The sequence below is a fragment of the Micromonospora sp. RV43 genome (assembly GCF_001029515.1).
Taxonomy (GTDB): Bacteria; Actinomycetota; Actinomycetes; order Mycobacteriales; family Micromonosporaceae; genus Micromonospora; species Micromonospora aurantiaca.
Window position 1 is genome coordinate 1 of sequence record NZ_LEKG01000043.1, and the last position, 43,051, is coordinate 43,051.

Annotated in this window: 39 protein-coding genes, 1 tRNA gene and 1 pseudogene; 15 read left to right on the forward strand and 26 right to left on the reverse strand. The window is 73.2% G+C overall.

The window, feature by feature from the left end; genetic code table 11:
* A pseudogene (locus tag ABD52_RS39060) lies at positions 1 to 146 on the reverse strand (PLP-dependent aminotransferase family protein); the annotation flags it as partial.
* A gap of 2,646 nt (positions 147 to 2,792) precedes the next feature.
* On the opposite strand from ABD52_RS39060, the gene ABD52_RS41660 reads away from it, so the two are divergent.
* Positions 2,793 to 3,419, forward strand: coding sequence for an SCO7613 C-terminal domain-containing membrane protein (locus tag ABD52_RS41660; protein ID WP_368665015.1), 627 nt, complete (start codon positions 2,793 to 2,795; stop codon positions 3,417 to 3,419).
* Between the two features lie 57 nt (positions 3,420 to 3,476).
* On the opposite strand, the gene ABD52_RS13260 is transcribed toward ABD52_RS41660, so the two are convergent.
* Positions 3,477 to 4,256, reverse strand: coding sequence for an SDR family NAD(P)-dependent oxidoreductase (locus tag ABD52_RS13260; protein WP_047892004.1), 780 nt, complete (start codon positions 4,254 to 4,256; stop codon positions 3,477 to 3,479).
* Positions 4,257 to 4,541: 285 nt separating this feature from the next.
* Here ABD52_RS13260 and ABD52_RS13265 point away from each other — a divergent pair, with 285 nt between their 5' ends.
* Complete coding sequence (locus ABD52_RS13265; protein ID WP_047892005.1) at positions 4,542 to 5,594, forward strand: acyl-CoA desaturase; 1,053 nt, start codon at positions 4,542 to 4,544, stop codon at positions 5,592 to 5,594.
* A 197-nt stretch (positions 5,595 to 5,791) separates the two neighbouring features.
* Positions 5,792 to 6,940: an FHA domain-containing protein gene (locus tag ABD52_RS13270; protein ID WP_041784533.1), complete on the forward strand. Its 1,149-nt coding sequence runs from the start codon at positions 5,792 to 5,794 to the stop codon at positions 6,938 to 6,940.
* A 74-nt stretch (positions 6,941 to 7,014) separates the two neighbouring features.
* Here ABD52_RS13270 and rocD read toward each other — a convergent pair whose 3' ends face one another.
* From rocD to ABD52_RS13295, 5 genes are all read right to left on the reverse strand, one after another.
* Positions 7,015 to 8,229 carry an ornithine--oxo-acid transaminase gene (gene rocD, locus ABD52_RS13275; RefSeq protein WP_030271837.1) on the reverse strand — a complete coding sequence of 405 codons (1,215 nt, stop codon included), beginning with the start codon at positions 8,227 to 8,229 and terminating at the stop codon, positions 7,015 to 7,017.
* Positions 8,229 to 9,044, reverse strand: coding sequence for a dimethylargininase (ddaH, locus tag ABD52_RS13280; protein WP_030271835.1), 816 nt, complete (start codon positions 9,042 to 9,044; stop codon positions 8,229 to 8,231). The genes rocD and ddaH overlap by 1 nt, the downstream gene beginning before the upstream one ends.
* Before the next feature lie 286 nt (positions 9,045 to 9,330).
* Positions 9,331 to 10,206, reverse strand: coding sequence for a thrombospondin (locus ABD52_RS13285; RefSeq protein ID WP_047892006.1), 876 nt, complete (start codon positions 10,204 to 10,206; stop codon positions 9,331 to 9,333).
* A 113-nt stretch (positions 10,207 to 10,319) separates the two neighbouring features.
* Positions 10,320 to 11,777: an RICIN domain-containing protein gene (locus tag ABD52_RS13290; RefSeq protein ID WP_047892029.1), complete on the reverse strand. Its 1,458-nt coding sequence runs from the start codon at positions 11,775 to 11,777 to the stop codon at positions 10,320 to 10,322.
* Positions 11,778 to 11,782: 5 nt separating this feature from the next.
* Positions 11,783 to 12,532: a cellulose binding domain-containing protein gene (locus tag ABD52_RS13295; protein ID WP_047892007.1), complete on the reverse strand. Its 750-nt coding sequence runs from the start codon at positions 12,530 to 12,532 to the stop codon at positions 11,783 to 11,785.
* A 277-nt stretch (positions 12,533 to 12,809) separates the two neighbouring features.
* Here ABD52_RS13295 and ABD52_RS13300 point away from each other — a divergent pair, with 277 nt between their 5' ends.
* Positions 12,810 to 13,619, forward strand: coding sequence for an Fpg/Nei family DNA glycosylase (locus ABD52_RS13300; RefSeq protein WP_047892008.1), 810 nt, complete (start codon positions 12,810 to 12,812; stop codon positions 13,617 to 13,619).
* Between the two features lies 1 nt (position 13,620).
* On the opposite strand, the gene ABD52_RS13305 is transcribed toward ABD52_RS13300, so the two are convergent.
* The 4 genes from ABD52_RS13305 to ABD52_RS13320 form a co-directional block, all read right to left on the reverse strand.
* Positions 13,621 to 14,493 (reverse strand): aminoglycoside phosphotransferase family protein, encoded by an 873-nt coding sequence (locus ABD52_RS13305; RefSeq protein ID WP_047892009.1) that lies wholly within the window; start codon positions 14,491 to 14,493, stop codon positions 13,621 to 13,623.
* Between the two features lie 63 nt (positions 14,494 to 14,556).
* On the reverse strand, positions 14,557 to 15,978 hold the full coding sequence (locus ABD52_RS13310; RefSeq protein ID WP_047892010.1) for a WGR domain-containing protein: 1,422 nt from the start codon (positions 15,976 to 15,978) through the stop codon (positions 14,557 to 14,559).
* 131 nt (positions 15,979 to 16,109) lie between these two features.
* Entirely contained in the window at positions 16,110 to 17,483 is a 1,374-nt protein-coding gene (locus ABD52_RS13315) for an FAD-dependent oxidoreductase (protein ID WP_047892030.1), read from the reverse strand.
* A gap of 41 nt (positions 17,484 to 17,524) precedes the next feature.
* Positions 17,525 to 18,673 carry a glutamate--cysteine ligase gene (locus tag ABD52_RS13320; RefSeq protein WP_013475308.1) on the reverse strand — a complete coding sequence of 383 codons (1,149 nt, stop codon included), beginning with the start codon at positions 18,671 to 18,673 and terminating at the stop codon, positions 17,525 to 17,527.
* A 186-nt stretch (positions 18,674 to 18,859) separates the two neighbouring features.
* Here ABD52_RS13320 and ABD52_RS13325 point away from each other — a divergent pair, with 186 nt between their 5' ends.
* The 4 genes from ABD52_RS13325 to ABD52_RS41580 all read left to right on the forward strand — a co-directional run bounded on the left by ABD52_RS13325 (position 18,860) and on the right by ABD52_RS41580 (position 23,231).
* On the forward strand, positions 18,860 to 19,135 hold the full coding sequence (locus ABD52_RS13325; RefSeq protein ID WP_047892011.1) for a DUF6412 domain-containing protein: 276 nt from the start codon (positions 18,860 to 18,862) through the stop codon (positions 19,133 to 19,135).
* Between the two features lie 138 nt (positions 19,136 to 19,273).
* Positions 19,274 to 20,020, forward strand: coding sequence for a membrane protein insertase YidC (locus tag ABD52_RS13330; protein ID WP_013288307.1), 747 nt, complete (start codon positions 19,274 to 19,276; stop codon positions 20,018 to 20,020).
* Positions 20,021 to 20,098: 78 nt separating this feature from the next.
* Entirely contained in the window at positions 20,099 to 21,523 is a 1,425-nt protein-coding gene (locus ABD52_RS13335) for a carbohydrate-binding protein (RefSeq protein ID WP_047892012.1), read from the forward strand.
* Positions 21,524 to 21,665: 142 nt separating this feature from the next.
* On the forward strand, positions 21,666 to 23,231 hold the full coding sequence (locus ABD52_RS41580; protein ID WP_047892013.1) for a cellulose binding domain-containing protein: 1,566 nt from the start codon (positions 21,666 to 21,668) through the stop codon (positions 23,229 to 23,231).
* Positions 23,232 to 23,243: 12 nt separating this feature from the next.
* Here ABD52_RS41580 and ABD52_RS13345 read toward each other — a convergent pair whose 3' ends face one another.
* Positions 23,244 to 23,906 carry a DedA family protein gene (locus ABD52_RS13345; RefSeq protein ID WP_047892014.1) on the reverse strand — a complete coding sequence of 221 codons (663 nt, stop codon included), beginning with the start codon at positions 23,904 to 23,906 and terminating at the stop codon, positions 23,244 to 23,246.
* A 70-nt stretch (positions 23,907 to 23,976) separates the two neighbouring features.
* On the reverse strand, positions 23,977 to 24,570 hold the full coding sequence (locus tag ABD52_RS13350) for a DUF1349 domain-containing protein (RefSeq protein ID WP_047892015.1): 594 nt from the start codon (positions 24,568 to 24,570) through the stop codon (positions 23,977 to 23,979).
* Positions 24,571 to 24,623: 53 nt separating this feature from the next.
* On the opposite strand from ABD52_RS13350, the gene ABD52_RS13355 reads away from it, so the two are divergent.
* Together ABD52_RS13355 and fabG are read left to right on the forward strand one after the other, a co-directional pair.
* Positions 24,624 to 26,276 carry an alpha-amylase family protein gene (locus tag ABD52_RS13355; RefSeq protein WP_047892016.1) on the forward strand — a complete coding sequence of 551 codons (1,653 nt, stop codon included), beginning with the start codon at positions 24,624 to 24,626 and terminating at the stop codon, positions 26,274 to 26,276.
* Positions 26,277 to 26,337: 61 nt separating this feature from the next.
* A complete protein-coding gene (gene fabG / locus ABD52_RS13360; protein ID WP_047892017.1) occupies positions 26,338 to 27,096 on the forward strand; it encodes a 3-oxoacyl-ACP reductase FabG in 759 nt (252 codons plus the stop codon).
* Between the two features lie 25 nt (positions 27,097 to 27,121).
* Here the strand turns inward: fabG and ABD52_RS13365 are convergent, their stop codons facing one another.
* Both ABD52_RS13365 and ABD52_RS13370 read right to left on the reverse strand, forming a co-directional pair.
* Complete coding sequence (locus ABD52_RS13365; RefSeq protein ID WP_047892018.1) at positions 27,122 to 27,544, reverse strand: hypothetical protein; 423 nt, start codon at positions 27,542 to 27,544, stop codon at positions 27,122 to 27,124.
* Positions 27,537 to 27,959, reverse strand: a complete 423-nt coding sequence (locus tag ABD52_RS13370; RefSeq protein ID WP_047892019.1) for a hypothetical protein — start codon at positions 27,957 to 27,959, stop codon at positions 27,537 to 27,539. The genes ABD52_RS13365 and ABD52_RS13370 overlap by 8 nt, the downstream gene beginning before the upstream one ends.
* A 125-nt stretch (positions 27,960 to 28,084) precedes the next feature.
* Between ABD52_RS13370 and ABD52_RS13375 the strand changes: the two genes are divergently transcribed.
* Complete coding sequence (locus tag ABD52_RS13375; RefSeq protein WP_013288298.1) at positions 28,085 to 28,981, forward strand: Gfo/Idh/MocA family protein; 897 nt, start codon at positions 28,085 to 28,087, stop codon at positions 28,979 to 28,981.
* A 59-nt stretch (positions 28,982 to 29,040) separates the two neighbouring features.
* On the opposite strand, the gene ABD52_RS13380 is transcribed toward ABD52_RS13375, so the two are convergent.
* Positions 29,041 to 29,238, reverse strand: coding sequence for a DUF2795 domain-containing protein (locus tag ABD52_RS13380; protein ID WP_013288297.1), 198 nt, complete (start codon positions 29,236 to 29,238; stop codon positions 29,041 to 29,043).
* Positions 29,239 to 29,363: 125 nt separating this feature from the next.
* Here ABD52_RS13380 and ABD52_RS13385 point away from each other — a divergent pair, with 125 nt between their 5' ends.
* On the forward strand, positions 29,364 to 30,620 hold the full coding sequence (locus tag ABD52_RS13385) for an erythromycin esterase family protein (RefSeq protein WP_047892020.1): 1,257 nt from the start codon (positions 29,364 to 29,366) through the stop codon (positions 30,618 to 30,620).
* 35 nt (positions 30,621 to 30,655) lie between these two features.
* Here ABD52_RS13385 and ABD52_RS13390 read toward each other — a convergent pair whose 3' ends face one another.
* From ABD52_RS13390 to ABD52_RS13400, 3 genes are all read right to left on the reverse strand, one after another.
* Positions 30,656 to 32,836 carry an MMPL family transporter gene (locus ABD52_RS13390; RefSeq protein ID WP_047892021.1) on the reverse strand — a complete coding sequence of 727 codons (2,181 nt, stop codon included), beginning with the start codon at positions 32,834 to 32,836 and terminating at the stop codon, positions 30,656 to 30,658.
* A 27-nt stretch (positions 32,837 to 32,863) separates the two neighbouring features.
* On the reverse strand, positions 32,864 to 33,409 hold the full coding sequence (locus ABD52_RS13395; protein ID WP_013288294.1) for a TetR/AcrR family transcriptional regulator: 546 nt from the start codon (positions 33,407 to 33,409) through the stop codon (positions 32,864 to 32,866).
* A gap of 91 nt (positions 33,410 to 33,500) precedes the next feature.
* Positions 33,501 to 33,902 (reverse strand): helix-turn-helix domain-containing protein, encoded by a 402-nt coding sequence (locus ABD52_RS13400; protein ID WP_047892022.1) that lies wholly within the window; start codon positions 33,900 to 33,902, stop codon positions 33,501 to 33,503.
* A gap of 90 nt (positions 33,903 to 33,992) precedes the next feature.
* Between ABD52_RS13400 and ligD the strand changes: the two genes are divergently transcribed.
* Positions 33,993 to 34,952, forward strand: a complete 960-nt coding sequence (ligD, locus tag ABD52_RS13405; RefSeq protein ID WP_030271808.1) for a non-homologous end-joining DNA ligase — start codon at positions 33,993 to 33,995, stop codon at positions 34,950 to 34,952.
* Positions 34,953 to 34,964: 12 nt separating this feature from the next.
* Here the strand turns inward: ligD and ABD52_RS13410 are convergent, their stop codons facing one another.
* Positions 34,965 to 35,696 carry a DUF1275 family protein gene (locus tag ABD52_RS13410; RefSeq protein ID WP_047892023.1) on the reverse strand — a complete coding sequence of 244 codons (732 nt, stop codon included), beginning with the start codon at positions 35,694 to 35,696 and terminating at the stop codon, positions 34,965 to 34,967.
* An 88-nt stretch (positions 35,697 to 35,784) separates the two neighbouring features.
* Between ABD52_RS13410 and ABD52_RS13415 the strand changes: the two genes are divergently transcribed.
* Positions 35,785 to 36,129, forward strand: a complete 345-nt coding sequence (locus tag ABD52_RS13415) for a hypothetical protein (protein ID WP_225319765.1) — start codon at positions 35,785 to 35,787, stop codon at positions 36,127 to 36,129.
* 37 nt (positions 36,130 to 36,166) lie between these two features.
* On the forward strand, positions 36,167 to 37,267 hold the full coding sequence (locus tag ABD52_RS13420) for a cupin domain-containing protein (RefSeq protein WP_047892024.1): 1,101 nt from the start codon (positions 36,167 to 36,169) through the stop codon (positions 37,265 to 37,267).
* 61 nt (positions 37,268 to 37,328) lie between these two features.
* On the opposite strand, the gene ABD52_RS13425 is transcribed toward ABD52_RS13420, so the two are convergent.
* The 6 genes from ABD52_RS13425 to ABD52_RS13450 all read right to left on the reverse strand — a co-directional run bounded on the left by ABD52_RS13425 (position 37,329) and on the right by ABD52_RS13450 (position 42,723).
* Positions 37,329 to 39,338 (reverse strand): helix-turn-helix transcriptional regulator, encoded by a 2,010-nt coding sequence (locus ABD52_RS13425; RefSeq protein ID WP_047892025.1) that lies wholly within the window; start codon positions 39,336 to 39,338, stop codon positions 37,329 to 37,331.
* A gap of 115 nt (positions 39,339 to 39,453) precedes the next feature.
* Positions 39,454 to 40,425: an ABC transporter permease subunit gene (locus ABD52_RS13430; RefSeq protein ID WP_047892026.1), complete on the reverse strand. Its 972-nt coding sequence runs from the start codon at positions 40,423 to 40,425 to the stop codon at positions 39,454 to 39,456.
* On the reverse strand, positions 40,422 to 41,321 hold the full coding sequence (locus ABD52_RS13435) for an ABC transporter ATP-binding protein (protein ID WP_047892027.1): 900 nt from the start codon (positions 41,319 to 41,321) through the stop codon (positions 40,422 to 40,424). The genes ABD52_RS13430 and ABD52_RS13435 overlap by 4 nt, the downstream gene beginning before the upstream one ends.
* Complete coding sequence (locus ABD52_RS13440) at positions 41,318 to 41,713, reverse strand: GntR family transcriptional regulator (protein WP_047892028.1); 396 nt, start codon at positions 41,711 to 41,713, stop codon at positions 41,318 to 41,320. Before ABD52_RS13440 ends, ABD52_RS13435 begins: the two co-directional genes overlap by 4 nt.
* Positions 41,714 to 41,879: 166 nt before the next feature.
* Positions 41,880 to 41,951 (reverse strand) — tRNA-Arg (locus ABD52_RS13445).
* A gap of 76 nt (positions 41,952 to 42,027) precedes the next feature.
* A complete protein-coding gene (locus ABD52_RS13450; RefSeq protein WP_026267749.1) occupies positions 42,028 to 42,723 on the reverse strand; it encodes a winged helix-turn-helix domain-containing protein in 696 nt (231 codons plus the stop codon).
* Positions 42,724 to 43,051: the final 328 nt, after the last annotated feature.

Sequence of the window (43,051 nt, forward strand, 5' to 3'; positions counted from 1 at the left end):
CGCTTCTCCAGGGAGAGGGTCACGCCGGCCGGGTTCTGGTAGTTGGGGATCACGTGCGCCAGCCGCGGCCGCACCCCGGACTCCAGCAGCTTGCGCAGCTCGGCGGTGTCCAGGCCGTCCGGCTGGACCGGGAGATCACCGAGCTGGTGCCGCGCGTCGAGGCGGCCCGGCTGACGTACCAGGACCTGTCCGGCCGGCTGGTCACGGCCCGGCAGCGGCGGGCGGTGCTGGCGGCCCGGATCCGGCAGGAGATCCCCGCGCCGCGCGCCGCCGGTCCCGCGCCGCTCCCGGCGCCGACGCCGCCGCGTCAGCTTCCGCCCACCCCCGTCGCGGTACGCCCCGGCGGCGCGGAGACCTCCACCCGCGCGGTCCAGGGCCTGCTGTTCGTCCTCGGTGGCCTGCTGCTCGGCACCGCCGCCGTGGTGTTCACCGCCGTCGCCTGGAGCACGTTCGGGGTGGCCGGCCGGGCGCTGATCCTGCTCGCCGTCACCGCGCTGGCCCTGGTCGCGCCGCTCGTCGCCCGGGCCCGCGGGCTGCGCGGCACCGCCGAGACGCTCGCCTCGGTGGCGCTGCTCCTGGTGGTCCTGGACGGATCCGCCGCCTGGTCGGTGGACCTGTTCGGGGTGACCGGCCTGCCCGGCAGCCGGTACGCGGCGCTGGTGGCGGCGGGCAGCGCCGCGGTGGCCGCCGGTTACGCGCTGGTCAGCCGCCTCACCGCACCCTGGTTCGCGGCGTGGCTGCTCGCGCAGCCGGTGCTGCCGCTGGCCGCTGCCGCGTTCCGGCCCACCGCCGCCGGCTGGGCGCTGGTGCTGACCGCCGTGGCGCTCGGTGACCTCGCGGTCGTGGTCGTGCTGCGCCGCCGTACCTCCGGCAATCGCACGGCGCTGGTGGCCGGGCGGGTGCTGGGCTGGACCGGGCACGGCACGGCGCTGGTCCTGGCGGCCGGCTGCGCGCTGGTGCCGCTGGCGGTCGGCCACGCGGCGGGCACGCCGCTGCTGGCCGGCGGTCCGCTGCTGGTGGTGGCGCTGGCGCTGGTCGCCGGCGGGCTCGCCGCGGGTGGCCGCCTCTGGCGCGCGACGACCACCGGGCTGCTGGTGCCGGTGCTCGCGGTCGCGCTGATCCGGCCGGTCGCCGAGTGGCGGTCCGGGCTGCTGCTGATCGCCGCCGGCCTCGTGGTGGCGGCGCTCGCCGGTGCGGTCCGGGCGTTGCCGGCGCCGGTCCGGACCGGTCCGCTCGTGGGCGCGCTCGCCGTGGCCGCCGCGCTGGGCCAGGTGGCGGTCGTGCTCACCGGCCTGGTCGGCGCGTCCACCGCGAGCGTCGGCTTCCCGGCCTGGCAGGGCGGCCGGGACGTGCCGGTCCCGTCCTGGGGCTGGCAGCTTCCGGTGGCCCTGCTGCTGACCGCCGGGGCGGTCGCGCTGCTGACGCCCCGGGCCGTCCGGCCGCTCGCCGGCGTGGCCGCCGCCGGTCTGGTCGCCCTCGCCGCGCCGGCCGTGACGGCGACGCCGTGGCCGCTGGTGCTGGTCGTGGACCTCGCGACGGCCGCCGCGCTGCTGCTGGCGGCGGTGGCCCGGCCGCGTGGAGGGCGGGTCGTCGTGCCGGTCACCGCGTCGGCCGGGGCGGTACTGCTCGGGCACGCGCTGCTCGTCGGCTGCGCCGCCCCGGGCGGGGCCGTGGCCGTGCTCGCCGTCACGGCGGTGCTCGGCGCGGCGCTCGCCGCGCTGGGCCGGCGTGGACAGGGCGCGCAGCCGGTCGTCGGCGGCGTCGCGCTGGCCGTTTCGCTGCTCGCCGTACCGGCGGGCGTGGCGGTCGCGCTGCTCGGCCTCGGCGCGCCGGCCTGGTGGCAGCTGCGCGGCGCGACCGCCGCCGTCGTGGTGCCGGTCGTCGTCGTCCTCGCCGTCCGTCGCCTGTGGACCGACCTGAGCGGGTACGCCTCGACGGGGCTCGCCGTCGCGCTCGCCGGGGTCGGCCTCGGGCCGCTCGTCGCGCCGGGCGGGGAACCGGTGGCGCCGTACGCAGCGGTGGGGGTGCTGCTGGCGCTCGCCGCCGGGGCCGGCTCCCGGCCGGCGGTCGCGCTGCGCGCGGTCGGCGGCGTGCTGGCCGTCGTGGCGTTGCTGGCCGTGTCCCCGGTGGTGCTGACGTTGCTCGTGGACCTGCCGGTGCAACCCTGGTCCGGGGTGCCCGCCGCCCCGGCGGCGTCCGCCGGGACCGCCCGCGCCGGGCTGGTGCTGCTGCTCCTGGGCGTCGCCGCCGGGGCGTACGCCGCCACGGATCGCCGCGTCGCCTGGTGGCTCGCCGCGCTGCCGTTCGGCGCTGTCGCGCTGCCGGTGCTGGCGGAGGCGGCCGGTGCCCCCTGGCCGGTGGTGCCGGCGGTCGCGTTCGGCGTCGGGCTGGCCGCGCTGCTGGTCGTCGCGCTCACCGGCGCGCGCCCGGTGGTGCTCGTGCCGCTCGGGGCGGTGCTGGCCGTACCCGGGTTCGGTGGCCTGCTCGCCACCCGGGCGGGAACGCTCGCCGCACTCGGGGCGCTGGTGGTGGCCGGTGCCGTGACCGGGGCGGCCGGGCGGCCGGCGGTGGTCCGGATCGCGGGGTGGCTGGGCGCGGTCGCGACTGCCACCGGGTTCGCGGTCACCGCGTCGCTGGCGGCGGGGCTGCCGCTGCGTACCGCGGCGTTCGCCGCCCTGGCCGTCGCGGCGGTGACGCTGCACGCGGCGCCGCTGCTGCGCGTGGTCCGAGGGCCGGGCGGCGTCGGCGCGGGGCTGGCCGGTGCGTGGGCGCTGGAGGCGGCGGCGCAGGCCGTGGCGCTGCTCGCGCTGCTGCTCACCGGCGGCTCGCTGCGGTACGCGGCGGCGGTCTGCGTGCTGTGGGGTGTGGCCGTCGCGGTCCGGGTGCCGCGCCGGGGCGAGTCGCCGGCCGGGCGTCGCGTGCTGGCGGCGGTGGCCGCGGGCAGCGAGCTGGTCGGCGGGTGGCTGCTGCTCGCCGCGGGCGGGGTGGTCGTGCTGGAGGCGTACACGCTGCCGGCGGCGGCGCTCGCCCTGGGTGCCGGGCTGCTGGCGCTGCGGCGCCGGCCCGGGCTGACCAGCTGGCTGGCGCTCGGCCCGGGACTCGGTGCGGCGTTCCTGCCGAGCCTCGTGTCGGTGCTGGTGTCAGGTGAGCCGCAGCCGTGGCGGCGGCTGGCGCTCGGCGCGGCGGCGCTCGCCGTCGTGCTCGGTGGGGCGGCCCGGCGCTGGCAGGCGCCAGTGGTGCTGGGCGCGGCCACGCTGGTGCCGCTGGCGCTGCACGAGCTGGCCCGGGGCTGGGACCTGCTGCCCCGCTGGATCTTCCTGGGCCTCGGCGGGCTGCTGCTGATCGGGCTGGCCGCCACCTACGAGCGGCGCCGGCGCGACCTGGTCCGGCTGCGCGACGCCGTCGCCCGGCTCGGCTGACCCGTCGGGGATGCGGCCCGGGCGGGAGACGATCCCGCCCGGGCCGACCCGTTCGCCTCACCTGATCGGCGAACCACCGTCGACCGGGATGGTGTGGCCGTGGATGAAGGACGCGTCGTCGCTGGCGAGGAAGCAGACCGCACGGGCGATCTCGTGCGGCTCGCCGTACCGGCCGGCGGGCGCCTGCATGGTCAGGTCGTAGAACGGGAAGTCGCTGGTGATCTCCGCGCCCTCGAAGGCGGCGGTCTTGATCACGCCGGGGCCGATGCCGACCGCACGGATGCCCTGGTGGCCGTAGTCGTAGGCGATCTGCTTGGTCAGCCCGATGACGCCGTGCTTGGCGGTGGTGTACTCCGCGCCGACCTCGCTGGCGACCACGCCGGACGCCGACGACACGTTGATCACGACGCCCTTGCCACGCTCCAGCATGTGCGGCAGCGTGGCCTTGGTGGCGAGGAAGACGCCCTTCAGGTCGACCTCCATGACGCGGTCCCACTGGCTGTTCTCGATCTCCAGCAGCGGCACGTACGCGCCGAACACCCCGGCGTTGTTCACCAGCACGTCGATGTGCCCGTACGCGTCGAGGGCGGCGCTCACCATGGCGCGCACCGAGTCCTCGTCGGTGACGTCGGCCGCCACCGCCACCGCGTCGCCGCCGGCTTCCTTGACGCGCATGACTGTCGCCTCGGCGCGTTCCAGGGAGAGGTCGGAGACGACCACCTTCGCGCCCTCGGCGGCCAGCTCGACGCACATGGACATGCCGAGTCCGGAGCCCACCTGGTCGGGGCTGAAGCCGCCGCCCGTCACCAACACCACCTTGTCCGTCAATCCACGCACCGCGCTGTCTCCCGTCTGTCGACGACCGTGCAGCCTGCCTATCGGCCGTTCGGCTGAGTGCTACTCATCTTTACGTACAGATTAGCTGGTCAGAGCGGGTGCGCTCACCGTCGTACGGGCTCGCTGCGGTGTGACGAAGATCGTTTGCGCCGCGCCGGCCCGGAGAGGTAGGGCCAGCACCACCTCCGAGCCGGGGGTCTGCGGGATTACCCACGGCGACGGTAATCGCCAGAATCGGTGACGGAGAGTCGCGTACGGAGCGTGGCTCGCGGCATCGGGGGCGACATGACCACTTCCACGTCGACGGAACCCGCGGCACGGCGGGGCAGCGACTACGCGCGGCTGTCCCGCCGGATCGCCGAGGCGGGACTGCTCGAGCGGCGGCCCGGCCGGTACGCGCTGCGGATCGCGCTCACGCTCGGCGCGTTCCTGGCCGGCTGGATCGTGGTGGCGCTCGTCGGTGACTCGTGGTGGCAGGTGCCGCTGGCGGTGGTGATGGCGGTGGCCACCACGCAGGTGGCGTTCCTCGGCCACGACGCCGGGCACCGGCAGATGTTCCGCCGGCGCGGGCCGAGCGAGGCGGCCGGACTGGTCGCCGGCAACCTCGCGGTCGGGCTCAGCTACGGCTGGTGGGTGGACAAGCACAACCGGCACCACGCCAACCCGAACCACACCGACGAGGACCCGGACGTCGGCGCGGGCGCGCTGGTCTGGACGTACGAGCAGGCGACGGCGACGCGCGGCCTGAGCCGGTGGATGGCCCGCCGCCAGGCGTGGCTGTTCTTCCCGCTGCTGCTGCTGGAAGGGCTGGCGCTGCACGTGGCGAGCGTGCAGGCGCTCATCGGCCGGGAACCGGACGGGCGGTGGCGGGTGCCGATGCGGCACCGGGCCGTGGAGGCGCTGCTGCTCGCCGCGCACGCCGCCGGCTACATCGGGCTGCTGTTCGCGGTCATGTCACCGGCGAAGGCGCTGCTGTTCGTCGCCGTGCACCAGGGGCTGTGGGGCCTCTACATGGGCTGCTCGTTCGCCCCGAACCACAAGGGCATGCCGATGCCCACCGCCGACGACGAGCTGGACTACCTGCGCAAGCAGGTGCTGACCTCACGCAACGTACGTGGCGGCCGGTTCGTCGACCTGGCGCTGGGCGGGCTCAACTACCAGATCGAGCACCACCTGTTCCCGAACATGCCGCGCGCCAACCTGCGCCGGGCCCGGCCGCTGGTGATGGCGTACTGCGCCGAGCAGGGCGTCCCGTACGCGGAGACCGGGCTGGTCGAGTCGTACCGGCAGGCGCTGGCGCACCTGCACGACGTAGGCCGGCCGCTGCGCGCGGCCTGAGCGCGGCGGGCCGGGCGGGGGCGAGCGGCGCCCGCCCGGTGGCGTGCGCCCCTTTCGGGAGTGCGCCGCCACGCCGCCGGCGGGGGTGGCCGGTAGGGTCGTCGCATGGTGGAGGACGCGCCGCGGTGGTGGCGCGCGGCGCGGCGGGCCGACCGGCCCCGGCCGCGTCACGGGACGACATCGTGCGGAGCTGCGGCATGAGATTCGAGATCAGCAAGGTGCTCGACGCCATCGAGGGTCGGGTCTGCACCGATCCGTCGCTGGCCCGGGCCGTGGTCGACCTGGCCGAGGTGATCCGCTGGCAGAACCTGGACGGCGGCCGTCCGGCCAGCCTGCTGCGACTCGGGATGGTGATCGACGCGCTGTCCCGGCAGATCGGCGAGGACAGCGTCCCGGTCTACGCGATCGTGCACCGGGCGCTGCTGTCCGACGCCGACCTGACCTCCAACGAGCGGATGGTGGTGCGCCGATGGGCCGACGACGGCCTGGTGGAGGTGCTCGACCAGCCCGGTGACCGGATGCTGGAGGTGGCCGACCTGCTCGGCCTGCCGGTGCTCACCCGGGCGCGGCTGGACGGGCTCGTCGGGCGGTACCCGTGGGTCGGGCAGGCGGGCCGGGTGCTCGCCCCGGTGCCCGGCGCCGGCGGGCCGGTGTTCATCGCGCACGTCGGCGGCGGCCAGGACCCGGCCACCGGCAGTCGCTCACCCGCGGGCGTCAAGGTGCTCTCCCGGAAGTGGCGCTGCCCCGAGCCGGGCTGCGCGCTGTTCGGCGGCGGTGGGGGCGGTGGCGCCTTCGCCGACCTGGCCGCCGTGGACCGGGTGCCGGCCGAGCAGCCGCCGCCCACGCTGCGTACCGGCGCGCCGACCTGCCCCCGGCACGGCGCACGGCTCTCCGACGCCGGCCCGCGCCCACGTACCGCTGTGCTCGCCGTGCGCATCGGCGGTCTGGTCCGCAAGCGGTTCGTGCTCACCGAGACCGAACCGGTGGCGATCGGCCGGGCACCGGACGGCCCGGGTGGGGTGACGCTCGGCCAGTGGCTCAACGACGAGGCCCGGCGCTGGATCAGCCGCAGCCACATCCGGCTGGAGCTGCGGGTGGGCGAGGTGGTTGTCACCGACACCAGCACCAACGGCTCCGGCGTACGCCCCGGTGGTTCGATGGCCGAGCACGAGCGGATCGCGCTGGCGCCGCAGCAGTCCCGGGTGCTCGCCGAGAGCGACCTGATCGAGCTGTACCCGGGCGTGCAGGTGGGCCGCGCCGACGACATGAGCAGCGACGCGAAGTACACCCCGAACTCGGTGATGGCCGAGGCGCCGACCATGGCGATGCGACTGCCGCGTCCCTGACGGGCACGTGCGAAGGCGCCGGGACCGTCGCGGTCCCGGCGCCTTCTCGCGTACGGAGTCGGTCGCGTACGGCCTCAGCCGGCCAGGACTGCGGCGAGCTGCGCCACCGCGTGGTCGATCTCGTCGGCGGTGATCACCAGCGGCGGGGCGAGCCGGATGGTCGAGCCGTGCGTGTCCTTGGCCAGCACGCCCCGCTCCATCAGCCGCTCGCACGCCTGCCGGCCGGTCATCAGCTCCGGGTCGATGTCCAGCCCGGCCCACAGCCCGCGCCCGCGTACCGCCACCAGGCCCTTGCCGATCAGGCCGCGCAGCCCGGCGTGCAGCCGCTCGCCCAGCTCGGCCGAGCGGCGCTGGAACTCGCCGGTGGCGAGCAGCCGGACCACCTCGGTCGCGACCGCGCAGGCCAGCGGGTTGCCGCCGAACGTCGAGCCGTGCTGGCCCGGCTGGAGCACACCCAGCACGTCGCGGTTCGCCGCCACCGCCGACACCGGCACGATGCCGCCGCCGAGCGCCTTGCCCAGCAGGTACATGTCCGGCTCGACGCCCTCGTGCTCGCAGGCGAACGTCGCGCCGGTACGCCCCAGACCCGACTGGATCTCGTCGGCGACGAACAGCACGTTGCGCTCGGTGCAGACCCGGCGCACACCCGGCAGGTAGCCCTCCGGCGGCACCACGACGCCCTGCTCACCCTGGATCGGCTCCAGCAGCACGGCCACCGTGTTCTCGTCGATCGCCGCGGTCAGCGCGTCCAGGTCGCCATAGGGCACCACTGTGAAACCCGGGGTGTACGGCCCGAAGTCGGCGCGCGCGTCCTCGTCGGTGGAGAAGCTGACGATCGTGGTCGTACGGCCGTGGAAGTTGCCCTCCGCCACCACGATGTTGGCCTGGCCCGGCGTGACGCCCTTGACCTGGTAGCCCCACTTGCGGGCCACCTTGATGCCGGTCTCCACCGCCTCGGCGCCGGTGTTCATCGGCAGCACGAGGTCCTTGCCGCACAGCGCGGCCAGCTCGCGGCAGAAGTCGGCGAACTGGTCGTGGATGAACGCGCGGCTGGTCAGCGTGAGCCGGTCGAGCTGCGCGTGCGCGGCCTCGATCAGCTTCGGGTGCCGGTGGCCGAAGTTCAGCGCCGAGTATCCCGCCAGGCAGTCCAGGTAGCGGCGGCCGTCCACGTCGGTCAGCCAGGCGCCCTCGGCCGACGAGATCACCACGGGCAGCGGGTGGTAGTTGTGCGCCGTGTGACGCTCCGCGTCCCGGACCGCGGACGGAGTCCGCAGCATGTCGTCGATGATCACTTGCTCGCCTTTCCCTGACGGAGTCGCAACGTGCAGCACTTCGGTCCGCCGCCGGCCTTGCGCAGCTCGGACAGGTCGATCCCGATGGTCTCGTAGCCCCGGTCGCGCAGCTTCGCGGCCAGGTCGGTGGCCTGCGCGGGCAGCACCACGTGCCGGCCGTCGCTGACCGCGTTCAGGCCCAGCACCTCGGCGTCGGCCATGGTGGCGTGGATCGCGTCCGGGAACAACCGGCGCAGCACCGCCCGGCTGCCGGGGGAGAACGCCTCCGGCAGGTACGCCACGGTGCGCTCGTCGAGCACTGTCAGCGCGGTGTCCAGGTGGTAGAACCGGGGGTCCACCAGCTGCATGGTGATCACCGGGTAGCCGAAGACCTCCTGGAGCTGCGCGTGCGAGGCGTGCGCGGTGCGGAACCCGGTGCCGGCGAGCAGGTGGTCACCGGCCAGCAGGACGTCGCCCTCGCCCTCGTTGACGTGCTTCGGGTCGTACATCTCGAAGCCGGCGCCCTCGAACCAGGCCCGGTACGCGGGCGCCTCGTCGGCGCGCTGCGGGTCGCGGAACTGCACCGCCATGGCCTTGCCGTCGATCACGGTGCCGCCGTTCGCGGCGAAGACCATGTCCGGCAGGCCGGCGACCGGCTCGATCAGGTCGACCTCGTGGCCCAGGTCCAGGTACGTGCGCCGAAGCTGCTCCCACTGCCGGATCGCCAGGTCGGCGTCGACCGGGGCGGTGGGGTCCATCCACGGGTTGATCGCGTAGTCGACGGCGAAGTACGTCGGCCGGCACATCAGAAAGCGCTGGCGGATGGCGTCCATCGTCATGTCGTGCTCCCAGAGTCGGGCGCGCCCGGCCACCGTCGGCCCACGGGCTGGCGCCGTGGTCCAACGTTATGCGGCCCGGGTAGACGACATCCACCGCGGGAAGTTGCGTTGAGCAGCGAATCGTTGCGTTGAATCGGTCAGCAGCGGGTGATCGTTGCGCCGACCCCGGACACACTTCGGGGGCGGCGAACCGCCGCCCCCGAAAGAGGTGTTGCCCGGCCGGTGAACCACCGGAACTGATCGGGCTGGCCGGACCTGCCGGCGATCGGGACAGTGCCCGTCAGAACCAGTTGCCAAACTGTGAGTCGAGCCACTCGCGGAAGCGGCCCACCCAGTCGCCGTCGGTGGTCGGCCAGTCGAACTGGCCGGTCATCGCCACGATGCCGAGCACCACGGCGGCCAGGCCGACAGCAATGCCGATCAGCGCGTCGGTCTTGCCCGCCACGTGCCGGCGACGGGTGGCGATCAGGCCCAGCACCGCCAGCACGGCGCCGACCGCGCCGACGCCGATGCCGTACCCGGCGAGCGTGCCGGAGAGCACGAACAGCGCCCCGACGACCGAGACGATCAGGCCGAGCGTGGCGAGCAGGCTGGCCCGGGGACGCTTCGTGGTGTACGGCTCCGGCCGGTCCACCCGGCCGTCGCCATCGGTGTCCGTACCGTCGGGGCGGCCGTCCCGGTCGAGGTCGGTGCGGTCCGGACGGCCGTCGCGGTCCAGGTCCACGGTGCGCTCGGCGGCGGGCGCCGCGCCGACGGTCCGGGCGTCGGTCACCGGAGCGGTCCGCGTGTCGGCGTCGACCCGCCGGCCGGTGACCGCGCGCGCCGCCGCGCCCCGGTCCGCAGCCCGTCGCCGGGCCTCCGCGTCCCGCTCGTCGTCGGCCGCCGCGATCCGGGCGTCGGTCGCCGTGGGCGTCCTCCGGCCGTCGGCGGTCGTCGCGCCGAGGTCGCGCGCGTCCCGGTCGGTCGCCGCGTCCCGGGCGCGCTCGTCGTCGGTCGCTGTGGCGGCGCTGCGGTACGTGGTCCGCTCCTCGTCGCGGTCGGTGACCACGGGCCGGTCGGCCGGCTGCTCGGCGGTCCGGTCGCGCTCGTCGACCACGCCGTCGCCGTTGGTATCGGTACTGGTCGCCGGAGAGTTCCGGCGGGACAAGATCTTCACGATGGCACCTCCTGATCCAGGCGCGGAGGCCGCGCATGACAAGCAGGAAGTACCCAGGTGTGCCGAAATCGACACCCCTGGGTTCGCTCCGCACGCTCAGGCGTGCCGTCCGGTCACGACACCGTGCGTGACCACTGCTGGTTGGTGCCCGCACCGCAGGTGTACTGCTGGACGTCCGCGCCGTCGCCGGTGCCCGCGTTCACCACGTCCAGGCACTTGCCGCTGTGCCGGGCCCGCAACTGGAACCAGCCGCCGAGCGCGGCCCACTGCCACTGCTGGTTGGCGCCGCTGCCGCAGGTGTACTGGATGATGTTGGCGCCGTCGGCGGTGGACGCGTTAGCGACGTCGAGACACTTGCCGCTCGCCGCGTTGACGAGGCGGAACCAGCCGCCACCGGCGTCCTGGAACTCCCACCTCTGGTTGCCGCCGCCGTTCCAGCCCCACTGCTTGACCTCGGCGTTGTTCGCCGTGGAGCCGTTGATCACGTCGAGCACCCGGCCGCTGTGCCGGGCGGTGACGCGGTAGTACGTCGGCGAGTTGCCGGTGACCGTGCCCACCGCCGTGTCGACGGTGACTGACGGATACCAGGTCAGGCTCATACTGGTGGCGGTCGGGAAGGCGATCGGCAGCCACACGTACTGGGAGTCGTTGGCCGGCCCGCCCCAGGCGCCCGCCCAGCTGTCACCCAGATAGAGGTAGCTGGTGCCGGACGTGCCCTGGATCGGCAGCACGAAGGCCGGCTGGGAGTTGAAGGTGGTGCCGTTGCCGACGTCGGTCCAGCCGCTCCACGGTCCGGAGATGCTCGGCGCGGTGGCGTACCGGGCCTGGTTCGGGCTCCATCCCGTCGCCCCCGAGGTCAGCAGGAAGTACGTGGAGCCCCGCTTGAACATCGCGGGCGCCTCGCGGTGCGCGCCGTCCCAGAAGTTGCCCACCAGAGCGGCGACGTTGAGGTAGTCCGAGGTGAGCCGGTAGATGTTCAGGTCGTAGTTGTCGTCGGCCGCCGAGATCATGTACGCGGTGCCGTTGTCGTTGTAGAGCGTGATGTCACGGGACATGTGCTGCCCGAGCGGCCGGAAGCTGCCGTGGTACGTGTAGTTCCCGTCCACGGTGGCCGACGAGGCGACGGCGGCCCGCGCCTCGTTGTAGTCGGAGCCGTTCTCCTTGTGCATCCACATCACGAACCGGCCGGTGCCCGCGTTGTAGACGACCTTCGGCCGCTCGATGTTGGCGACCCGCAGCTCCGCGGCCGACGACTGGGTGAGCACGTTGTTGCGGAACTCCCAGGTGCGCAGGTCCGTGGAGCGGTAGACGGAGACCGCCCGGAACGTGTTGTCCGGGTTGCGGTTCTCGCCGAACCAGTAGTAGTAGTCGCCGACCTTGAGGACACCGCCGCCGTGGGCGTGCACCACGGCGCCGCTCGTGTCGGTGAACTGGGTGCCGTTGGTGACTGTCACCGGCGCCGCCAGCGCACCCGCTGCCGGTCCCACCACCATCGCCGCGACGGCCACTGCGAGCGCCAGCCCCGCCGCGAGGAGGCGGCCGGTGCCGCCGTGCCGTGCCGTCCACCGCATGCCGGTCACCGCCCGCAGACCGGCGTGATGGCGGCGGGCGTCGCGCTCGTCGCCACGAGCAGGCCGAACGTCGTCGAAGCACCCGGCGCCAGCGTCCCGTTCCAGGAGGCGTTGCGGACCTCGGCGTCCTGGCCGGAGCCCTCGGCCACCCCGCCCCAGACCGACTGGATGCGCTCGTCACCGGACCACCGCCACGAGACCAGCCAGCCCGGGACCGGATCGGTGCCGTCGTTGCGCACCGTCACAGTGGCGACGAAGCCACCGCCCCACCTGCTGTCGATCGCGGCCGTCGCGGAGCAGAGCGACAGCGTGCGCGCCGGTCCGCCGATCACGTACGGATCCCGTACGCCCTTGGTGTCGCCGAACCGGAACCAGTACGCGGTGCCCGGGGTCAGGCCGCCGACTGTGACAGTGCCCGACCGTTCCGGCCCGGTGACCGCCTCGGCCACCGGGTCGCGCCACCCGGTGGCGTCCTCGCGGCTGGCGAAGAGGCTGACGACCAGCGGCGGGTCGTATCCGCAGGGCGGGCTGAGCACCATCCAGTAGGTGATGGTGATGCTGGTCGTGGTGGCCCCGGTCACCTGGCCGCTGACCGGCAACGCCGGCGGGCACGCGAACGTGGGCGTCGGGGTCGGCGTCGCCGCGGTGGCGAGCGTCGTCGTCGTGGTGGCGGGCGACCGGTCGGCGCCGGCCGAGGCGGCCGGGCCGGTGAGGGCGAGGGCGGCGGCCAGTGCCGCGCCGAGCGTACGGAGCATCTGTCTCTCCCGAGCTGGGGGCGCCGGGGGCGGTCGGCGCCGGAGTGGTGGTGGACCGCGATGTCGCCGCCGTGACGACACGGCGGAGCGCCGGAGACGACTGCCCGGCACCGGGGTGGCGCATCACCCCGCGCTTGTCCCTCCGGCGAGATCGAGCGGCTCGCACTGGCTCCCGAGCGCTGCCGCCGCCAGTCTTTCAGTCGACGAACATCGATTCAATGTCGTCCCAGGACCCGACGTCGCCGGCGGTCCGATCCGCTGGCTACGCTTGGTCGTTGTGCCAGAGGGACACACCATCCACCGCCTCGCCGCCCGGCACGCCGAGCTGTTCGCGGGCGACAAGGTGCACGCCGACAGCCCGCAGGGGCGCTTCGCCGAGGGCGCGGCCCGCCTGAGCGGCACCGTCCTGGACGGCACCGAGGCGTACGGCAAGCACCTGCTGCACCACTACGCGGGCGAGTTGACGCTGCACGTACACCTGGGTCTGTACGGCAAGTTCGCCGACGGGCCGGGGGAGCCGCCGGCTCCGGTCGGGCAGCTGCGGCTGCGCCTGCACAGCGACCGGCACTGGCTGGAGCTGCGCGGTCCGACCGCCTGCGAGCTGCTGACCCCGCCCGAGGTGGCGGCGCTGCGCGACCGGCTCGGGCCGGACCCGCTGCGCGCCGACGCCGACCCGGACCGGGCGTACGCGCGGATCCGCCGCAGCCCCACCCCGCTGGCCGCGCTGCTGCTCGACCAGTCGGTGGTGGCCGGCACCGGCCTGATCTTCGTGACCGAGGCGCTGTTCCGGGCCTGCCTGCCGCCGCTGCTGCCGGGGCGGGAGCTGACGCCGGGCGGCTGGGCCGAACTCTGGGCGGACCTGGTGACGCTGATGACCCGCGCGGTCGAGCGGGGCCGGATCGACACGGTGCGCGACGCCGACCTGCCGGAGGTGACCGGCCGCGCGCCGCGCGTGGACCGGCACGGCGGCGAGGTGTACGTCTACCGCCGCCCCGGCGCGCCCTGCCACATCTGCGGCACGGCGGTCAGCCGGGGCGCGCTCGCTGGGCGCAACCTCTACTGGTGCCCCACCTGCCAGGCGGGCTGAGTCACATCTCGTCGAGCAGCCAGCGGGCCGCCTCGACGTTGCCGGGGAAGACCTGGTCGCCGCCGATGCTCCAGGCCACCGTCTGGCCGATCGCCCAGCCGCGTACCCGCTCCCGGTCGAGGCCCAGCTCGGCGCTGAGCCGGTCGAGCCGGTGCCGCACCGCCGCCGGGGAGTGACCCAGCTCGGCGCCGCGCACGAGTGGCACCACCGTGAACTCCCGCTCGCCGACCAGCGGCTTCGGGTCGATCACCAGCCACGGTTCGCGCCCGGCGGCCAGGATGTTGCCGGCGTGCAGGTCCTGGTTGACGAGCACCTGCTCACCCTGGCTCGGCGCCAGCTCGGCGAGCAGCCCGAGCGCGGTGTCGAGCAGGCGCCGCTCGTACGGGCGGCCGGCCCGTCGCCAGTTACCAGTCATCCGCTCCGCCCAGCCGGCCGCCTCCTCGGCCAGCGGCGTGAACGGTTCACCGGCCGGCACCGCGAGCCCCGGTAGCAGGCCGACCGCGACGTCGAGCGCCGCGTCGGCGGCCAGCGAGTGCAGCGGCGTGCCGGGGTCGCACCGCTCGACCAGTAGTGCGCGCCGATCGGCGTCGTGCCCGAGCAGCCGGATCGCGCCGCGCCCGTCCCAGTGCGCCAGCGCCGTTGCCTCGTGGACGCTGTCGTCGTCCGGGTACTGGAGCTTCAGCACCGCCCGGGTGCCGTCGGGGAGTGTCGCGGGCAGCGCCAGCGAGGCGAACGCGTACGCGAACGGCGGGCCGACCGTCAGCTCCCACCGCGCGACGCAGTGGGCCAGCCGGCCGGGCAGCTGCGCGAGCCACGCCCGGCCGACCTCGGTCTGCTCGACCCAGCGCAGCCCGTCAGGAATGTCGCACCGCATCCAGACATCCTGACCGGTACGGCGACGATCCGCTGTCCCGGGCCGGGGCTCGCCGGTCTGCGGTCAGCGCAGCCGGCGGATGTCCCCGTACGCCCGGTAGAAGCCGCCCCGGCCGGACTCGCGGACCTCGGTGACCAGGTAACGCGCGCCCGGCTCGCGGATGCCCTTGGGGAACTGCACCGACCAGTCCCGCCGGTAGCCGTCGGCGAGGACGTGCACCCGCAGCCGGCCGCCCTGCTCGACGCACTGCACCAGCACGCCGTCGCGGTCGTCGGTGGTCACCTCGACCGACGTCCAGGCGGCCGTCTCGGGCATCCGCGCCGGCGCCTTGACGTCGACCACGTCGGGGACGCTGCCCGCCTCGGCCGCCCGGATCGCCGCCTCGCTCGCGTCGATGCAGGCCAGGTAGCCGCTCGTGGTGACCACGTAGAGCCGGTTGTCGTGGTACTGCATCGAGTACGCCGAGCCGCAGCCGGTGCCGAGCTTCCACAGCCGGTTGCCGGCCTGGTCGAAGCAGTAGATCGAGGAGGCGCTGTCACCGGCGAACACGTACCGGCCGCCCTCGGCGGTGGCGCAGGAGAAGACCGCCGAGTCGCAGCGGTAGACCTGCTCGGCCCGGCCGTCCTTGCGCAGGCGCACCACCTCGCGGGTGCCCGTGCCGGCGAAGACGGCGTCCCGCTCCTGCCAGCCGAACAGGACGGCGCCGGTGCCGGTGTGCCACAGCTCGCGCCCGGTGCGCCAGTCGTAACCGGTGACCCCCTGCGAGTGGCCGTGGTAGAGCGCGTCGGCGTCGCAGCGCACCATCCACGCCGACCGGCCCCGCCCCGGCCGGCGCCAGAGGAACTCGTCCTCGTGGTCGATCGCGGAGATGCCGCCGTCGCGGTCGGACACGCCCAGTACGCCGTCGTGGATGTCGAGCCAGTAGATGTCGATCTCGGGCGCGATCGCGTACGCCGCGCGCGGCACCTTGCCGGACAGGTCGTAGACGTTGCCGTCGTCGCAGCCGGCGTAGACCCAGGCGTCGTCGGCGACGATGCACTTCACCCCGTCGGGCAGCCGGACCTGGTTGACCAGCCGGGCGTCGTGGTCGAGCGTGGTGATCACGCCGTGCTCGTTGCCGACCATGCAGTGCCTGTCGTCGACGAAGATGCCGAAGGCGGGCGCGCCCGAGGCGTACCGCCAGAGGACCGGGGCGGTGCGGGCGGTCGAGCGGGTGCTGACGATCTGCCGGCGCGACACCGTCCGCTTCTGGCGTACGCCGGGCACCGCCGGGGCGTACCCCTTGCGGACCTTCTCGCCGATCTTCTTCGCGGCGGCGGCGCGGGCGCGGGTGTTGTCCGGGTATGTGCTCGTCTTCACCTGGCCCTGGTCGCCGATCCGCCCGTAGCGCACTGTCATCGCGGTGTCGTCGACCACCACCTCGTAGAACTTGTGCGCTCCACCATCCACTTCGGACAGTTCGAGGTAGGTCGTCTCCTGGGACATGGGGGTATACCTCCGAGGGGAAGTGCCGAACCGGCAACGCGCACACGCTAACGCCGGGCACCGACAAACCCGGGTGTCGGTGTTAAGAAGGGGCCCTTCCTCTACCGGAGGCGTTAATAGGGGGCCCTTCCTTACACGGCGGCGAGGGCGTCGACGGCCTTGCGGGCGGCGATCAGCACCGGATCCCACACCGGGGCGTACGGCGGCGCGTACCCCAGGTCGAGCGCCGTCATCTCGTCCACTGTCATGCCGTTCCACAGTGCCACCGCGAGCGCGTCGATCCGTTTGGCCGCCTCGGACCAGCCGACGATCTGCGCCCCGAGCAACCGCCCGCTGGGCCGCTCGGCGATCAGCTTGACCGTCATCGGCCGCGAGCCCGGGTAGTAGCCGGCCCGGTTCGTCGACTGGGCCAGCACTGTGACGAACTCGAAGCCGGCCTCCCGCGCGTCCCGCTCGCGCAGCCCGGTGCGGCCCACCTCCAGCTCGCAGACCTTGGTGACGGCGGTGCCGATGACGCCGGGGAAGGTGGCGTACCCGCCGCCGATGTTGATGCCCGCGATCCGGCCCTGCTTGTTGGCGTGCGTGCCGAGCGGGATGTGCACCGGCATGCCGCTGACCCGGTGCAGCGACTCGACGCAGTCGCCCGCCGCCCACACGCCGGGTACGCCCGGCACCCGCATCCGGCGGTCGGTGCGGACCGCCCCGGAGGGGCCGATCGGCAGGCCGGCGGCCTCGGCGAGCGCGGTGTTGGGGCGTACGCCGAGACCCAGCACCACGACGTCGGCCGGGATCGGCCCCTCGTTCGTGACCACCGCGGAGATCCGGCCGTCCCGCTCCTGGAGACCGGTGACCTGGAGGCCGGTGCGGACGCCGATGCCGGTCGCGCGCATCGCGTCGGCCACCAGCTCGCCCATGTCCGGGTCGACTGTCGACATCGGCTGGTCGGCCTGCTCCACGAGCTGGACGGAGAGCCCGCGCTGCACGAGCGCCTCGGCCATCTCGACGCCGACGTAGCCGCCGCCGACGACCACCGCGCGCCGGGGCCGGGGCTCGCGTTCGAGCCAGCCGATGAGCGCCGCGCCGTCGTCGAGCGTCTGCACGCCGAACACCCCTGACACGTCGTCGCGTGCCCAGTCCGGCTGCACCGGGGACGCGCCGGTGGCGTACACCAGGGTGTCGAAACCGGCGCGGACCTCGCCGCCGCCGTCCAGGTCACGCGCGAGGACCTCGCGGCGGTCCAGGTCGATGGCGGTGACCTCGTGCCGGGTACGGACCTCGATGCCGAAGTCGTCGCGGAAGGTCTTCGGGTCGCGGGCGATCAACTCGTCCCGCTCCTCGACCAGGCCGCTGACCCAGTAGGGGATGCCGCAGGCCGAGTAGGAGGTGAAGTGCCCGCGTTCGAACGCGACGATCTCCAGCTCGGACCGGTCGCGGCGGCGACGCGCCTGCGACGCCGCCGACATCCCGGCGGCGTCGCCGCCGATGACGATCATGCGCTCGGCCACGTCGCCCATCCTGTCACGCCGGGCCACGGCCGCGTGGCCGCTCAGCCACGGGTCTGCCGCGCCACGTCCGCGACCACGTCGACGAGGCTGCCGGTACGCGCGAACACCGCCCGCTGTCGTGCCGCGCCGCTGCCGTGCCGCCGCAGCCCGCCCAGCAGATCGGTCACCCGGTCCAGGTCGCCGTGCCGTTCCAGTTCCGGGCGCAGCCGGTCGACGAGCCGGTCCAGCAGCTCCCAGGCCGGGCGCAGCTCACCGTCGGTGAGGTCGACGCCCTCGCCCTCCAGCCCGTCGTGGGCGGCCCGCCAGTGCGCCGCCACCAGCAGGTGGTGGTCGGTGTTGACGGCCGGGCGGCCGGCGGCGATGTCGGTGAGAGCTGTGGCGACGAGCGCGCGGACCAGCGCCGCCACCAGCACCGCGTCGTCCACCGACGGGCAGACGTCGCCGATGCGGATCTCCACCGTGGGGTACTTCGCGGACAGCCGGGCGTACCAGTAGAGCATCCCCTCGTCCAGCATCACGCCGCTGGCGATGAGCTGCCGGATCAGCCGCTCGTAGTGCTCGTGCGACTCCAGGTACGGGGTGGGCGCGACCGACGGCCAGCGTTCCCACTCCACCGAGCGCCAGCTCGCGTACCCGGTGTCCTCGCCCCGGGAGAACGGGGAGTTCGCGGTGACCGCGTGCAGGATCGGCAGCCAGGGCCGGACGTGGTTGAGCACCTGCACACCGGTGTCCGGATCGGGGATGCCGACGTGGATGTGCATGCCGTTGTTGCCGGGACCGGGCACCAGCAGCCGGAACCGCTCGATCATCCGGTCGAAGCGCGGCTTGTCCACCACCGGCGGCACCGGCCCGTCGACCGGCCCGGTGCCGATCGCGAGCAGCCGTACGCCGGCCCGCTCGGCCGCGTCGGCCAGTTCGGCGCGCAGCATCGACAGCGAGTGCCGGATCGAGGACAGGTCCAGCCCGGGCGGGCTGCCGATCTCGATCTGGCTGGTCTGGAACTCGCGTTCCACCTGACCGCGCAGCTCGGCCGGCACCTGCTCCATGACCAGGTCGACGGCGGGTACGGCGGTCCCGGTGTGCGGGTCGGCGAGCAGGAACTCCTCCTCGACGCCGACTGTCAGCAGGTCGGTTCCGCCCGATGCGGCGCTCCGCTCCCGCTCCGCCACTGAGCCACTCATCGTCACCACCGTCTCCTCCGGACCGCTCGCGGCACCGTGCCGCGTGGTCGAGGACCTGTTACCCACCGTGTCCGTTTGGGGAAACGTGCCGCTGGGCGTGTCGGCGCCGGTTCGCCCGAACGGGTCGTGCCGCCGGTGGGCGTGCACGGGCCCGCGGGGCGTGACACGGCGGGCTAGGGTGGCCGTGTGACGGGGATGCTGGCGGTGCTGACGGGAGCGTGGGCGTACGCCCTCGCCCTGTTCGCCGACCGACCGGCCGGGCTGATCGCCGGTGCGGCGGTCGTCGCCGCGCTGCTGCTCGCCACGCTGCTCGCGCTGCGGGTCCGCGCGCTGCCCACGCCGCCCGGCACCCGGTTCGCCGCCGCGTTGCGTGCCCGCGCCCGCCGTCGCGGGGTGCCCCGGCAGGTCGACCCGGACGCGCCGGGCCGTCCCCGCCCTCGGGCACCCGGCCTGCGCCCCTCGGCCGCGTAGCCACCTTCTTCCGGCCCGCGTCGGCGGGCCGGTAGATCCCTCCATCCCGGCTTCCGCGGCCGATTCCGTCGTCATCCGTCCCGCCGTGCGGCACGTCGCTGCCCGGGACACCCGGAATCGCCTTCGAGGGGTCCACCCATGCTCGCCTTCGCACCGTTGCACTCCGCGGCCTCGGCCGCGGCCACAGTCGTCACCTGGCTCGCCGACGTGCTCGCCCCGCTCACCGGCGGCGCCGCGACTGCGGCCGCCATCGTCCTGTTCACAGTCGCCGTCCGGCTGCTGATCTCCCCGCTGACAGTGGCCCAGGTCCGCGGGGAGCGGCGTCGCACCGCGCTCGCCCCCGAGGTACGGGAACTCCAGCGCCGGTACGCCGACGACCCGGCCCGCCTCCAGAGCGAGCTGTTCGCGCTCTACCGCAACGCCGGGGCCAGCCCGGTCGCGGGCTGCCTGCCGGCGCTGTTGCAGGCGCCGTTCTTCCTGGTCATGTACCGCCTGTTCGCCACCGGTGACGGCGCGCCGGAGCTGCTGGGGGAGCGGCTCGCCGGCGTACCGCTGGGGTGGCACCTCGGCGACGGCCTGGCCGGCCCGGTGCCGCTGGTGTTCGGCGTGCTGCTGGCCGCGCTGCTGGCGCTGGCCTGGTGGTCGTCGCGGCGGATGCGCCGGGCGGCGGCCGCCACCGGCACCGTGGCCGGGACGCCGGCCGAGGGTCCGGGTGCGGCGGTGCTCGGGCGGGTGCTGCCGCTGCTGCCGTACGGCACGGTGCTGGTGGCGCTCGTGGTGCCGCTGGCGGCGGTGCTCTATCTGGTCACCACCACGGCGTGGACGGCGCTGGAGCAGGTGGTGCTGCGCCGGCCGCAGCCGGCGGCGGCCATCGACAAGCGTTGACAAGTGCGGGGGCGGGCGCGTAGAAATCGCTCTCAGAGAGCGCTCTCCCGGACCCGTCCCCGCAGAGAGGCACCCCGAATGAATCCGATCCCGGCGGCCCCGGCCGCCTCCGCCACCGTGCCCCGAACACGCCGCCGGCTCGCCCTGGCCGCCGGTGTCCTCGCGCTCACCACAGCGCTCGCGGGCGTCTCGATGACCGCCCAGGCCGCGGTGCCCCCGACACCGTCCGGGTGGAGCCTGGTGTGGAGCGACGACTTCACCGGCTCCGCCGGCACGCTGCCCTCGTCCGCCAACTGGATCATCGACACCGGCACCGGCTACCCGGGTGGCCCGGCCAACTGGGGCACCGGCGAGATCCAGATCTACACGTCCAGCACCGCGAACCTGGCCCACGACGGCTCGGGCAACCTGCGCATCACGCCGCTGCGGGACTCGGCCGGCCGCTGGACCTCGGCCCGGATCGAGACGGTACGGGCGAACTTCAAGCCGCCGTCGGGTGGTGTGCTGGCCCTGGAGGGCCGGATCCAGATGCCGAACGTGACGGGCGCGGCGGCGTCCGGGTACTGGCCGGCGTTCTGGGCGCTCGGCTCGCCGTACCGGGGCAACTACCAGAACTGGCCGGGCATCGGTGAGTTCGACGTGATGGAGAACGTCAACGGGATCAACTCGGTCTGGGGCGTGCTGCACTGCGGCGTCGCGCCGGGCGGCCCGTGCGGGGAGTTCAACGGCATCGGCGCCTCCCGGGCCTGCCCGGGCAGCACCTGCCAGTCGGCGTTCCACACCTACCGGTTCGAGTGGGACGCCTCGACCAGCCCGCAGCAACTGCGCTGGTACGTCGACGGCCAGCTCTTCCACACCGTCGGGCAGAACCAGGTCGGTGAGCCGTACTGGAGTCAGATGACCAACCACGCCGGCTACTTCCTGCTGCTCAACGTGGCGATGGGCGGCGGATTCCCGGACGGCGTGGCCGGCTCGGCGACCCCCACCGGATCGACCGTGCCCGGCCGGTCGATGCTCGTCGACTACGTGGCCGTCTACACCCGCGGTGGCGGGAGCAACCCGTCGCCCACGCCGACCACGCCGCCGCCGGGCGGGGTGCGGGACGCGTACGCGACGATCCAGGCCGAGTCGTTCAACGCGCAGAACGGCGTGCAGGTGGAGACGTGCGCCGAGGGCGGCCAGGACATCGGCTGGCTCGCCAACGGCGACTGGGCCCGCTACGACAACGTCGACTTCGGCTCGACGCCGCCGCGCGACTTCGTGGCCCGGGTCGCCTCCGGCGCGGCGTCCGGCGTGAGCGGGCTGGTGGAGGTTCGGGTGGACAGCCCGACCGCGCCGCCGATCGGCAGTTTCGCAGTAGGCAACACCGGCGGCTGGCAGACCTGGCGCTCGGTGCCCGGCAACGTCGGCGCGGTGACCGGCCGGCACACGGTCTACCTGACGTTCAGCAGCGGCCAGCCGTCCGACTTCGTCAACGTCAACTGGTTCACCTTCCGCCGCTGAGCGCGGCCGGGACGCGGCCCGGACCCCCTCCGGGGTTCGGGCCGCACCGGTGCTGGACAGAAACAGTTAACACTCTTAATAATGGGCGCACGTCGACGGTTGTGAATCCCTCTCCACCCCCGCCCGTCCCCTGGAGGACGCCGTGAGACTCCGCCCCCGCCTGGCGACGCTCGCCGCCGCGCTGACCACCGCCGTGGTCGCCGGTGCCCTGCTCGCCGCGCCACCCGCCTCCGCCGCCACCGCCGCGTTCGTCCGCACCTCCAGCTGGAGCAGCGGGTACGAGGCCCGGTTCACAGTCACCAACGACAGCTCCGCCGCGATCTCCTCGTGGAACGTCCAGTTCGACCTGCCGTCCGGCAGCACGCTCGGCTCGTTCTGGGACGCCCGGCTGACCACCTCCGGCCAGCACGTCACAGCCGTCAACCAGTCCTGGAACGGCGCGCTCGCCCCGGGCGCCAGCACCAGCTTCGGCTTCGTCGTCAGCGGCACCGGCGACCCGGTGAACTGCACGGTCAACGGCGCCTCCTGCACCGGCGGCGGCAACCCCGGCAACCCGGGCGCACCGGCCACGCCGGGCGGGCTGCGGGTCACCGGCACCACCGCGTCCGCCGTCTCGCTCGCCTGGAACGCGGTCTCCGGCACCGTCACCGGCTACCGGGTGTACGAGGGCGGCACGGTCAAGGCCACAGTCACCGGCACCTCGGCCACCGTCTCCGGGCTGGCCGCGTGCAGCGGGCACAGCTACACCGTGACCGCGTACAACGGCACCGGCGAGTCGGCGAAGTCGGCGGCGGTCGCGGCCACCACCAGCGGCTGCACCGGTGGCGGCAGTGGCGCGATGGCCGCCGCGCCGTACCTCTACCCGGGCTGGGTCGACCCGCCCGCGCCCGCCACCGTGATGGGCGCGACCGGCATCAAGTGGTTCACCATCGCGTTCGTGCTGTCCGGCGGCGGCTGCACCCCGGCCTGGGACGGCAGCGGCCCGCTGACCGGCGGCACGCACGCCGCCACCATCGCCGCGATCAAGGCGGCCGGCGGCGACGTCATCCCGTCCTTCGGCGGCTGGAGCGGCAACAAGCTCGGCCCGAACTGCTCGTCCGCCGCTGCCCTGGCCGGCGCGTACCAGAAGGTCATCAACGCGTACGGGCTGAAGGCGATCGACATCGACATCGAGAACAGCGACGAGTTCGAGAACGAGGTGGTGCAGGACCGCATCCTGGACGCCCTGAAGATCGTCAAGCAGAACAACCCGGGGATCAAGACGATCATCACGTTCGGCACCTCGACCACCGGGCCGTCGTACTACGGCACCCGGCTGATCAACCAGGCGGCGGCCAAGGGCGCCGGGATCGACGTGTTCACCATCATGCCGTTCGACTTCGGCGGCGGCGCGAACATGTACCAGAACACCGTGAACGCGGCCGAGGGCCTGAAGACCGCGCTGCGCAACGCGTTCGGCTGGTCGGACGCCACCGCGTACGCGCACATGGGCCTGTCCGGCATGAACGGCCTCTCCGACCAGCAGGAGCTGATCTCGCCGGCCACCTGGACGCAGATCCGCGACTGGGCGAAGGCGCGCGGCCTGGCCCGGTTCACGTTCTGGTCGGTCAACCGGGACCGGCCCTGCCCCGGCGGCGGCGTGGTCGCCAACTGCTCCGGCATCGCGCAGAACACCTGGGAGTTCACCGGCATCACCGCGGGCTTCTGACCCGCGCGGCGGTCAGCGCCCGGTGGTCACCGACTGCCGGGCGCGCCGCCGGCGCACCTTCTTCACCGCCCAGCTCACGATCATGAAACCGAAGACGGCGAAGATCGCGTAGTTGAACCACTGGCTGTACTTGTCGACGTCCTTCCACCGCGAGCCCAGGGTGAACCCGGCGCCGACGATCAGGGCGTTCCACACCCCGCTGCCGAGCGTGGTGAGCAGGATGAACTCACCGAGCGGCATCCGGTTCGCGCCGGCCGGGATGGAGACCAGGCTGCGGACCACCGGCACCACCCGGCCGATCAGCACCGCCCACCGGCCGTGCCGCTCGAACCAGCGGTCGGCCTTCTCCAGGTCCTGCAGGTCGACCAGCGGGATGTGGTCCAGCCAGCGCTTGAGCCGCTCCTCGCCGAGCGCCGCGCCGAGCCAGTAGAGCACCAGCGCGCCGAGCAGCGAGCCGACCGTCGCGGCGACCACGATGAACACCACGTTGAACCGGCCCTCGGCGGACAGGTAACCGGCCATCGCCAGCACGATCTCGCTCGGGATCGGCGGGATGATGCTCTCCAGCGCCACCAGCAGTGCCACGCCGACCGCGCCGAGCGAGTCGATCACGCTCGCCACCCAGCCGGTCAGCCCGGTGAACTGGTTCGGGTCGACGTCCTGGGCCAGGGCCATGGGGGTCCTTCCACGCGAGAGCCGGAGATCCGAAGGTGTTACCCGGACCGGCGGCTGTCACACCTGTGACTCAGCCCTCCGGGTGCAGCGCGGCGTCCGCCGGACCCCGCCGCCAGCCGGTGAAGCGGACCAGCAGGCCGCCCCGGCTGGGCGAGCAGCAGTACGGTCCGGCCGACGCCTGCGCCGCCGGATCGAGCGGGGCGACACGGACCAGCCGCCACGGCTCGTCCTCGCACCGGGCCCGCACGGTGAGCGCGTCGCCGGCCCGGCTCACCCGGACCGTCACCTCCCGGCCCGACCACTGCGGCACCGGCGCCACCGACCAGTCGGAGAATTCGTCGGTGACCACGGCGCCCACCTGCGGCGAACCGTCGCTCACCTCGACCCCGGCCTTGGTCCACCGCCGCTCGTCCACCCGGACCAGCACGCCGGCCTGGTCGAACCGGGCCGAGTAGTCGAGGACGAACGACACCTCCACGGCGCTGCCCGCGGGGAACGGCGCGAGCAGTGCCGAGCCGTCGTCGTGCACGAAGCCGTAGCTGGTGCGCCGCCAGAAGTCGCTGCCGCCGTGCGGCTCGACCAGCAGGCCGCGACCGTCCGGCTCGGCCCGCTCCGGCGGGTTCAGCCAGGTGCCGGCGGACCAGTCGTACGCCTCCTCGCTCATCGGAGCACCGTACCGGGTTTGCCGTCGCGCGCGTTCGGAGAAGTAGTCCTCGCATGGGTGACAGGTGGTATCAGGAGGCGGTCGTCTACTGCCTCGACGTCGACACGTACGCGGACTCCGACGGCGACGGGGTGGGTGACTTCCAGGGGCTGATCGGCCGGCTGGACTACCTGGCCCGGCTCGGCGTGACCTGCCTGTGGCTGAACCCGATCCACCCCTCGCCGAACGAGGACGACGGGTACGACGCCACCGACTTCTACAACGTCGACCCGCGCCTGGGGACGCTCGGCGACTTCGCCGAACTGCTGCATCAGGCGAGCAACAGGGGCATCCGGGTGATCATCGACCTGGTGGTCAACCACACCTCGGACCAGCACCCGTGGTTCCAGTCGGCCCGGTCCTCGCCCGACTCGCCGTACCGGGACTGGTACGTCTGGGCCGACCACGAGCCGGACGACCGCCACCAGGGCATGGTCTTCCCCGGCGAGCAGCACGAGACGTGGACCTACGACCGGACCGCCAAGGCGTGGTACTACCACCGCTTCTACAAGTTCCAGCCGGATCTGAACATCGAGAACCCGAACGTCCGCGCGGAGATCAAGAAGATCACCTCGTTCTGGCTCCAGCTCGGCGTCTCCGGCTTCCGGATGGACGCGGTGCCGTTCATCATCGAGCGCACCGAGCCGGGCAACCCGAACTCGCCGAAGGACTTCGACTTCCTCACCGACCTGCGCCAGCACGTGCAGTGGCGGCGCGGCGACGCGGTCCTGCTGGCCGAGGCGAACGTCGAGCCGGACGAGCTGCCCGTCTACTTCGGCGACGGCAGCGGCTCGGGCAACCGGATCCACATGCTCTTCGACTTCATGCTCAACGGCCGGCTGATGCTCGCCCTGGCCCGGGAGGACCCGGAGGTGATCATCGAGGCGTTGCGCGACACCCCGAAGCTGCCCACCGGCGGCCAGTGGGCGACGTTCCTGCGCAACCACGACGAGATCGACCTGTCCCGGCTCACCGCCGACCAGCGCAACGACGTGCTGGCGAAGTTCGGGCCGGACGAGAACATGCAGCTCTACGGCCGGGGCATCCGCCGTCGTCTCGCGCCCATGCTCGGCAACGACCGCCGGCACATGGAGCTGGCGTACTCGCTCCAGTTCTCGCTGCGCGGCACGCCGGTGCTGCGCTACGGCGAGGAGATCGGCATGGGGGAGAACCTGTCGCTGGACGGGCGCGACGCGATCCGTACCCCGATGCAGTGGTCGTACGCGGACAACGCCGGGTTCTCCACGGCCGAGCCGGAGAAGCTGGTCCGCCCGGTGATCGACAAGGGCGAGTACGGCTACCAGAAGGTCAACGTCACCGCCCAGCGCAAGGATCCGCGCTCGCTGCTCGGCTGGTTCGAGCGGATGATCCGGACGCTGCGCGAGGCGCCGGAGACCGGCTCGGGCAGCACCACCCACATCGACGTGCCGATGCCGTCGGGCGTGCTCGCGCACCGCGCCGACGGTCGTACCGGGACCATGGTCTTCCTGCACAACCTCGGCACCGAAGACGTCGAGGTCGACCTGAGCACGCTGGCGCCGGAGGCGGACCTGCCGATCGACGTGCTCAGCGACCGCAACTACGAGGACGTGGGCAAGCTCGACCGGCTCAAGCTCGGCGGGTACGGCTACCGGTGGATCCGGCTCTGCCGGGGCCACGAGCGGTAGGGGGCGGCGTACCGGCGGGTTAAGCTCCTTCGATCGAGCCACAAGTTACCGGGAGGTAAGCATGTCGGAGGAGCCCCGCGTCGCCATCGTCACCGGAGCCGCGCGCGGCATCGGCGCGGCGACCGCACGCCGGCTGGCGGCCGACGGCATGGCCGTCGCCGTGGTCGACATCGACGAGTCCGCCACCAAGGAGACGGTGGACGCCATCGGCTCGGCCGGCGGCCGGGCTCTCGGCGTCGGCGCCGACGTGTCCGACCGGACCCAGGTCGAGGCCGCCGTGGAACGGATCGCCGCCGAACTGGGCGCACCGACAGTGCTCGTCAACAACGCCGGTGTGCTGCGCGACAACCTGCTGTTCAAGATGACCGACGGCGACTGGGACACGGTCATGGGCGTGCACCTGCGCGGGGCGTTCCTGTTCAGCCAGGCCGCGCAGAAGCACATGGTCGAGGCGAAGTGGGGCCGGATCGTCAACCTGTCCAGCACCTCCGCGCTCGGCAACCGGGGCCAGGCCAACTACTCGGCCGCCAAGGCCGGCCTCCAGGGCTTCACCAAGACGCTGGCGATCGAGCTGGGCCCGTTCGGGGTGACCGTCAACGCGGTCGCGCCGGGCTTCATCGTCACCGACATGACCGCCGCGACCGCGGCGCGGATGAAGGTCGACTTCGACGATCTCCAGAAGCACGCCGCCGCCGAGATCCCGGTACGCCGTCCCGGCCGCCCGGAGGACGTCGCGCACACCATCTCGTTCCTGGCCAGCGAGGGGGCGTCCTTCGTCTCCGGTCAGGTCATCTACGTCGCCGGCGGTCCGAAGGACTGACCGGCCCGACCCGGCGCGGGCCCGCTCAGGCGGGGTCGCGCCGGGTGCGCCAGAGCCAGAACAGGCCGAGCACCGGCAGCACCAGCGGCACGTAGCCGTAGCCGCTGCCGAAGTCGGACCACACCGTCTCGTCCGGGAACAGCTCCTTGTCGGCGATGCTCAGCACGCCCACGCCGAGCACGCCGACCAGTTCGACTGTGCAGCAGGCGAGCGCGACCCGGCGGCCGGTGTGCCCGGCGCGGGCCAGCCCGACCGCCGCCACGATGTAGATCAGCGCGGCGAGCGCGGAGAGCAGGTACGCCACCGGCGCCTCGTCGAACTTCGTGGCGATCTGCAAGCCGGCCCGCGAGGTCGCGGCGATGGCGAAGACGATGTAGATGGCGATCAGCAGCCGTCCCGGGCCGCGGTTGGTGGCGCGCTGCTCGTGCGCGGTCGTGGTCTCAGCCACCGAGGACCTCCCAGGTCTGCTGGAGCCGTACCGCCACCACGGGCGTGACCAGGCAGATCGCGCAGACGATGCCCGAGCCCCAGCGGGTCGGCTCCATCCGGGCCAGCACCCAGGCCAGCGGCGGCAGGCAGACGAGCGTCGCCAGGTAGCCGAAGAACGCGCCCGGCTCGCCCGGCCGCTCGCCGCCGCCGAGCGCGACGAGCGCCGTCACGGTGAGCGCGAGCAGCGCCACCTCCAGCACGGCCAGGCCGACGAACTGGATCCGGTCCGGCGGCCGGTGGCGTACCGCCGCCACCAGGGCCCAGACGGCGAGCGCCAGCGAGATCACGATCGCGACCGTGGCGAGCGGCCCTTCCACCGGGGAGGCGGAGGCGGCCGCCGCGCTGGTCGTCGACACGGTGTCGTTCACCGGCACAGCCTACTAACCGGTGTAGTAGCGGCTCGCCCGCCGGGTCGGGGCACGCCGGACGGGCCGGGGGACTAGCGTGGATCACGGTCCCGGCGTACGCCGGTGGCGGACGTCGACGGCAGGGGGCCGGGGTGCGGTTCGGGTTGTTCGGCACGGGTTACTGGGCGGCGGAGACGCACGCCGCGGCCATCGAGGCGCACCCGCGGGCCCGGCTCGCCGGCGTCTGGGGGCGCAACCCCGCGAAGGCGGAGGAACTGGCCACCCGGCACGGCGTACCGGCCTTCACCGACGTCGACGCGCTCATCGACGCCTGCGACGCGGTCGCCGTGGCGCTCCCGCCGGACGTGCAGGCCGACATCGCCGTGCGGGCCGCCACCGCCGGGCGGCACCTGCTGCTGGACAAGCCGCTGGCGCTCGACCTCGCCGACGCCGACCGGGTGGTCGACGCGGCGCAGGCGTCCGGGGTGGCCTCGGTGGTCTTCTTCACCCAGCGCTTCCACCCGAACGTCACCGGTTTCCTCGCCTCGACCGCGGCGGCCGGCGGCTGGCAGCACGCCCGCGCCACCATGTTCGCGTCGATCTTCCAGCCCGGGAACCCGTACGGCGACTCGACCTGGCGGCGGGAGCGCGGCGCGCTCTGGGACATCGGCCCGCACGCGTTGTCGCTGATCCTGCCGGTGCTCGGCCGGGTCACCCGGGTCGCCGCGATGGACGGCCCGAGCGGCCTGGTGCACCTGCTGCTCACCCACGACGGCGGCGCGACCAGTTCGCTCTCGCTCACCCTGGACGCGCCGTCCGAGGCGGTCACCCGGGATTTCGTCTTCTTCGGCGAGAACGGCACCGAGACCGTCCCGCCCGGCGACGGCAGCGCGCTCCAGGCGTTCGGCGCCGCGCTCGACCAGTTGCTGGAGGAGGTCGACGCGGGCACCCGCGACCACCGCTGCGACGTGCGGTTCGGCCGCGAGGTGGTGGCGGTGCTGGACGCCGCGCAGACCGCCCGCGCCCAGGGCCGCACCGTCGAGATGTAAGGAAGGGCCCCTTCTTAACGCCTCCGGTAGAGGAGGGGCCCCCGCTTAACACCCACCGGTCAGGCGTCGGCCAGCGTGACCAGCGCCTCGCCCAGCTCGGTGGGGGTGTGGAACTCCTCGGCCGGCAGGGACCGCAGCGCCTGCAGCGCCTCGGTGTCGGCGCCGTTCTCCTGGCCCCAGCGGACCAGGTCCTCCCGCGAGACCGGGTAGTCGAGCCCGGCCAGGAACTCCCGCAACTGCGCACCGGTGACGGTCATGCCGCCCGGCTACCCACTGAGCCCGGCACCATGCCCGCCGGCGGGTACGGCCCGGGTCCGCCGTACGCCCGCCGCCGGACCCAGCGGCGGCGGTTTGTCCCGGCGGGCCCCGGGTAGCCGCTGACATGCTGGTACAGCGGCTCGGCGCGCCGAGCGACTTCGACCCCTTGCTGGACCGCGTGCGGGACGCCCGGGTGGTGATGATCGGCGAGGCGACGCACGGCAGCTACGACTACTACCGGCTGCGGGAGCAGTTGACCCGGCGGCTCATCGCCGAACAGGGGTTCGACTTCGTGGCGGTGGAGGGGGACTGGCCGGACTGCGACCGGGTGCACCGGTCGGTGGTGGGCGCGCCGGACGGGCCGGCCGATCCGCTCGCCGCGCTGGAACGGTTCGAACGCTGGCCCACCTGGATGTGGGCGAACGCCGAGGTGGCCCGCTTCTGCCGCTGGCTGCGGGCGTGGAACCTGGAACGCCCCGAGGGGGAGCGGGCCGGCTTCCACGGGCTGGACGTGTATTCCCTCTGGGAGTCGATGCAGGCCATCTTCGACTACCTCGGTGAGGAGGATCCGGCCTCGCTGGAGGCGGCCCAGGAGGCGTACCGCTGCTTCGAGCCGTACGGCAAACGGGCCGAGGAGTACGGGATGGCCAGCCGGTTCGTCTCCGCCCGGTGCGAGGAGGAGGTGGTCCGGCTGTTGGCGCGTACCCGGGAACAGGCCGCCACGGACGGCCCGGACCGCTTCTCGGCCTGGCAGAACGCGGAGGTGGTGGCCGGCGCGGAGCGGTACTACCGGGCCATGGTCGGCGGCGGCCCCGAGTCGTGGAACGTCCGCGACGTCCACATGGCCGACACGCTCGACCGGCTGCTCGACCGATACGGGCCGGGCTCGCGGGGCATCGTGTGGGCGCACAACACGCACGTCGGCGATGCCCGGGCCACCGACATGGCGGCGGACGGCATGGTCAACATCGGGCAGCTCGGCCGGGAACGGCACGGCCGGGACGCGGTGGCGCTGATCGGCTTCGGCAGCTGGCGCGGCAGCGTGGTGGCCGCGCCGCGCTGGGGCTCACCGGCCGAGACGATGGTGGTCCCACCGGCGCGGGAGGGCTCGGTGGAGCATCGGCTGCACGAGCTGATGCCGGACCGGGCAGTGCTGGTCTTCGGCGGCGACGGCCAGCCGGAATGGGTGACCGGCGAGGCGGACCACCGGGCCATCGGGGTGGTGTACGACCCGAGCTTCGAGTCCTGGGGCAACTACGTGCCGACCCGGCTGGGTGAGCGCTACGACGCGTTCATCTGGTGCGACGAGGCCACAGCGCTGCACCCGCTGCCGACGTGCGTCACGCCCGGTGAGATGGAGACGTATCCGGCGGGCGTGTGACGGGTGGGGCCCCGCGGGGGCCCCACCCGTGCGGATCACACGTTCGCGTGCTGCTTCTCGGCGAGGTGGGCGCGCAGGCCCTCACCCTCGACGTCCACGTTGGGCAGGATCTTGTTCAGCCAGCGCGGCAGCCACCATGCGGCGTTGTTCAGCAGCGACATCACCGCCGGCACGATCGTCATCCGGACCACGAACGCGTCGATGGCGACACCGATCGCGAGCGCGAAGCCCATCGACTTGATGATCGGGTCCTCCAGGAAGACGAAGCCGCCGAACACCGAGATCATGATGAGCGCGGCGGCGGTGACCACCCGGGCGCCGTGCCCCATGCCGTTGATGGTGGCCTGCTGGGCGGTGTCGCCGTGTACGAAGTCCTCGCGCATCCGGGAGACCAGGAAGACCTCGTAGTCCATGGCCAGGCCGAACAGGATGCCGATGAGCAGGATCGGCAGGAAGCTGACCAGCGGGGCGGGGGTGTCCAGGCCGACCAGGTCGGCCAGGTGGCCCTGCTGGAACACCGCCACGGTGATGCCGAACGTGGCCGCCACGGTGAGCAGGAAGCCCAGCGCCGCCTTGACCGGCACCAGGATCGACCGGAACACCAGCATCAGCAGCAGGATCGACAGACCCACCACCAGCAGCAGGTAGACCGGCAGCGCGTCGGAGAGCTTCTCCGACACGTCGATGCCGACAGCGGTGACGCCGGTGAGCAGCACGTCGGCGTTCTGGATGCCCGACACCTGCTTGCGGATGTCGTGCACCACCGTCTCGGTGGCCTCCTCGGTCGGCCCGGTCTTCGGGATCACCCCGATCAGCGCGGTACGCCCCGACGGGTCGACCTGCGGCGGGGCCACGGCCAGCACCCCGTCGGTCTTCTGGACCAGCGCGGTCACCTGCGGGATGGCGGCCTGGGTGGCCTGCGGCGAGTCGGCGGTCACCACGACCGCGAGCCGACCGGTGAAGCCGGGGCCGAAGCCCTCGCGGATCAGATCGCTGCTGACCCGGGCCGGGGTGCCCTCGGCGGCGGCGGAGGCGTCCGGCAGCGCCAGGCGCATGTCCTGGGCCGGGATCGCGAGCAGGCCGAGGCCGAGCAGCCCGACCAGGATCACCGGGATGCGCAGTCTGGTCACCCACCGCGCCCAGCGGAAGCCGAAGCCGGAGCGGTCCTCCGAGCCGGTGGTCGGGTCCTCGACCGCCTTGCGGTCACGCAGCTTGCGCGGCAGCACCTTGTGTCCGGCGAAGCCGAGCAGCGCCGGAGCCAGCGTGATCGCCACCAGCACGGCCACTGTGACGGTGCCGGCGGCGGCCAGGCCCATCACGGTGAGGAACGGGATGCCCACCACGGCAAGGCCGGCGAGCGCCACCACGACCGTCGCGCCGGCGAAGACCACAGCCGAGCCGGCGGTGCCGACCGCACGGCCGACCGCCTCCTCCGGGGGGAGCCCGTCGAGCAGGTTCTGCCGGTGCCGGGAGGTGATGAACAGCGAGTAGTCGATGCCGACCGCGAGGCCGAGCATCAGCGCCAGGATCGGCGCGGTGCTGGTCAGCTCGACCGCGCCGCTGAGCGCGAACAGACCGGCCATGCCGACGCCGACGCCGATGAGCGCGTTCAGCATGGTCATCCCGGCCGCCACGAGCGAGCCGAACGTGATCACCAGAACGATCGCCGCGACCAGCACGCCGATCGCCTCGGTCGAGCCGACCTCCGGCTCACCGTTGAGCACCTCGCCGCCGGGGGCGATCTGCCAGCCCTGCGCCTCGGCCTGCGCGCCGACCTTCTCGTACGCGTCGCGCTGCTCGTCGGTCACCTCGTCCGCGCCGCCGGCGAACTGCACCTGGATCAGCGCGTACCGGCCGTCCGGGGTGAGCGCCTGCGCCTGGTACGGGTCGACCGCGCCGACCACGCCCGGGAGCGTGGCCGCCTCCTGCGTGACCTGCTTGACCACCGCCTGTCCGGCGGGTGAGGTCAGCGCGCCGTCCTGCGGCGCCTTGATCGCGATCGTGCCGGTGGCGCCGCTGGCCGCCGGGAAGCGGTCGGCGAGCAGGTCGATCGCCTTCTGCGACTCGGTGCCCGGCATGGTGAAGTTGCTCGCCGTCGGGCCCCTCAGCGTGGCCGCGGCCAGGCCGAGTCCGACGAGTACGACGAGCCAGACGACGGCGACGAGTCGCCGCCGGCGCAGGGATGCCCGGCCGAGCCGGTACAGCAGGGTCGCCATGGACCTTCCTTGTCCTCGGGGTTCGGATCAGGTGGTGACTTCGAGCGCGCGGTACGCCACGGCGAGCAGCGCGGGTCGCAGCTGGTCGTCGGGGATGTCCAGGAACTCGCCGCAGGTCTCGGCGATGCCGGCGAGCACGACGAGCGCCGCGACGCGTGCCTCCGGACGGTCGGAGAAGCCGGAGAAGGCGGCGATGAGTTGTTCGGAGATCTGCTGGATGTGGGCGAACGCGGGCTGCTGGAGCAGATCGGGGAACTCGCCCCGGAGCAGCGCGATCTCCCGGCGGAAGCGGACCGCCAGGTCGACGAAGCCGTCCGCGGCGACGCGTTGGGCCTCGGCGCCGGTGTGCGCGGCGATGCGGACGTCCAGCTCCTCCAGCATCGTGATGGCCGGGGCCATCAGCTCGCAGAGCAGGGCGTCCTTGCTGGCGAAGTGGTAGAGCACCGTCGCCTTGGAGCAGCCGACATCGCGGGCGATGTCCTGCAGCGAGGTGCCCTTGTACCCGGTGACGGCGAACCGGCGAGCGGCCGCGGCCAGCAGCTCGTCGTGGGTGGCGGTGGTGGGTCGCGCCATGTCCTCCAGCATGCCTGACCGATCGGTCAGGTGCTGACCGATCGGTCAGATCGCGCGCGTGGCGTTCGCCACAACGACCCGTTTTCGCAGGTCAGGCCGGTGGGCGGCCGTGTGTGCGGTCGTACTCGGCCCGGGCCGCGCTGATCGCCTCCCGGTGCCGCTCCGCCCAGCTCGTCAGCGCCACCAGCGACTCGTACAGCTCCCGGGCCATCGGTGTGGCGGTGTACTCCACCTTCGGCGGCACCGTGGGATGCACGTGCCGGTGAAGCAGCCCGTCCCGCTCCAGATTGCGCAACGTCAGCGTGAGCATCCGGCGGCTGATCCCCTCCACCCGGCGCTCCAGCTCGGTGAAGCGGACCGGGCCGGCCGAGGCGGCGATCAGGACGCCGATGGCCCACTTGCCGCCGACCCGGTCCAGCGCCTCCCGCACGGTGCAGGCGCTCGCCTGCCCCGCCGCGTCCGGTCCGCACCGCTCCGACTCCGCCTCACCCACGCCCCCGATCGTCGCAGGTGCCGGCCGGTGCGGCGCGCCGGGCACCGTGTCGGGGTTGCCGAGCCGGGCCCGGCCCGGGATGGTGGTCCGATGGGTGCCGCCGACGAGACCCGGGCCGGAGTGTCGCTGACCAACCTCGACCAGCCGCTGTTCGACGGCGCCGGGGCGACCAAACGCGACCTGGTCGACTACCTCGACGCGATGGCCGACCGGATCCTGCCGGAACTGCGGGACCGGCCGCTGTCGGTGCTGCGGGTGCGGCCCGGCCAGGAGCCGTTCATGCAGAAGAACCTGCCGAAGTACACGCCCGGCTGGGTGCGCCGCACCGAGGTGTGGGCGGAGGCGTCGCACCGGCGGATCTCGTACGCGCTCTGCGACGACCGGCGGACGCTGCTCTGGTTCGCCAACCAGCGGGCGGTGGAGTACCACCCGACGCTGGCCCGCGCCGGTGCGCCCGAGCACCCGTCCCACCTGGTGCTCGACCTGGACCCGCCGGAGGGGGACGCGTTCGGCGCCGTGGTGCGGGTCGCCCTGCTGGTCCGGCAGGCGCTCGCCGACGCCGGGCTCGCCGGCGCGGTGAAGACGAGCGGTGCCAAGGGGCTGCACGTGGTCGTACCGGTGGACCCGGCCACCACGGCGGAGGAGGCCGCCGCCGCGACCCGCGCTCTCGCCGTCCGTACCGAACGGCTCGACCCGGCGGCCGCGACCACCGCGTTCATCGTCGCCGACCGCGGCGGCCGCGTCTTCGTCGACTCCACCCGGGCGTACGGCGCGACTGTGGTGGCCGCCTACAGCCCCCGGATCCGGCCCGGCGCCCCGGTGTCGTACCCGGTGGGCTGGACCGATCTGGAGAGCGCGACCCCGGCCGACTTCACCGTGCGGACCGTGCCGGGCCTGCTGGGGGACCGGGATCCCTGGGCTGAGGCGCTGCCCGCGCCGCAGCGCCTGCCGGCGGACCTGGTCGAGCAGGGGCGGACCATCCCGGTTGCCCGGGTGCAGGCGATGCACGAGGGCAAGCGCCGCGCCAAGGCCCGCCGCGAGGCCGGGTGACGCCGGTCCGCGTCAGCGGCGCCGGGTCGCCGTCGCCGGTGGGCGCTTGCCCCAGGTGAACGCGATGAGCACCACTGCCAGCACCCAGGTGACGATCATCGTCCAGATCGGGCGGGTCTCGGTGGCCGCGCCGACGAACCCGCCGATCGCGTAGCTGACCAGGCAGAGCAGGCCGGTCGCGGCGAGCCGCCCGGCCGCGCTGCGGCCCTCCGGCTCGAACACCCAGTCGGCGATGCCCTTCGTGGTGCGCAGCACTGTGCCGGTCTGGTACGACGTGGCGGTCTGCACGCCGAACGTGCGGACGACGAGCCCGCCGAGGATGCCGACCGGGAACGCCAGCAGCGCGGTCAGGAGCGTGCGCTCGGTCAGCGAGTCGCGCCCCGAGTCGAGGGACCGGTCCACCAGCCCCCAGAGCACGAGCAGCGCCAGCATGGCGAGCAGTTCCATGCCCGGCGGGGTGAGCGGTCCGGCCGGGCGCACGCGGCGGATCCCGGCGCCGAGCAGGCCGCCCAGGCCGAACGCGACAAGTGACGCCAGCGCGGACGGCCACGCCGGCAGGTGATCGGCGGCACCCATTCCGACGAACGCCACGTTGCCGGTCTGAATACCCACGAACACCTTGTACTTGAGGAACGAGAAGGCGTCTACCACACCGGCGAGGCCGGTGGAGAGCGCAAGTGCCAGAAACGGTATGTGGAAGTCGTATTCCCCCACCCGCCAGCGATCCTCCGCGTTATTGGACATTGCCCTCCCTACCCCTCGTTCCGCCCGTGAAACCGCTGCGGCGCGCGATGCGCAGAAGTGTCGGGGAAAGTGTTTCCTGTCGTTTCCGGTGAATGGCGCGATCGCGTTATTCACCAATGGCATCCGGTTCGGCAGCATCGCAATTGCGTCTCGACGGCGAGACTCGAAGCCGAAGGAGGCCGAGCGCATGTTCGTGCTCCCCGTCGCCAGAATCCGCGTCACGTTCTATTCGATCGCGGCGCTGGCCGTCGCCGGAGTCGCCACGGATGCTCCGGTCTGGAGCATCGCGGCGTCGCTGTTCCTCTGTGTCGCGATTCCGCTCGCGGTGGCCTTTCAGAGCCCGGAACACCTGCGGGCGTTGTTCGTCCCGTCCCGGGCCGCCGAATCGGCGGTCCACACCCGGAAGGAAATCCGTCATGCCCCGATCCAATGACCGTGCCGGAATGGGATCATCGCCCAAGGACCACCAGATGGTCGGCACGGTCCCGCGGAATCCGGCGATCGACCAGTCACACCCCGACCTGGTGCATCCGCCGTCGACAGACAACGGGCTCATGCCGAACCTGGTGTTCCCGTTCTCGCTGGCGCACACCCGGCAGGAGAGCGGCGGCTGGACCCGGGAGGTCACCAACCGGCTCCTGCCGATCGCCCACGACCTGGCGATCGTGAACATGAAGCTCAACCCCGGGGCGTACCGGGAACTGCACTGGCACATCCAGTCCGAGTGGGCCTTCGTCCTCACCGGCAGCTGCCGGATCGCCGCCGTGGACCAGGAGGGCCGCAACTTCCTGGAGGACGTCAAGGCCGGCGACCTCTGGTACTTCCCGGCCGGCATCCCGCACCACATCCAGGCGCACGACGAGGGCGTGGAGTTCCTGCTCGTCTTCGACGACGGCTGCTACTCCGAGGACGCCACGTTCCAGCTCACGGACTTCTTCTCGCACGTGCCGAAGGAGGTCATCGCCAAGAACTTCGGCTGGACGATGCAGCAGATGGCCAACTTCCCGCCCGAGTCCGAGCGGTACATCTTCCCGGGGCAGAGCCCGCCGCCGCTGGCCGAGGACCGGGTCTTCAGCCCCACCGGCGACGTGCCCCGGACGTTCAAGCACAGCCTGCTCGCCCAGACACCGGAGAAGTTCGAGGGCGGCAGCGTACGCATCGCCGACTCGAGCAACTTCGCCGCGGCGATCACCACCACCGTCGCCATGGTGGAGATCGAACCCGGAGCGATGCGGGAACTGCACTGGCACCCGAACGGCGCGGAGATGCAGTACGTGATCTCGGGCAAGGGACGCATGGGCGTCTTCGCCAACCACGGCACCGCGCGCACCTTCAACATGGAGACCGGCGACGTCGGCTACGTGCCGATCTCGATGGGCCACTACATCGAGAACATCGGTGACAAGCCCTTCATCTACCTGGAGCTGTTCCGGACCGCGAAGTTCGAGGACGTGTCGCTCGCCCAGTGGCTGGCCAACGTCCCGCCGGAGGTGGTCGCGGACACGATCAACGTGCCACGCGAGCTGATCGAGGCCCTTCCGAAGACGAAGAGCCCGCTGCAACGGCACTGAGAACGCGATGCTGAGCGCGGACGCCGCGGCCCTGTGGTGTCCGCGCTCCGCGCCGCATTCCTCAACCTTCGTCCCGCGACTCCCAGACCAGCGCCAGCTCCACCCGGTTGTGGACGCCGAGCTTCGCGTAGATCGAACGCAGGTGGGTGTCGACGGTGTGGAACGAGACGAACAGGTCCAGGGCCGCCTCCTGCTTCGTCATGCCGACCGCGAGCAGTTCGGCCACCCGCACCTCGGCGGGGGTCAGCGCGGCCACGGCCGGGCGGCAGGCGTCGTCTCCCGTCGTGCCGTCGGGCTCCGGCGTCCCGTCCCCGGCGACGCCGGCACCCATCCGGGTGTACATCGCGGCGCACTCGGCGAGCAGGCCGGGCGCCTCCGCCGGCGGCAGCCCGGGCGACCGCGCCAGGTCGTGCAGCGCGTCGGCCAGGGCCGGCCGGGCGGAGGTGGTGCGGAGCAGCCGTACCGCCGCGCGCAGCGCCGCCGGATCATCGGTCAGCAGCCCGTCGACCTGGTGCGCCACCCCGCGCCAGAGCGCGTTGTTCGCCATCCCGGCGGCCCGCTTCAGGTGGTCGGCGAGGATCTCGGCCCGCTGCCGGTCACCCAGCGCCAGCGCCGCGCGGACCAGCCGCGGGCCGTGGTGCGGCACCAGCAGCAGGGGAGCCATCGAGCGGTCCGGCATGGCGAAGGCGGCCCCCAGGAGCGCGGCGTGCCGGCCCGGTTCCGGGTCGCCCGCGGCGGCGCAGCCCAGACGGAACCACTGCATGTCGTCGGGCCAGCCCACCGTGGGGCGTTCGTCCGCCAGCAGCTTCCGGGCCGCGGCCACCTCACCCCGGCGCAGCAGCACCTCCACGACCGTGGCGAGCAGGTCCACCCGGGCCTGCGCCGGCAGGGCGACACCGCGTTCGGCCAACGCGAGGCGGGCCCGCGCCTCGGCCTCGGCCAGCTCGCCGGTGCTCAGCCGCAGGACGCAGTCCAGCGCGGTCACCAGCGGCTGCGCCACCGCGCCCAGCGTGTCGATCTCCCCGGCGACGCCGTCGAGCGCGGACGCCGCGTCGACGTACCGGCCGAGCGCGATCTGGTTCGCCACCCGGTCGACGCGCAGGAAGATCGCCTGGGTACGGGCAGCCGGCTCGCCCGCGTCCACCTCCCGCAGGATCCGCGCGGCGCGGGGCAGGTCGCCGGTGGCGGTGGCCCGGGACGCGTTCGTCAGGGCCAGCCGGATGCCGCCGCCGGGGGAGGGGCTGCGCTCGTGCGCCCGCTCCGCCGCCGCCACCAGCTCGGCGGCGTCGGGATGCCCGAACCGGGCCGCCAGCGACGCCAGCATGGTGAGCGTCCAGCTCCGCCCGGCGGCGTCGAGCTCCTGGTTCAGCGCCCGCCCGAGGTACGTCAGGGACAGCGAGGGGCGCTGTGTCGCGTAGTAGGCCCCGAGCCGCCCGTGCAGCATCGCCCGCTGCCGTGGCCCGTACCTGTCGGCGGCGACCTCCCGGTGCAGCATGCGCAGCGTCTCGTCCACCCGGCCGGCCAGGTAGAGGTTGTCGGCGACGTCGACCAGCCAGGCCAGGCGCTCGTCGGCCGGGCCCGGTGCCGGGGCGGCCAGCAGCAGGTCCGCGGCGAGGCTGGGTCCGACCGCCGGGTCGGCCGCCAGCCGCGTGGCGAGCGCCCGGGCGGACCGGCTCACCGCCGGCAGGACCCGCAGGAGCTGCCGGGCGGCCTGGGCCGGGCGTCCGGCGTCGGCGAGCACCTCGGCGGCCGCCTCGCGCAGCGCCTGGCGCACCGAGGCCGGCGTGTCCCGCAGGACGTCGTCGCGCAGCGCGATCGAGGCCAGTCGCAGCCCGGCCGCGGTGTCGACGAGGAACCCGCGCGCGATCAGCTCCTCCACAGTCGCGTCGACCGGCTCGTCCGGCGTGGTGCCGGTGCGAACGGCCACCGCTTCGAGGAACCACAGGCCGCAGGGCGCGTCCGCGACGGCGACACCGCGCAGGACCCACCGCTGCGCGGTGGTGAGCGACGAGGGTACGCCGGTGTGCATCTTGGGACGGTTGGTCAACGGCGTCTCGGGCAACTGGCTCACCTTCGCAGGTGCTGGGTTTCGACCCGTTCACCGCGAGGTTAGCCAGCTCACGACCTGCTCATCCCCGAATCGGGGGACAAAGGTGAGGGCGGCTCCGGATCTCCGGTGCGGGCCGCTAGATGAGGCGGCGCCGGACCCGCCACACCACCACACCGACCAGGATCGCCGCGACGGTGACGAACACTGCCGCCTCGATGAGCTGGAACGTCCAGAACCGGTCCGCCGGGTGGTAGACCCCGAACTGCTGGACGCCGCGCGCGTGCAGGAACTGGTTGAGGTTGGTGCCGGCCCGGTCGGCGGCGTCCGTCAGCTCGGCGTACTCGGCCCCGCTCAGCCTGCGCCCGGTGGCGTCGGCGTAGCCGCGCTCGATCACCCAGTCGGCGACGCCCGGCAGGTGCCCCGCCCGGTCCGTCGAACCGCCGGCGGGGACCGGCTCCATGGTGGTGAGCGGCGTGGCGTACGCGGGACGGGCCAACAGCCCCACCGACATCCGGGCGGCGAGGAACGCCCCGAACGCGACGCCGAACGCGGGCAGGCTGCGCCGCAGGATCGCCCCCGCGGCGGTGGCGACGCCGAACGCGAACAGCGCGTACGCCACCGGAACGAATCCCTCCAGGTCGAATGCGTCGTACTGGAACCGCCCCTCCCACGCGTCGAACGGCTGACGGAACCAGGTGAGCACCGCTGTGAACACCCCGGTGAGCGCGACGGTGACGCCGGCCAGTGCCGCGAGCTTTGCCGCCAGCCAGCGCATCCGCGGCACGGCCTGCGTCCAGGCGAGCTGCCAGGTGCCGTCCTCCAGTTCGCGCGCCAGCAGCGGTGCGCCGAGGAACGCGCCGATGACGACGGGGACCAGGTAGAAGGCCGCCAGGAGGTTCTCGACGTACCCGTACTCCTCGTCGAGCCGGCGGAAGGAGGCCGTGCAGGCCGTGTCGACGCCGGCCTGGCCCGCGCACCGGGCGGGACCGCCGGGGAACAGGTCGTGGGCCTGCGTCCCGAGAACGAGCAGGGCGACGCCGAACACGCCGACGAGCAGACCCAGGACGCAGACCTCGGTCCGGTGCTGGCGCCAGATCAACCACGTCACGCCGGCACCCCCGAGGTGACCGCGGCGCCCGGCTCGGACGGCCGGCGCAGGTACGCCAGCACCAGATCCTCCAGCGCGACCGGCTGGGCCTGCCACCCGGGCGCGGCCGGGAGCCCGCCGTCACGTACCAGCAGGGTCGTGTGCCTGTCGCTGTGGACGGCCTCCACGACGGTGCCGGCCCGGTCGAGGTCGTCGGCCGTGCGCGGGCCGACGAGCAGCCGGTGCTCGGCGAGGAGGGTGTCGATGTCACCGGTGAGCGTGACCCGGCCCTGGTTGAGCACGACCAGGTGGTCGCAGACGCGCTCCAGCTCGTGCACGACGTGGGAGGAGAACAGGACGGTCACCCCGCCCTCGGCCACCGCGCCCATGAGGACCTGGAGGAACTCGTGCCGGGCCAGCGGGTCGAGGCTGGCCACCGGCTCGTCGAGGACGAGCAGGTCCGGCCGCTTCGCCAGCGCCAGGGCCAACGCGACCTGGGCCTGCTGCCCGCCGGAGAGCGTGCCGGCCCTGCGGTCGAGCGGGATGCCCAGCTTCGCCAGCCGGCGCTCGGCCAACCCCTGGTCGAAGCGGAGGTTGCAGGCCCGGCCGAAGCGGAGCATCTCGGCGACTGTGAAGCGCTTGTACAGCGGGTGGTCCTGGGCCAGGAACCCGATCCGGGACAGGGTCTGCGGGGTGCTCGCAGTGACGTCCCGGCCGAGGACCTCCACCGTGCCGGTGCTCGGTGCCAGCAACCCGACGACCAGGCGCAGCAGCGTGGTCTTGCCCGCGCCGTTCGGCCCGACCAGGGCGATCACGCCGCCCGCCGGCAGCGCCAGGGTGCAGTCACGCAGCGCCCAGCCCTTCCGGTACCGCTTGCCCGCACCGTCGGTGCGCAGCGCGAACCCGTTCGCTGTCACGCCACGTCCTCGTTCCTCGTCTGCTGGCGGACGGAGGTGAAGAGCGCGTCGACCGCCTGTTCGTCGAGGCCGGCCGCGTAGGCGCGGCGCAACCAGGTCTCCAGGCCGCGGCGCAGCGACGTGTACGTCGACGCCGACATGACGGCCGACTGCTGTGCGTTGACGAACGTGCCCTGGCCGGGCCGGCCGGTGACCAGGTTCTCCTGCTCCATCTGCCGGTACGCCTTGGCGACGGTGTTCGGGTTGATCGCCAGGTCCTCGACCACCTCGCGGATGAGCGGGAGGCGGTCACCGGGCTGGAGGAAGCCCAGCAGCACCGCCTGCCGGACCTGCTGGACGAGTTGCAGGTACGGCGGCACGCCGGAGTGGGTGTCGAGCCGGAAGACGAACACGGTGCTCCTCACTGCTTTACTAGTAACGTAGTAAAGCAGTGGATCGGTGGTCAAGGGAGCCAGCGCGCCCGGCCTGCCGAGGGATCGCCCGGAAATGGAACGAGCCCGGCAGCCAGGGCGGCTGTCGGGCTCGTGAAGGTCTCTTGGTGCGATTTCTTAGCAAGTGTGCCCCCGGCAGGATTCGAACCTGCGCTCCCGCCTCCGGAGGGCGGTGCTCTATCCCCTGAGCTACGGGGGCTCAGCGACCCGAGAAGAGTAGCAAACCCCCTCCCGGATCACCGAATCGGTACCCCCGCGAGTCGATCTTCGTCGGATCAGGCGGCGGCGACGGCGCGACCGCAGCTCGGCAGCGGGTGCAGCACGACCCGGCGGGGCAGCCGGCGGGGCCACTCGTTGCGCGGCCACGAGCCGTCCACGATCAGGTGCACGGTGCGCTCCTCGGCGCCGCTGAGCCGCAGCACGAAGTCCCGGGGCAGCGGCGGGTCCACCGACGGCGTGGTCACCATGAACCGCACCCGTCCCCGCGAGGACACCGCCGAGACCACGTCGGCGGCGGGCATGGTGCCGCGCAGACGTACCCGGCCGATCCAGTAGACCTCCGCGGCGTGCTCCTGGGCCGCCCGCGTGATCGCCGGGTACTCGCTGCGCACCCAGCGCTCGACCGCGCCGACGCACAGGCCGCAGGCCCGCTCGCGCGGCTCGCGCGGCCCGAGACCCCAGGCCCGGAGGTACGCCCCGACGGTGCCGGCGTCCATCGCCAGCCCGAACCGCCGCTCGATGAGAGCGGTCAGGCTCTGCCGTGTCCACAGCTCCTCGTCGAGGCCGAACTCGTCGGGGTGGACGCCCCGGAGCACGTCGATGAGTTCGAGTTCCTGTTCGCGGCTGAGCGTTCCCGGCTCGCCCTGCCGCAGTCCGCGACGGACGGCTGCCACCGCTCCGTCACCGCCGATGGTGTGGCGTCGGCACCAGCTGGTCACCGACCGCCCTGCGTCTCTGAGTGCAACCCCCACGTCTTGGGCAACGAGCCCGAATCGCAACTGGTCACGATATGTGGGTAGAAAACTCTCCAACCCCCTCAATGACCCGTTAACCCCAAACCGTTACAAACACCCATACAGAACATTCCGGGCAGCCCTGAGGCTCCCGAGTTCGGGATCTTGGTACGAAACGGCCCTCCTGAGGGCCCCTCCGTACCAAGATCTCCTGGCGCGACCACGCCGTCGCCCTCGCCACGCGATCTTGCGCTTGCGGCCCTCCGATAACGGGGTGAATCCGGCATCACCGGGGCAGCAACTGCAAGATCGCCGGCGCGGCGCGGCGCGGCGCGGCGCGGGGCGG

Bases quoted from the DNA above. Each gene is read 5' to 3' on its own strand.
- ABD52_RS13265 (WP_047892005.1), top strand. From the start codon at position 4,542: ATGACCACTTCCACGTCGACGGAACCCGCGGCACGGCGGGGCAGCGAC.
- ABD52_RS13270 (WP_041784533.1), top strand. From the start codon at position 5,792: ATGAGATTCGAGATCAGCAAGGTGCTCGACGCCATCGAGGGTCGGGTC.
- ddaH (WP_030271835.1), bottom strand. From the start codon at position 9,044: ATGGACGCCATCCGCCAGCGCTTTCTGATGTGCCGGCCGACGTACTTC.
- ABD52_RS13290 (WP_047892029.1), bottom strand. From the start codon at position 11,777: ATGCGGTGGACGGCACGGCACGGCGGCACCGGCCGCCTCCTCGCGGCG.
- ABD52_RS13295 (WP_047892007.1), bottom strand. From the start codon at position 12,532: ATGCTCCGTACGCTCGGCGCGGCACTGGCCGCCGCCCTCGCCCTCACC.
- ABD52_RS13305 (WP_047892009.1), bottom strand. From the start codon at position 14,493: ATGCGGTGCGACATTCCTGACGGGCTGCGCTGGGTCGAGCAGACCGAG.
- ABD52_RS13310 (WP_047892010.1), bottom strand. From the start codon at position 15,978: ATGTCCCAGGAGACGACCTACCTCGAACTGTCCGAAGTGGATGGTGGA.
- ABD52_RS13325 (WP_047892011.1), top strand. From the start codon at position 18,860: ATGCTGGCGGTGCTGACGGGAGCGTGGGCGTACGCCCTCGCCCTGTTC.
- ABD52_RS13330 (WP_013288307.1), top strand. From the start codon at position 19,274: ATGCTCGCCTTCGCACCGTTGCACTCCGCGGCCTCGGCCGCGGCCACA.
- ABD52_RS13335 (WP_047892012.1), top strand. From the start codon at position 20,099: ATGAATCCGATCCCGGCGGCCCCGGCCGCCTCCGCCACCGTGCCCCGA.
- ABD52_RS13345 (WP_047892014.1), bottom strand. From the start codon at position 23,906: ATGGCCCTGGCCCAGGACGTCGACCCGAACCAGTTCACCGGGCTGACC.
- ABD52_RS13350 (WP_047892015.1), bottom strand. From the start codon at position 24,570: ATGAGCGAGGAGGCGTACGACTGGTCCGCCGGCACCTGGCTGAACCCG.
- ABD52_RS13355 (WP_047892016.1), top strand. From the start codon at position 24,624: ATGGGTGACAGGTGGTATCAGGAGGCGGTCGTCTACTGCCTCGACGTC.
- fabG (WP_047892017.1), top strand. From the start codon at position 26,338: ATGTCGGAGGAGCCCCGCGTCGCCATCGTCACCGGAGCCGCGCGCGGC.
- ABD52_RS13380 (WP_013288297.1), bottom strand. From the start codon at position 29,238: ATGACCGTCACCGGTGCGCAGTTGCGGGAGTTCCTGGCCGGGCTCGAC.
- ABD52_RS13385 (WP_047892020.1), top strand. From the start codon at position 29,364: ATGCTGGTACAGCGGCTCGGCGCGCCGAGCGACTTCGACCCCTTGCTG.
- ABD52_RS13390 (WP_047892021.1), bottom strand. From the start codon at position 32,836: ATGGCGACCCTGCTGTACCGGCTCGGCCGGGCATCCCTGCGCCGGCGG.
- ABD52_RS13395 (WP_013288294.1), bottom strand. From the start codon at position 33,409: ATGGCGCGACCCACCACCGCCACCCACGACGAGCTGCTGGCCGCGGCC.
- ligD (WP_030271808.1), top strand. From the start codon at position 33,993: ATGGGTGCCGCCGACGAGACCCGGGCCGGAGTGTCGCTGACCAACCTC.
- ABD52_RS13410 (WP_047892023.1), bottom strand. From the start codon at position 35,696: ATGTCCAATAACGCGGAGGATCGCTGGCGGGTGGGGGAATACGACTTC.
- ABD52_RS13420 (WP_047892024.1), top strand. From the start codon at position 36,167: ATGGTCGGCACGGTCCCGCGGAATCCGGCGATCGACCAGTCACACCCC.